31 protein-coding genes and 1 rRNA gene are annotated in these 40733 nt (G+C 61.6%); 12 read left to right on the top strand and 20 right to left on the bottom strand.

Going from position 1 to position 40733, the window contains the following annotated elements; translation table 11 throughout:
* Window positions 1-127: 127 nt before the first annotated feature.
* The 6 genes from HCF10_RS30035 to HCF10_RS30060 all read right to left on the bottom strand — a co-directional run bounded on the left by HCF10_RS30035 (window position 128) and on the right by HCF10_RS30060 (window position 11464).
* Window positions 128-373: a DUF2789 domain-containing protein gene (locus HCF10_RS30035; RefSeq protein WP_167657004.1), complete on the bottom strand. Its 246-nt coding sequence runs from the start codon at window positions 371-373 to the stop codon at window positions 128-130.
* A 9-nt stretch (window positions 374-382) separates the two neighbouring features.
* Window positions 383-994: an adenylyl-sulfate kinase gene (gene cysC, locus HCF10_RS30040; protein WP_131700494.1), complete on the bottom strand. Its 612-nt coding sequence runs from the start codon at window positions 992-994 to the stop codon at window positions 383-385.
* On the bottom strand, window positions 978-2492 hold the full coding sequence (locus HCF10_RS30045) for a TolC family protein (protein ID WP_167657005.1): 1515 nt from the start codon (window positions 2490-2492) through the stop codon (window positions 978-980). The genes cysC and HCF10_RS30045 overlap by 17 nt, the downstream gene beginning before the upstream one ends.
* A 40-nt stretch (window positions 2493-2532) precedes the next feature.
* Complete coding sequence (locus HCF10_RS30050; protein WP_167657006.1) at window positions 2533-8856, bottom strand: Ig-like domain-containing protein; 6324 nt, start codon at window positions 8854-8856, stop codon at window positions 2533-2535.
* 53 nt (window positions 8857-8909) lie between these two features.
* The gene (locus HCF10_RS30055) at window positions 8910-9743 is read right to left on the bottom strand and encodes a sulfotransferase family protein (RefSeq protein WP_131700491.1); all 834 of its coding nucleotides are present in this window, start codon (window positions 9741-9743) and stop codon (window positions 8910-8912) included.
* Between the two features lie 116 nt (window positions 9744-9859).
* Window positions 9860-11464 carry a glycosyltransferase family 39 protein gene (locus tag HCF10_RS30060; protein ID WP_167657007.1) on the bottom strand — a complete coding sequence of 535 codons (1605 nt, stop codon included), beginning with the start codon at window positions 11462-11464 and terminating at the stop codon, window positions 9860-9862.
* A gap of 200 nt (window positions 11465-11664) precedes the next feature.
* On the opposite strand from HCF10_RS30060, the gene HCF10_RS30065 reads away from it, so the two are divergent.
* Window positions 11665-12252 carry a phage tail protein gene (locus HCF10_RS30065; protein ID WP_167657008.1) on the top strand — a complete coding sequence of 196 codons (588 nt, stop codon included), beginning with the start codon at window positions 11665-11667 and terminating at the stop codon, window positions 12250-12252.
* Window positions 12253-12307: 55 nt separating this feature from the next.
* Window positions 12308-12616: a hypothetical protein gene (locus HCF10_RS30070; protein WP_131700488.1), complete on the top strand. Its 309-nt coding sequence runs from the start codon at window positions 12308-12310 to the stop codon at window positions 12614-12616.
* On the opposite strand, the gene HCF10_RS30075 is transcribed toward HCF10_RS30070, so the two are convergent.
* The 4 genes from HCF10_RS30075 to HCF10_RS30090 are packed head-to-tail and all read right to left on the bottom strand — an operon-like array spanning window position 12592 to window position 17254.
* Complete coding sequence (locus HCF10_RS30075; RefSeq protein WP_131700487.1) at window positions 12592-13107, bottom strand: GNAT family N-acetyltransferase; 516 nt, start codon at window positions 13105-13107, stop codon at window positions 12592-12594. The two genes, HCF10_RS30070 and HCF10_RS30075, sit on opposite strands and share 25 nt — an antisense overlap.
* Window positions 13108-13122: 15 nt before the next feature.
* Window positions 13123-15222 (bottom strand): HlyD family efflux transporter periplasmic adaptor subunit, encoded by a 2100-nt coding sequence (locus tag HCF10_RS30080; protein WP_167657009.1) that lies wholly within the window; start codon window positions 15220-15222, stop codon window positions 13123-13125.
* Entirely contained in the window at window positions 15219-16538 is a 1320-nt protein-coding gene (locus tag HCF10_RS30085) for an efflux RND transporter periplasmic adaptor subunit (protein ID WP_145335689.1), read from the bottom strand. Before HCF10_RS30085 ends, HCF10_RS30080 begins: the two co-directional genes overlap by 4 nt.
* Window positions 16535-17254, bottom strand: a complete 720-nt coding sequence (locus HCF10_RS30090; protein ID WP_371920971.1) for an efflux RND transporter periplasmic adaptor subunit — start codon at window positions 17252-17254, stop codon at window positions 16535-16537. Before HCF10_RS30090 ends, HCF10_RS30085 begins: the two co-directional genes overlap by 4 nt.
* Before the next feature lie 220 nt (window positions 17255-17474).
* Between HCF10_RS30090 and HCF10_RS30095 the strand changes: the two genes are divergently transcribed.
* From HCF10_RS30095 to HCF10_RS30115, 5 genes are all read left to right on the top strand, one after another.
* Window positions 17475-19637, top strand: coding sequence for an outer membrane assembly lipoprotein YfiO (locus tag HCF10_RS30095; protein ID WP_167657010.1), 2163 nt, complete (start codon window positions 17475-17477; stop codon window positions 19635-19637).
* Window positions 19634-20338 (top strand): DUF3142 domain-containing protein, encoded by a 705-nt coding sequence (locus HCF10_RS30100; protein WP_131700482.1) that lies wholly within the window; start codon window positions 19634-19636, stop codon window positions 20336-20338. The genes HCF10_RS30095 and HCF10_RS30100 overlap by 4 nt, the downstream gene beginning before the upstream one ends.
* 70 nt (window positions 20339-20408) lie before the next feature.
* Window positions 20409-21098, top strand: a complete 690-nt coding sequence (locus tag HCF10_RS30105; protein WP_131700481.1) for a hypothetical protein — start codon at window positions 20409-20411, stop codon at window positions 21096-21098.
* A gap of 14 nt (window positions 21099-21112) precedes the next feature.
* On the top strand, window positions 21113-21799 hold the full coding sequence (locus HCF10_RS30110; protein ID WP_131700508.1) for a hypothetical protein: 687 nt from the start codon (window positions 21113-21115) through the stop codon (window positions 21797-21799).
* Window positions 21796-22467, top strand: a complete 672-nt coding sequence (locus HCF10_RS30115) for a protein phosphatase 2C domain-containing protein (protein WP_131700480.1) — start codon at window positions 21796-21798, stop codon at window positions 22465-22467. The genes HCF10_RS30110 and HCF10_RS30115 overlap by 4 nt, the downstream gene beginning before the upstream one ends.
* A gap of 50 nt (window positions 22468-22517) precedes the next feature.
* Here HCF10_RS30115 and HCF10_RS30120 read toward each other — a convergent pair whose 3' ends face one another.
* The 8 genes from HCF10_RS30120 to HCF10_RS30155 all read right to left on the bottom strand — a co-directional run bounded on the left by HCF10_RS30120 (window position 22518) and on the right by HCF10_RS30155 (window position 31432).
* A complete protein-coding gene (locus HCF10_RS30120) occupies window positions 22518-23963 on the bottom strand; it encodes an efflux transporter outer membrane subunit (protein ID WP_167657011.1) in 1446 nt (481 codons plus the stop codon).
* A complete protein-coding gene (locus HCF10_RS30125) occupies window positions 23960-25018 on the bottom strand; it encodes an HlyD family secretion protein (RefSeq protein WP_167657012.1) in 1059 nt (352 codons plus the stop codon). Before HCF10_RS30125 ends, HCF10_RS30120 begins: the two co-directional genes overlap by 4 nt.
* 15 nt (window positions 25019-25033) lie before the next feature.
* Window positions 25034-26569, bottom strand: coding sequence for an MFS transporter (locus HCF10_RS30130; protein ID WP_167657013.1), 1536 nt, complete (start codon window positions 26567-26569; stop codon window positions 25034-25036).
* A gap of 235 nt (window positions 26570-26804) precedes the next feature.
* Window positions 26805-27725 carry a LysR family transcriptional regulator gene (locus HCF10_RS30135; protein WP_145335684.1) on the bottom strand — a complete coding sequence of 307 codons (921 nt, stop codon included), beginning with the start codon at window positions 27723-27725 and terminating at the stop codon, window positions 26805-26807.
* 59 nt (window positions 27726-27784) lie between these two features.
* Window positions 27785-28633 (bottom strand): ABC transporter permease, encoded by an 849-nt coding sequence (locus HCF10_RS30140; RefSeq protein ID WP_131700475.1) that lies wholly within the window; start codon window positions 28631-28633, stop codon window positions 27785-27787.
* 12 nt (window positions 28634-28645) lie between these two features.
* A complete protein-coding gene (locus HCF10_RS30145; protein ID WP_167657014.1) occupies window positions 28646-29497 on the bottom strand; it encodes an ABC transporter ATP-binding protein in 852 nt (283 codons plus the stop codon).
* Between the two features lies 1 nt (window position 29498).
* On the bottom strand, window positions 29499-30524 hold the full coding sequence (locus HCF10_RS30150) for an ABC transporter substrate-binding protein (RefSeq protein WP_167657015.1): 1026 nt from the start codon (window positions 30522-30524) through the stop codon (window positions 29499-29501).
* A 14-nt stretch (window positions 30525-30538) separates the two neighbouring features.
* Window positions 30539-31432 (bottom strand): TauD/TfdA dioxygenase family protein, encoded by an 894-nt coding sequence (locus tag HCF10_RS30155; RefSeq protein WP_167657016.1) that lies wholly within the window; start codon window positions 31430-31432, stop codon window positions 30539-30541.
* A gap of 266 nt (window positions 31433-31698) precedes the next feature.
* On the opposite strand from HCF10_RS30155, the gene HCF10_RS30160 reads away from it, so the two are divergent.
* The 5 genes from HCF10_RS30160 (at window position 31699) to HCF10_RS30180 (ending at window position 38295) form a co-directional block, all read left to right on the top strand.
* Entirely contained in the window at window positions 31699-32406 is a 708-nt protein-coding gene (locus HCF10_RS30160; RefSeq protein ID WP_131700471.1) for a GntR family transcriptional regulator, read from the top strand.
* 337 nt (window positions 32407-32743) lie between these two features.
* A complete protein-coding gene (locus HCF10_RS30165) occupies window positions 32744-33502 on the top strand; it encodes a DUF3050 domain-containing protein (RefSeq protein WP_167657017.1) in 759 nt (252 codons plus the stop codon).
* Window positions 33499-34437 carry a diiron oxygenase gene (locus HCF10_RS30170; RefSeq protein ID WP_145335674.1) on the top strand — a complete coding sequence of 313 codons (939 nt, stop codon included), beginning with the start codon at window positions 33499-33501 and terminating at the stop codon, window positions 34435-34437. The genes HCF10_RS30165 and HCF10_RS30170 overlap by 4 nt, the downstream gene beginning before the upstream one ends.
* A complete protein-coding gene (locus tag HCF10_RS30175; RefSeq protein WP_167657018.1) occupies window positions 34434-37811 on the top strand; it encodes an amino acid adenylation domain-containing protein in 3378 nt (1125 codons plus the stop codon). Before HCF10_RS30170 ends, HCF10_RS30175 begins: the two co-directional genes overlap by 4 nt.
* Window positions 37812-37830: 19 nt before the next feature.
* Complete coding sequence (locus HCF10_RS30180) at window positions 37831-38295, top strand: SRPBCC family protein (RefSeq protein ID WP_145335671.1); 465 nt, start codon at window positions 37831-37833, stop codon at window positions 38293-38295.
* A gap of 38 nt (window positions 38296-38333) precedes the next feature.
* Here HCF10_RS30180 and HCF10_RS30185 read toward each other — a convergent pair whose 3' ends face one another.
* Together HCF10_RS30185 and rrf are read right to left on the bottom strand one after the other, a co-directional pair.
* The gene (locus HCF10_RS30185) at window positions 38334-40214 is read right to left on the bottom strand and encodes a methyl-accepting chemotaxis protein (RefSeq protein WP_027608051.1); all 1881 of its coding nucleotides are present in this window, start codon (window positions 40212-40214) and stop codon (window positions 38334-38336) included.
* Window positions 40215-40615: 401 nt separating this feature from the next.
* Window positions 40616-40731, bottom strand: a 5S ribosomal RNA gene (gene rrf, locus HCF10_RS30190).
* Window positions 40732-40733 lie beyond the last annotated feature (2 nt).

The raw sequence follows: 40733 nt of genomic DNA on the forward strand, positions 1-40733 counted from the left end.
GGGGACTCTTGGTTCCAGGGCATGATCAGTTACCTCCTGATCATGCGTATTAGCCTGTAAACCATGTCCCCGGTTAGAAATGTAAACGATGTCCCCGGTTTGTACCGGGGCAAGCCCCCTCCCACATTTACACCCCTCGCCCACCCCGCAATATCAGATTCAACTCATCCACCACTTCCGCCCAATCCGCATCGTCCAGAATTTCCTCACGCAAAAACGCTTTCTGGCTCTCCGTCCAGAAAAACGCATCTGCCAATTTCAGATCCGGCTTGAGTGGCGAGTGGGCGGTCACAAACTGATCAATACTGACCGGGTCATCCGGCAGCCCAAGCTGTTTGAACAGTGACGGCAAACTGTGCACGGGCGATTGCATGGCGGGCTCCTAAGAAGATGAATGCCCAGAGTCTAGTTCAGGCGCCAACCAGGCCAACAACCGCTCGACGCCCTGCTGTGCCGACAGCACGCCGGTATCCAGTTCCAGCGACGCGTGGGGCGGTGGCTCGTACGGCGAACCAATGCCGGTAAACCCCGGTAGTTCGCCCCGGCGTGCGCGGGCGTAATGACCTTTGGGGTCGCGACGCTCACAAACCGCCAGCGAAGCATTGCACCACACTTCCCGATAATCGGCGCCCAGGCGCTCGGCGAAGACCTCGCGCAATTGCACCAGGGGCGCAATCAGCGCCAGGATCACGATCTGCCCGTTGTCCACCAGCAACGCCGCGAGTTCGCTGGCGCGGCGGATGTTTTCCAGGCGGTCGCTCTCGGCAAAGCCCAGGTCTTTGTTGAGTCCCACGCGCAAGGCATCGCCGTCGAGCACGATGCTCTGGCGCCCTTGCTCGAAGAACGCGGCCTGCAGGCCCTGGGCCAGGGTCGACTTGCCCGAGGCGGGCAAGCCGGTGAGCAGGATCGCCACTGCGCGATGGCCATTGCGCGCCTCGCGTTGACGGCGCGTGATGCTCGCCGTCGGCGCCACCAGGTTATTGGGCGACGGCACGCGGCACCGGTGCGGTGATGTTGCCGGCGGCCCAGGCCGATTCACGGCTGGCCAGGGCGGTGGCGATGCTTTGCACGCGGTCGGAGTCCAGTTGCTCCGGCAGCGGGTCGAGCCCGGCGCTGGCGAAGATCTGGCCGTAGGCGTTGCGCAGGTCGGCGTAGGCCAGGTCACGGCGCAGGTCGGCTTGCAGGGTGTTGAGCTCGCCCTGGATCAGGTCGAGTTCGCCCAGGCCCGCCGCCTGGTGGCGGTTGCGCAGCTGGGTGAGGATCTGCCCGTCGATATTGGCCAGTTGTTCGTTGGTCTTGAACTGGCGCACGGCATCCTGGAAGTTGGCGTTGGCCACGTAGACCTGGGCCAGTACCGCGATGGACATGGCCTGGCGCCTTGCAGTGGCGACTTCTTCACCGGCCTTGGCGACGTCGATGGCGGCCGGGGCGGAGATCACGTTGAACAGGTTCCAGGTGATCTTGGCGCCGTAGTCGGCCCAGCGGTTGTCCACCAGGAACGAGTTGCTGTCGTAGTGGCCACCGGCGGAAAACTCCAGGCCGGGCAGCAGGCGCAGCATGGCTTTGCGGGTTTCGGCAGCACTGATGCGGGTCTGGTAGTCCTGCTCACGCAATTCCGGGCGATTGGCCAGGGCTTCCTGTTCCAGGCTCGCCAGGTTGACCTTGAGTTGGGGCACCACGTAATCGTCCGGCGTGGCCAGTTTCAGGTCAGTGCCCATGGGCAGGTTGATCAAGGTTGCCAGTTCGGTCTTGGCCAGGGACAAGGCGCGGCGCTGTTCCTGCAACTGGCGTGTGGCCTCGATCAATGAGCGCTGGTAGCCAAGGGCCTGGACCGGGTCGCCGATGCGCTGCTCGCTCATGCTCTGGCTGTCGGTCTGGGCCTGGTCGACCCGCGCCATCAGGCTGTCGATCTGGGTCAGCAGACGCTCGGCCGCCACCGCTCGCCAATAGGCCGAGCGCACGTCCTGGACGATGGTGTTGATGACCTTGCGGCGACGCTCCTGGATGATCAGGCGCTGGTCGCCCTGCTGTTTGGCACTGATGTAGCTGACGCCGAAGTCGAGGACGTTCCACACCATGGTCAAGTCTGCCACACGACGGTCGCGGTCCTGAGAGGTCGAGGGTTCCAGGGACTGGGTACCGGTGAGCACGCTCTGGCTGCTGGAGGCGTTAGTATTGTTGCGCCCGGCGTAGCCGGCGGACAGCGCCATGCGCGGCAGCATGTCAAAGCTGGACAGGTCCGACTGGCGCTTGGCCAAGGCTTCTTCCATCACCTTCAAACGGCCTTCGAGGTTGTATTTCACTGCGCGGGCCATGGCCTGGTGCAAGGTAAGCGGGCCGCTGAGGGGTTCCTGTCCCGTGTACATGCCTTGCAGATCATTGCGGGCGCGTTGCTCGCTGACACTGCGTTCAATCGGCTTACTGGTGACCGCGCAACCGCTGATCGCCAGCACCAGCAAGCTGGCGCCGAACACCTTATGACGTGTATTCATCCTTGTACTGCCCCTGTTCCTGCCTCGAAATTAGTTGTATTCAAGCCTGCATTTCGCTGATGCCGATCTGTTGCAGTGCGTGGGCCAGGTCGATTACCTGGCGATGTTGTTTGTCGTCGAGCTGTTGCAATTGCTGGCCAAGGGTCGGTGCACCAAAGACGCCGCGCAGGCCTTGGGCCGCCTCGCCGCCGCCCTTGATCGACTTGCTGTCGAACGCCTTGAAGCCGCTATCGTTGCCACCGGTGTCGCGGTTGAACAGGCCCGACAACGTGCTTGAGCCAAACACCCCGCCGTCGCCAGCGCCGAAGCCGAGGAAACCACTGCCGCTGCCGTCGCCACTGCCATCGGTACTGAACACCTGGGCGATATAGCTGGGTGACGAGGCGCCGTCGTTGATGAAAATACGGCCGATCGGCGGCAGGCCTGCGCCCATTTCACGTTGTTCAAACAGCGGCGGGAAGCCGATGGGTGAACCCAGGTCGCCACTTGGGCGGCCGAAAATGATGGGCTGCAACGGCGGGTTCGGCGCGTCCTGGGGCGCAACCGGGTCGGTGACGCGAAACAGCGGGTCGCCGGTCAGTGCAAGGGTGTTGACCCCGAAGTTATCGGAGTTGGCAAAACCGCTGCCGGCGTTGCCAGCCAGGTCAGCCACCAGGCTGGTGTCGAGGGTGATGAAATTACTCGGGTCGTTGATATTCGCCGTCGGCGTCAGGGTCGCGGTCCAGGTCTTGCCGCCATCGCTGGTGGCCAGATTGGACAAGGTGCCGTTGGCGACGCTGAGGTCATCCAGGTCGAAACCGGTGACTTTCTCGCTGAAGGTGAAGGTCACGGTGGTGGTCTGGCCAACTGTCAGGCTGGGGTCAGCTAGGCTGATGGTCGCAGTAGGCCGCTCCCCATCAATCGCAAAGTTGTTGGAAATTACGATTCCGCTGCCGACGTTACCCGCTGCATCATTCACCAGACTGGTATCCATTACGATCAGGTTGGTGGCATCGCTGATGGCCGCCGTCGGCGTCAAGGTGGCGGTCCAGGTTTTACCGCCATCGCTGCTGGCCAGGTTGGACAACACAGCATTGGCCACGCTCAGGTCCGACAGATCAAAACCGCTGACCGCTTCACTGAAGCCGATGGTCACCGTGGTGGTCTGCCCGATGCCCAGGTTGTTGTCAGCCACGGAGATCGTCGCGGTTGGGCGCTGGGTGTCTATCGTGAAATTGTTGGAGTCGGTGGTGGCGACACCTGCGTTGCCGGAGACATTGCTCACGCCGGCATTGTCCAACGTGATCACGTTGCTGGCATCGGAAATACTCGCGCTCGGCGTGAACATGGCCGTCCAGGTGATGCCGCCGTCGGAGGACGACACGTTGCTCAGCGTGCCATTGCTGACGGCCAGGTCGCTGTTGTCGAAACCGCTCACCGCTTCGCTGAAGGTGATGGTTACCAGCGAGGCTTCACCGATGTTCAGCGATGTATCGGCGACCACGATGGTTGCCGTCGGCACCTGCGTATCGATGCTGTAGTTGGCGCCATCGGTGGTACCGGTTCCGGTATTGCCCGCCGCGTCACTCACGCCGGTGTTGTCCAGGGTAATCAGGTTGGTGGTGTCCCGCACACCGAGGGTCGGGGTGAAGACTGCGGTCCAGGTCACGCCGCCGTCGCTGCTGCTGACAGTGCTCAGGGTACCGTTGGCAACGCTGAGGTCATCGTTGCTGAAACCGCTCACGGCCTCGCTGAAGGTAATGGTCACCAACGAGGTTTCGCCGACACTCAGGTTGGAATCGGCCAGCACGATCGTTGCGGTTGGGCGCTGGGTATCCAGCGCGTAATTGTTGGAATCGGTGTTGCCAACGTTGGCGTTGCCGGCCAAGTCAACGACGCTTCCACTGTTAAGCGTGATGACGTTGCTGGTGTCGGTGACGCCATTGGTCGGCGTAAAGGCCGCCGTCCAGGTGATGCCGCCGTCACTGCTGCTCAGCCCCGAAACCACACCGTTGGCGACGGTCAGGTCAGCACTGGTGAACGCCGTCACGGCCTCGCTGAAGGTAATGGTCACCAGTGAGGTCTCGCCGACGGCAATGACGGTGTCGGCCACGACGATGGTCGCGGTCGGCCGCACCGTGTCGACGGCGTAGTTGTTCGAATCGGTGGTGCCCACGCCTGCGTTGCCTGCGCCGTTGACCAAGCCGGTATTGTCCAGGGTGATCACGTTGCTGGTGTCGGAAATACTGGAGCTCGGTGTGAACGTGGCGGTCCAGGTGACGCCGCCGTCGGTGCTGCTCATGGTGCCGAGTGTGCCGTTGCTGACGGTCAGGTCCGCATTGTCGAACCCGCTGACCGCCGAGTTGAAGGTCACCGTGACCAACGATGTCTCGCCAATACTCAGCGTGGTATCGGCGATGACGATGGTCGCCGTCGGCACGTTGGTGTCGACCTGGTAGTTATTGGAGCTGGTGGTGCCGGTACCTGTGTTGCCCGCAGCATCATTGATGCCGGTATTGTTCAGGGTAATCACATTGGACGTGTCGCTGACACCGAGGGCCGGTGTGAAGGTGGCAGTCCAGGTGACACCACCATCACTGCTGCTGACCGCGCTCAACGTGCCGTTGGCCACGCTCAGGTCCGAATTGTCGAAACCGTTGACCGCCTCGGAGAACGTAATGGTCACCAGCGAGGTTTCGCCGACGCTCAACGCGTTGTCAGCCACCACGATGGTCGCGGTGGGGCGTTGGGTGTCGACGGCATAATTGTTGGAGTCGGTGGTGCCGCTGCCGACGTTGCCCGCCCCATCCACGACGCCGGTGTTACTGAGGGTGATCAGGTTAGTGGCATCGCTGGTGCCGGCGCTTGGGGTGAAGGTCGCGGTGTAGGTGATGTTGTCGCTGGTGCTCAAGCCGCTGAGGCTGCCGTTGGCGACGGTCAGGTCGGCCAGGGTGAAACCGGTCACCGCCTCGTTGAAGGTGATAGTGACCAAGGACGTTTCGCCGATGCTCAGCGCGTTGTCGGCCACCACAATGGTCGCGGTCGGGCGCAGGGTATCAATGGCGTAGTTGTTGGAGTCGGTGGTGCCGCTGCCAGCGTTGCCCGCCGCGTCACTCACGCCAGTGTTGTCCAGGGTGATGAGGTTGCTGGCATCGCTGGTATTGGCGCTCGGCGTGAGCGTGCCGGTCCAGGTGATACCGCCGTCGCCGCTGCTCAGGCCGGTAAGCGTGCCGTTGGCGACCGTCAGGTCGGCGCTGGTAAAACCTGTCACCGCTTCGCTGAAGGTGATGGTCACCAGCGAGGTTTCGCCGACGCTCAAAGCGTTGTCGGCCACCACAATGGTAGCGCTGGGGCGCTGGGTGTCGACGGCGTAGTTGTTGGAGCTGGTGGTACCACTGCCAGCATTACCGGCCGCGTCCGCCACGCCGGTATTGGCCAGGGTGATCAGGTTGGTGGCATCGCTGGTGCTGGCACTCGGCGTGAGGGTCGCGGTCCAGGTGATCCCACCGTCGCTGCTGCTAAGCCCGCTCAGGGAGCCACTGACAACGGCCAGGTCCGCCAGGGTGAAGCCGGTCACGGCCTCGTTGAAGGTGATAGTGACCAAGGACGTTTCGCCGATCTTCAGCGCGGTGTCGGCCACTACGATGGTCGCGGTCGGGCGCTGGGTATCGATGGCGTAGTTGTTGGAGTCGGTGGTGCCGCTGCCAGCGTTGCCCGCCGCGTCACTCACGCCAGTGTTATCCAGGGTGATCAGGTTGCTGGTGTCGCTGATACTGGCGCTCGGCGTAAGCGTCGCGGTCCAGGTAATGCCGCCATCGCTGCTGCTCAGCCCACTCAACACGCCATTGGCAACGCTCAGGTCGGCGAGGGTGAAACCACTCACGGCCTCGGTGAAGGTGATGGTCACCCCGGAGGTTTCACCGATGCGCAGCGCGGTGTCGCTCACCACGACAGTGGCGGTGGGGCGTTGTGTGTCGATGGCGTAGTTGTTGGAGTTGGTGGTCCCCACGCCAGCGTTGCCATTGAGGTCCGACACACCCGTGTTATTGAGGACAACGAGATTCGTCGCATCGGTGATCACCGCGTCCGGCGTCAGCGTGGCCGTCCAGGTGATACCACCGTCACTGCTGCTCAGGCCCGTGAGAGAGCCATTGGCCACGGTCAGGTCGGCGGTGGTGAAACCGCTCACCGCTTCGCTGAAGGTAATGGTCACCAGGCTGGTTTCACCGATCCTGAGGGCCGTGTCGGCGATCACGATGGATGCGGTCGGCGCCACGGTATCGTTGACCACATAATTGTTCGAGTCGGTGGTGCCCACGCCGGCGTTACCGGCCAGGTCGGCCACGCCAGTGTTGTTCAGCGTGATGATATTGGTGGTGTCGGCGATATTGCTGGCCGCGGTCAACGTTCCCGTCCAAGTAATTCCGCCGTCGCCAGTGGTCAAGGTGCCGACGCTGCCGTTCTGCACCGTCAGGTCTGCCGCAGTGAGGCCGGTCACGGCTTCGGAGAAGGTGATGGTCACCAACGACGTACCGCCGGAGTTCAGGCTGGTATTGGCGACCACGACGGTCGCTGTGGGTGGCGTCTCGTCCGGCGCATAGTTGGTGTCGAGGGTGCCGCCATCACTGTAGATGTTGGCCACCGACGCAGGCGAAACACCCGCAGTGCCCGCACTTGTGCCACCCACGCCACTGCCGCCGACGTTGCTGACGCTGCCGGCCAGGGCAGCGAAGTTGGCTGCGGTCATCAGGATCGAACCTTTGTTCCAGATGGCACCGACACCCACGCCGCCCGCTCCGCCCGCTTGCGAGTAGCCACCACCCGCGCCGCCACCGCCACCGCCGCCGCCCGCGCCGACGTTGTTGGAGATGACCGTGTTGCCGATGATCCGCAGGGTCGCGCCAGTGTCGTTGTAGATCCCCCCCACCGCGCCGCCGCCAGCGCCGCCGATGTCGTTGTACCCGTCACCGCCGCCGCCGCCGCCAATGGACAATCCGCCACTGACCGCGCTACCGCCAGCCGAACCGGTGCTGTAGCCCGGATACGCCGCGCCGCCCGCACCACCGGTGGTGGAACCGCCACGCCCGCCGATGTTGAAGAAGCCACCGCCTGCACCGCCTTGCCCCGCCGAGCCGTTGGAGCCCGTGGAGTTGAGCGTATCGCCCCCCCTGCCACCGGTACCTCCGGTGATCGCGCCACCACCACCACCGCCGCCACCGGCGTACTGCGGCGTTACACCCCCACCGCCGCCACCGCCCGAAGCGGCGTTGGCGGTCACCGTGACGTTTTTCAGGGTCAAGGTGCCGGCGTTGTAAATACCGCCGCCCTGGGACACCAGCGCACCATCACCGCCGTTACCGCCATCGCCCGCCTTCATCCCCCGGGTAATCACCAGGCCATCAAGCGTGGCCGTGGTGCCGGACGTCACGTTCATGATCTGGGTGCGGTACTGGCCGTCGAGGGTCACGTCAGCAACGTTGTCGTTATTGAGGTCACCGTCGATGGTGATGTTTTTATCGACCACCAGCACCGACGTCAGCCCGATGGTCATGCCGGCATTGAAGGTGACGATGTCGCCGTTCTGTGCAGACGCCAAGGCGGCGCGCAGGGAGCCCACGCCGCTATTGAAATTGTTGGTGGCGGTCCAAGTCGCCAGGCCCCATTGATACTCGCTCATGGCGCTGGCCGACAACACGTTGGCACTTTCGATATTGCCTGTGGCGATTTCCAGGTCCCAGTCGCCACCCAGGCCGGTGCGGTCGTTTGACCCCGCCACATCGCGGCCGGTCAACTGCGCTAATGAATCGACCAGGCTCAAGCCACGCTCGCCTTCGGCGGTGTAGCAGCCATAGATCAGGATGTCGCCACCGACGTTCATGTCCTGGCCGATCTGCGCCAGTACCTCGCTGCGGGTCTGGACGTTATCCGCCGACAGGTAACTGTTGCCAAGCCACAAATCGCCGGCGTTACCGTGGGCGATGATCTGCACCGAGCTGACGCCCTGGTGGCTGTCCAGGTAATCGGCGATCTGCTGCAAACCGTCCTTGGTCGCATCCAGTTGTATCACCTGGGTACCGGGCGCCACGCCCTCGAGCAGGCTGGCGGAATCCTTGACTCGGGAGTCGACGAACAGCACGCTTTTGCCCGGCACCGCCGCGTGGGTCGCATCGACCTGGCCCTGGGGCGCGTGAGTGTCCGCCGGCTGATCCGCCGTGGGGGTCTTGACCGCCTCGGCCGTGGGCTGGGCATCCGGCTGCGCGGCATCGGCCACGGTTGCCGCCACCGCACCGTCGAACAGCATTCGCGGCTCCAGGAACATGATCATTGGCGATGCCAGGGCGTGTGCACCCTCGGTTACCCGCGATTTGCCTTTGCTCCACCACATGACGATCACCTGAACTCGAACGCTTTGAACACGCAAAAAAAGAAAAGCCGCAATCAGTTGATCGCGGCGTCGGTTTTCATACGAATGACATTGGCCGCACTGGCAGACCCATCGCGCCAGAACGACAATGCGGCATACTTTTCAAACAGGTCCGGCGGTAACAGGGTTCGCCGGGCTTGTGGGGCGACCTTGGGCTTGACCTTGTGCAGGCCGGTAAGCCCCAGCGCCTGGTCAAAGGCCGGCGCGTCGTAGGTCAGGTGGTTGAAATCATGTTCGAACCACGCTTCACCGATGAACTCATACACCAGCCGCATCACGCGCTCCGGGGCCTGGCTCAACAAGTCGTAATCGACGATCAGCAACGACTCGGCGTTCTCGCCGTAATACGCCTCTTTGAGCGCCGTCCAGGCAAAGCCCACCAAGCGATTGCGCTGGGCCAGGGTTTCGCAACGGCTGTAGACGGTGTTGCGCTCGTCATCGTCGTTGAACAGTTTGGTGTTCTCGAACGGATTGGCGCGGAACAGGCGTTCAAGGCTGTCCAAGACCCACGCCACGTTGCGCACACAGGCGATTACCTTGGCCTGGGGGAATAGGTCATGCAGTGCGGGCATCCGCGCACACCACTGGCGGTTGGTGTCGAACACCACCGGGGTGGAGGTTTTATCCGCGTAATAAGCGTCGAACAAACCGCGCAACAAACGGCGGCGAGTGATGGCATCGATCACCGAGCCGAACTCGCTGCCAGCGCTGCATTGCGCCAGAACCCCGTTGAACAAAGGGCTCACCGGGCTGCTCATGCCGGCGTGGAAACGCGGGTTCTGCAGCAGGATCGCAGAAAGCAGGGTCGAGCCGGAACGCGGCAAACCCGAGATAAAGTGATACTGCATCCGTTCACCACTTTGTAGGACAACATCCATTTGTCGTCGAAGAGTAGCTGAGGATTGCACGCACCACTAGGACGCAGTTGCCACTATTTTGACATTCCTTTCATAACGAATAGGTATTAGCGGCAACCTTCCGGGCGCAAGGGCGCTGGCCCTCGGCATAGCACGTAGAGACGCGCCCTCGCCCCGCCGCCGTCTTGTTGGCTGATCGGTCGCCAATCCGCCGGCAGCGGCGCAAATTCGTCCGGTTGTTCGTTGCTGCTGATCAGCCAGACACGCCGGGTATCGGCCGGCAAATCCGACAAGCGGTCGAGGTAGATGCGCCCACCGTCCTGGTCCACCAGGGTGCCAAAGCCGTAGGCATTCGGCCGGGTTGGCGTGCCATCGGCCTTGGGCGGGGTGTAGAGCTGCAACTGGGCGTCGGTCTGGTCGTAATACACGTAGCTGAGGTACCACAGCATGTCGCTGAGGACGATGCGGTCGTCTTCCTGGTAGTTGCGATTGACGAACTCCACTGGCCCGTTGAACTGGTCATGTTCATCCACCGTAAAGTTATTCTTCAACCCCAGCAGTTCCACACCGACCAACAGCACGAACAACGCCGCACCCGGCAAAGACAGGCGCGAGGGCAAGCGGTCGATGGCTATCGCCACCAGAATCGGCAACCCCAGGGCGTATACGGTGAGGTAACGCTCGATAAACACCGGGGAGATAAACGACACGCCGTAGACCAGTAACAGCGGCAACAGGAAGAACAGCGCCAACAGGCTGGCCGGACGATAACGCTCGCGATCACGCCAGGCCGTAACACCGACCACGCCCAGCAGCAGCAACGGGAACAGCCAGAACAGCGGCGCCCAAATGCCCAGGCCCTCATCCTGGAGCAGGAACTGCCAGATCATCGACGGCACGGAGAGCAGGCTGACCGGTTCTTCCCAGCCTACATCGCCGCCCACCTTGAGTTCATCGACATGCTGCACCAGGCCCAGCAGGTTCGGCAGCCAAGGCAGGTACAACAGCACGATGGTCACGTTGGCCAGCCACCACTGCCGACGCAGAATCAAGCGCTCGCCAGGCCGCTGGGACGTGCACAGCACGCCCAGCCACGCCCAATGCACCAGCACGCACAACGCGGTGAAGTAGTGGGTGTAGAAACCGGCGGCCATCAGCAACACATAGGCCACCAGGCAGCGACTGCGTTCGGGCTGACGCACCCAATACACCAGCGCCAGCGTGGCGGCCAGCAGCCACACGCCAAGCAGCGAATACATCCGCACTTCCTGGCTGTAGCGCACCGCCGTGGGCATCAGCGCCAGCAGTACGCCGGCCAATACGGCGGCACGCTGGGTCGACAGCTGGCGTGTCAGCCAGACGCCAAGCCCCACAACCACCACGCCGGGCAGCGCACTCATGCTGCGTATGGACCAGATCCCGTCGCCAAACAGTTCGATCCAGCCACGCAGCATGAAAAAATACAGGGGTGGATGCACATCGTGCGCGGCGTGAAACCACAGGTCGCCCACGGCGTATTCGCTCAGCAGCAGGCTGGAGCCTTCGTCGCCCCAGATCGCCGCTGCCGTCAGGCCATAAAAACGCAGGGCCATGGCCAGCGCCAGAATCGGAAACCACCATAGCCGGCTCAGCCATCCGGCACCTGCCCAAGCGCCGTTGTAAGCGGCAACGGCCGCAACCTTTTCGTCTTGCTCTACCACAGACCGTCGCACCTCAATTCCCTTGCCATTGCTTGTTTCCAAGGCAAAACCCGTGCATGCACAAACAGTCGCCACTCTAGGTCAAAAGCCTCCGATTCGCTCGCTGTTTCGAAAGCAGCAGGCAGCGAACAAAAGCGGCGTCTACGCTCTGCGGTGACGCCCGGTCGATTGGCGTCACACCCCCGTAAAGCCCACACAAGGATGAACGATTCATGGAAGTATTCATCGGCACCATCCAACCCTTCGCGTTTAATTTCGCCCCACGAGACTGGGCCTTGTGCGCCGGTCAGACCCTTTCACTCAGCCAGTTCCAAACGCTGTTCGCCCTGATAGGCGTCACCTACGGCGGCGATGGCGTGCAAACGTTCAAGCTGCCTGACCTGCAAGGTCGGCTACCTATCGGCCAAGGCAACGGTACAGCGCTGTCGCCGCGGGTCATGGGCGAATTCGCCGGCACCGAAAGCATCACGGCCACCCTGGCCAACCTGCCCGCCCACACCCACGATGCAACGACCCTCGCCATCAGCACCTCGGTGCAACTGACCAGCGTCACCAGCAACCCAGTGAACGTGCCCACCGCCACCAACGCGTTTATCGGTGCTTCCGGCACAGGACCGGGCAGTGCCTCGATCTACTCCGACCAACAGGGTGTCAACCCGTTACCGCTCAAGGGCGTCGCCTCCACGGTGACGGGAACCATCGCGCCCACGGGCCAAGGCCTGCCCATGGGGTCGATGAATCCGTTCCTGGCGATCAACTTCAGCATTGCCCTGAACGGGATCTTTCCATCACGCAGCTGACACCTGTACGTGGCCGAGGCTTGCAGGCCTCGGCCCTTCTGACGCGGAGCTCCCTATGTTGAACCTGGTCACCCCTGAGCATTTTCGGCCTTTGCTGAATCGTACGAGCGTGCTGTACCTGCCCGATGGTTCGGCGCTGCCGATCCAGATCCAGCGCTTGGACGATGCGCCGCAAGCGAGCATGCCGGGCAGCCCTCGCGGGGCGTTCAGTGTGTTGCTCAACAGCCTGGAACCTACCGACTTCGTCGATGGCCTGTGCCGTTTGCCACTGACGGACACCTGCCTGGAACACGTGTTTGTGTCCCGCGAGCCCGCCATGGGCCGTGACGCGCAGCGCGGTTATTTCTGCATCGTGTTCAACTGAGACGGGTACCACACCAAGCGCTGAGCGGCAGGCGTCTCTTCCTCCACCCGGAACCCCAGCGCCAGGTAATGCTGGCGCGCGTGGGGGTTACTCGCCCAGACCACCGTAGCCACCGGGCAACACACCTGTTGTGCGGCTTGCTGCACGCCCTGCAGCACTGCCCGGCCAAAGCCCCGGCCTCGGGCGGCGGGGATAAACGCCAGGTACAACACGCGGATCTCATTGGGCCCGAAGTCGGCACTCAAGGCGCCGATGGGGGTATCGAGTTTCTCGATCACGTAATGCAGCGCACCCGGAAAGTGCTCGCCCATACCGCGCTCCTGAACCTGAAACTGCTGGGCGATCACCTCTTCCACCAAGGCCTGCTCACCATCGATCCACTGCAAGTCCACGCGTGCCGAGCGGTAAAGCCTGTGCAAAAACGGCTCGTCGGTACTGCGTGACGGGCGCACCGAGAGGCCCTGCGCCAAAGCGCCTTCCTTGTTTAACATCGCGTTCAACTCCTGTCAGAACCCGCTTTCCCTAACGCCCAGTGCTGCGGCCCGTCGCCAGGCCACACCCAGCACCGACTCGCTGCGCCCTTGCAACACCACCACACCGCGCAGCGGCTGATGGGGTGTCGGGATCGGTTGCACACTCTTCAAGCGAGCGCCGTATTGGGCCTGTACCGGCTCCGGGCGTTGGTTTTCGTCACGGCGCACGGCGATCGGCCCATGGTGGTCGGAGGTCAGCGCCTCTTGATCCAGGTAGGCCACGCCATTGGCGTCGATGTCGGTCAATTCCACAGTGATGGCGGCGTGCATCGGATCATCGGCGATAAAACGCCCGGTCGCCCCCGGCGCCACGCGCCACAACTCGGCTTCGGCCACATAGCCGCGCAGGCGTGCGCCATCTTCCACCACCCGCGCCAGTGCATCCTTGGGGGACAGCCAGCGGCCCACGCTCAACTGCGGCAGCACATCGCGCACGATGCCCGCATGGGGCGCCCGCAACAGCAGGCGCTCACGCTGGGCGGCCAGGCCACGGTACTCGGCCAGCGCCTGGGACAGTCGCTGGTCGTTGATGCCTGCGTCCGCCGCCGTTTCGATGCGCCCTGCCTGGCGGCGCATCTGCAACTGCAGGATCTCCACTTCGCGGCGCACGATACTTTGCCGCGCATCGAGGTCGGGGGATTCCAGCTCAATCAGCACCTGGCCCTGGGTCACCGCTCGCCCATCGACGACCTTCAGCCCCTTGACCCGCGCCGCCACCGGCGCATGCAGCGCACTGGCGCGTCCCGCCTCGAGCATCGTCGGCAGTTCCACGGCGCTGCGCCATGGCACCACCAGCGCCAGCAGGATCAACAGTAACCCCAGGCCGGTCAGCAGCACCCGCGGTGCATAGGCCTGGCTGCGCCGGCTCCACCATTCGCGCCATTCCTTGAAGATCGGCAGGAAGATGAACCACACCAACTCCACCAGCATCAGGAAGATCCCGAGTAATTTGAAAAACAGGTGGTACACCGCCAAGGCGATCCCCAGGAACAACGCCGCTCGCCACAACCACGCCAGGTAGCCCCACCACAGCAGGCGTCGCTGCATCGTCGGCGACCAGGGCTCCGGCGCCGGCTCGCTGTAGCCGAACAGCCACTCACGTAGGCGCCAGCGGCACAGGGCGAAGGCGCGGCCTTGCAGGTTATCGACACCCCATAAGTCGCTGATCAAAAAGTAACCATCAAAGCGCATGAACGGGTTGAGGTTGATCGCCAAGGTGGTCAGCCATGTGGCACTGGCCAACATGAACGCCGCCGTACGGGCGGGACCGTCCGGCAACAGCGACCAGGCCAGCAGGGCAACACAGGCCAGCAACAACTCGGCCATCACCCCGCCCGCGCCGATCATCAGGCGAGAGCGGCGATCATTGACGCGCCAGGCGTCGCTCACATCGGTGTAGAACATCGGCAGCATCACCATGAACGCCACGCCCATGCTCTGTACCCGGCAGCCGGCGCGCTTGGCCATGAACGCATGGCCGAACTCATGGCACAGCTTGGCGAAAAACAACGCGGTGCCAAAGGCCAGGGCGCCCCCCAGGCTGAACAGGTGCGGGAAGGTCGCCAGGAACCGCTGCCAATCCCGCGCGACCAGAAACACGCCGAGCCCCAGGATGATCGGCAAACCATAGCGCAACAGACCCGGCCCGAAGCGCGCCAACCACGGCCATGCCCGGTTGAGAAAAGCGTCCGGACGCCACAGCGGGATGCGGAAAAACAGGTATTGGTGCAGCAGGACTTTCCCCAGGCTTTTTTTCTGCGCGGCGGCTTTAGACAGGTAGCTGGCCCGTTGTTCGGGGTCGAGGGCGGCGATCAGGTCGTGGGCGCGCAGAAAACTCAGCAACTCATCCACCTCGCTGCCACCCAAGGGCAGGCCCGGCTCACAGTTGGCGGCTTGCAGGACTTTTTCCGGGTCGCCCAATGCCCAGTGGCGCAACAGGCGGATGGCGGTCGCGCCGAGCTTGAAATAGCGCCCGCGTACCGGGTCGGCCAGGGTCCAGCGCGGCGAACCATCCAGGGCGGCGCCGGCGCTGGACAGTTGCAGGTCCTCGCGCAGCTTGGGCAGGCTCGTCACAGGCCCACACTCTGGCGCAGGCCCGCCAGCGGTCGGCGCAACAGGTACAGGGCCAGCGGCGCACGTTCGCCAAAGATCTTCGCGGTACCGCGCAGGCCAATACGCGGCGGCGCTTCATCGAACTGCGCGTCCAGACGATAGGCCAGTTGCCCGCCCGGAGTGGGCTGGGCCTCGTAGGCGGCGCGTTGCAGGGTGGCGAGATGGCGCTGCAACGGGTCGCTGTCGAGGAACAGCGCGACCTCGGCGTTCGGCTCCAGCGCAATCGCATCGCCCACCGCCAGCTCAATGCGCAACTCAGCCTGGGCGGGGTCGGCGATCTGCAACAGGCGCTCGCCGGTCTGCACCGGTTTGCCGGTCCAGCGTTCGGCGTCGGCGAATACCGCGATACCGTCGCGTTCGGCGCGCACTTCGCTGCGCTTGAGCAACTCGCGGGCATAGTCACGTTCGGCACGTTTTTGCTCGACCCGCGCGGCCAGCAGGTCGATGCGCGAACTGGATTCGGGATCGGCAAAGGCACGTTGGGCATTGGCTTTGAGTTCCGCTTCGGCCACGCCCAGGGCGCGCGCCGCCACATCGGCCTGAGCCGTGAGGGTGGTGCTTTCAAAGCGCAGCAGTAGGTCGCCGGTCTTGACGACCTGGTTGGGTTTGACCAGGAATTCGGCAATCACCCCGTCCAATGGCGCTGCCACCACCTGCCCGGCCAGCGGCACCACTTCGGCCGGCGCCAATACCGATTGGCGCACCGGGATCAGCAGCGCGAGCAACAGCGCAACCCCGACCAGCACCTGGCGCTTGCGGATCAGGCGCAGCCGCCACGGCTGGCGCGGTTGCAGGGCGAGCCAGGCATGGCTGCAGGTATCGCCCCACTGCGCCAGCAACACCTGCTCGGCAGGGTTCCACGGGGTGTCCCGCGCCAGCCACAAACCACCGAACACACGGCCTTGCGGGTCAATCAAGGGCAGCCAGAACACATGGCCGGCGGACAGGCTTTGCCAGTCGGCCTGCACCTGGGCGCTCAATTGCTCGGCCGGTACCACCCGTGCGGCCTGGCTCAGCGCCTGCTTGTGTAATTGCGCCACAGCCTGCTCGACAAAAGCCACAAACGGCGCGTTCGGGTCGACACTGCTCACCGCCGTCACCGCCCGCACTTTGCCGGCGATCAGCAGCGCCGCATGGCGATAGCCGAACAACGGCTGGCCGTCGTTGACCAGGCTGTAGGCCAACTGCTCGGTGGTTCGGGCGGCACGAGTCTGGTGCTCAAGCGCCAAAAACTGGGCGAATACCCGCTCGGTATTGCCCGGCATCGGGGCGTTCATTGCAGTTGCGCGAAGTGGGCAGTACCGCTCATGCCCGCCATCAATCCGGTGGCATTGGTCACACTGGCAACCAGCAAGAGCGTCTGGCTACCTTCATCGATGCGTGCGCCGAGACGTTTGACGGTGGCGTTGAATGCCTGGCCGGTTTCATCCGGGGTAAAGCTGAAGGTCTGGCCGGGCTTGAGCTTACCCATCCAGCGAGACGGCACCAGCAGGTGGATTTCCAGGCTGCGGTTATCGACGATTTCCAGCAGCGGCGCGCCGGCCGAAACGCTTTCATAACGCTGGACTTTGCGCTGCACCACTTGGCCGTCATACGGTGCCAATACGCTGCAGCGCTTGACCTGCACCTGGTAGACCTGAGACTGGGCCTGGGTTTCGGTGAGCTTGGCTTCGGCGCGGGCCACCTCGAAACGCCCGACGGAATTCAGTGCAGCCAATTGCTTGTTATGGGCCAGCTCTTCACCGGCACCGCGGCTGGCCGCCGATGCGGCGTTGAGCTGGGCCTGGTAGGCCGAACAATCGAAGCGCGCCAGGGTGTCACCCTTCTTGAATGACTCGCCTTCGCTGAACGGTAAGTCGACGATGCGTCCGGACAATTCGCTGGCCAGCATCGCCTGGTCGCGGGCGCGCAATACGCCACGGGCCTCGCCAGCGGTCCCAGCATCGACTGACGGCGGGGAATGGTCCAGCAACGGCTCCTCTGCCATAGCCATCTGCGCCACACCCAACAGACAGGAAAAACCCAACGCCCAGCTACGCAACTGCTCCATACATCACTACTCCCTGTGGTAGCCGGCAGTCTAGGTCAGTGCAGTTAAATTGCCACTCACCATAATCGGAGAATTCCGTTTTTTGTGTAGGCCTTCACCCCAGATCTTTTATCGTTCGAGCTATGATTGCCGCCCTCCAAGGCCCCAGGATCAAGGACACGTCATGCGCATCGGTTTTCTCTCTCCCGTGGCACTGGCCCTGCTGGCCGGTATTTCCCAGCAGGCCCAGGCCAGCTCCGACGATTCGTGCTACCCCGACTGGCGTGTCTCGCGTGACAGCTTGGACCCTTGCAACAACGTGCCGTTCCTGAGCCCAGGCAATGACAGCCGGGTCAACCTGCGCCTGTTGCTGGCCGACAAAAAGGCCGCGCCGTTGGCGCCCAAGGCGTTGAACGAAGATGACCTGGCCCAGGGGTTCGGCCCGGTGCCGTTCCCGGTGTATCGCCTGGCCGCTGCCTCCAGCGCCCAGACTGAGCCCGACTCGGACGATTCGCCTACCGCCGAACTCGACACCCTGCTGACGCCCCTGGGCATCAAGCGCGAGGCGTACAAAACCGCCGGCGAAGCGTTCCTCAATGGCGAAGGCAGCCGCTGCCGCAGCAACGACGATGACAGCGCCACGGCGTTTATCCGCCAAGTGGTCAAGGCCGATATGCCGGCGGCCGAGCGCACGCTGCTGGCGAAGGCGCGGCTGCAACTGCTCACCACCTGCACCTGGGATGGCCCGGTGATCGCCGAGGCGCAGCAGATCCAGTCAGCTGACGGCCAACTGTTTCGCACCTACCTGCAAGCCGCCGCCGATTTCTACAGCGGCCGCTTCGCCGAGGCCGCGCAAGGCTTTGCTGGCGTCGGCAGTGCCCAGTCGTCGTGGCTGAAGGAAACCGCGCTGTACATGACCGCCCGCACAGCGCTCAACCAGGCCCAGGCCGACACCTATGACGAAGACGGCATGCCGCACCTGGACCGTGTGGATAAGCCCGCACTGGCCACGGCCGAGCAGGGCTTCAACGCCTACCTGAAGACTTACCCACAGGGCGAGTACGCGGCCTCGGCCCACGGTCTGCTGCGCCGGGTGTACTGGCTGGCCGACGACAACACCCAGCTCGCCGACGCGTTCGCCTGGGCACTGACGGCCACCGACGAGCAGCGCAATGTGTCTGAGGATCAGCTGGTAGAAGAAGCTGACCTCAAGCTGTTGATGGTCAACAGCGATGCCGTCAAGACCCCGATGATCCAGCTCGTCAGCGACCTGATGGTGATGCGCGGCGGCAACCAGCCGGCCATCAGCCGCGCAGACCTTGAGAAGCAAAAGGCCGTGTTCGCCAGCGAGCCAGAGCTCTATGAGTACTTGCTGGCCGTGTGCGCGCTGTACATCGAGCATCAACCGGACGCCGCCTTGAAGCAGTTGCCGCAGAGCGTGCCGTCGAACCTGAACTATTTTGCCTTCAGCCAACAGACCCTGCGCGCCCTGGCACTGGAAGCCAAGCAGGACTGGAAAGGCGCCGAGGCCCTGTGGCTGCAGCTGTTGCCACTGGCAAAACTGCCGCTGCAACGCGACCAGTTGGAGTTGGCCCTGGCCATGAACTACGAGCGCAGCGGCCAGTTGGCCAAGGTGTTCGCCAGCGATTCGCCGATCAGCGCCAAACAAGTGCGCTACATCCTGCTGCGCAACGTCGCCGGGCCTGAACTGCTGCGCCAGCAGATCGCCCAGGCCAGCGATCCGTTGGAGCGCCAGACGGCGCAATTCGTGCTGCTCTACAAAGACCTGCTGCACGGCCAGTTCGCCACGTTCGCCGAGGACCTCAAGCAACTGCCGGCCCAGGCCCCCGAGGACAAGCTGGGCACCAGCCTGGGTTATGTCTACAGCGCCAGCCAGACGCTTAAGCTGTTCCAGTGGAACGGCGACAAGGCCGAATCCGGCTACGCCTGCCCGAGCATCGCGCAAACCGCCGCGACCTTGCAGACCGACGCGAAGAACCCCCAGGCCCTGAACTGCTTCGGCGAATTCATCCTGCGCAACGGCCTGGACGGCATGCCCCTGGAACAAGCCCGTGCCGCCGGCAGCCTGGGCAGCAGCGCATCGGACTTCAAGGGTGAAACCTTCTCGCGGCTCGACGGTTACAAGCAGGTCATCGCCAACACCAAGGCGCCAAAAAACGACAAGGCCTACGCCTTGTTCCGCGCCATCAACTGCTACGCGCCGGCCGGCTACAACAGCTGCGGCGGCCAGGACGTCGAGCCCGCCGTGCGCAAAGCCTGGTTCCGCCAACTGAAAAGTGGTTTCGCCGACACCCAGTGGGGCAAATCGCTGCAGTACTACTGGTGAAACACCTGTGGCTGGGCGTGCTGTTGCTGGCAAGCCCGGCATTCGGTGCCGTCGATGCCCGCGACTATGACGCCTTCTGGCTGTGGAGCGGCGTCACTCCGCAGCCGGTACTCAAGCAGGCCAAGACCCTGTACATCCTCCAGGGCCAGATCAACGCCACCCGCCGCGCGCCCCAGCGCGGTGTGCAACTGATCGCCCAAGGCATCAGCGTGCCGCGCCTCACCCGAGGCGAGGTCTGGGTGGTCTACCGCGCCCACACCCTGCACTGGCCCGAACAGGTCTACACCCAACTGCTCGGCCAGGTACAACGCTGGCGCGACGCAGGCAACCCGGTGGTCGGCATCCAGATCGACTTCGACGCCCGCACCCAATACCTGCACGAGTACGCCGACTTCCTGCGCGACCTGCGCCAGCGCCTGCCGGCCGATCTGAAACTGAGCATCACCGGCCTGATGGACTGGAGCAGCAACGCCGATCCCACCGCCATCGCCCAGCTCAAGGGCGTGGTGGATGAAGTGGTGGTACAGACGTATCAGGGCCGCCAGAGCATTCCGGATTACGCGGCGTATCTGCCACGGATGAACCGGATGGGGCTGCCGTTCAAAATCGGTTTGATTCAGGGCGGGGAGTGGGAGGAGCCGGGGTATTTGCAGGAGAGTGAGTGGTTTCGGGGGTATGTGGTGTTTTTGCAAAACCGTTGACATGAGTGTCAACCCTGTGCAAGAAAGTGTCCTCTGTCCGCGGACAGAGGACACTCGCTTTTGGAGCCCCATGAAAAGTCAAGACATCGTCATCCTGTTCAAACTGATCAGTCTGGAACTACAGGCCAAAGGGGAGCGCGTAAAAAAACGAGTGTTCTCTGTGGAAAAAGAGAGCGCGAGCCTCGGGTTTCAAAATCTTCCGGATTACATTCAAAACTTCGAAACTGTTCAACTTTCGTCAATTGATGACTGGCGGGGCTGGGATGGAGTAGACGAAGACTTTGAAGGACACAGCTCACAAACCTATTCTGTGAGAGCGCTGTCCTCAGCGTTGGGCCTAAGCAAAACAGAGGTTTCCTCATCCCTGAATCGTTGCAGGGAAATTGGCTTGATCTATACGAGCCACACCGACGGAATTCCTTTGGTAAGAAGCAAGGCACTGCTTGATTTGGTCACGTACGGCATCCGCTATATTTTCCCGGTTAAACCAGGCCCTATCGTTCGCGGTATTCCGACAGCCTTCGCCGCACCAGTCTTGGCGGGAAAAGTGATGAGCGGCGGCGACCTCATTCCCGTCTGGCCGGACGCATACGGAAAAAGCAAAGGTCAGGAAATCACACCGTTGTATAAAACGGTTCCTGGCGCGGTGAAGAAAGATGAGCTTCTTTATCATTTCCTGGCCCTCGTTGACGCCATCCGCATCGGGGGCCCTCGCGAAGCCAAAGTGGCCGATGCCATGCTGCGGGAGTGGATCCTGTGACGTCCAACAGAACAATGATGCTGCAAATGCTTGAGGAGGTTGCTGAGGCGTTGGGCGAAGAGTTGCGCACGCAAGTCGCCTTCGTCGGCGGTTGCACCACCGTTTTGCTTATCACCGATGAATACACCCTGGAATCGATTCGCGGCACGGATGATGTTGATTTGGTCATTCACCTGGCCGGCACCACTGACTGGTATCGCCTGGAAGAAACGCTGAAACACCGAGGCTTCAAAAATACCGGCCAAGACTCGGTAACCTGTCGTTTACGACTGGGCAATCTGAAAGTCGATTTTATGCCCACCGAGCAGAAGGTATTGGGCTTTGCCAATACTTGGTTCATCGGCGGATTGGAAAATGCCGTCGACTACACACTACCCAACGGAACGCTCATCAAGGTATTTGCCGCACCGTGGTTTCTCGCCGCAAAACTGCAGGCTTATCAGGGTCGCGGTCGTGGCGATGTGCTGATGTCCAACGACATAGAAGACATCATCGCGCTATTGGACGGCAGGGAAGAACTCATTGAAGAGGTGAAGTGTGCACCCATCGACCTGCGGCAGTTCGTGAGCGAACAATTCACCGCATTACTGTCGCTATCCGCATTTCACGACGTAATCCAAAGCACCGCTCAAGATCACGATCGTGAGGCGTTGATTTACGGACGCCTGAAGGCATTGATTAAGCTGGGAGTGGCCGCTTGATCCTGCACGCGAGCCTCAGTCGCAAAGGAACTCATAGAACAGAAAATCGCGATGCAAGCGGTTCCACACAGAACTCAGGTGCGTACCTCTACGTGATTGCCGACGGCACCTCAAAACCAGGCAGCGGGCAATTAGCGAGAGCCTTGAGCCACCATCTGCTTGAGTGCTTTTCCGGCGCGCAACCTTCTGTCGTGTCTTGTCCCGATCACGCCCTGAAACGGGTACTTACTTCACTGGACGAAGTGCACTCGAATATATGCCCAGACTTTCCATTTGCCTCCACCAGCTATCTCGTAATGCTGGTGGTTGGCCAAACGGCCATCTCCATTCACGCCGGTGACTGCTGTCTGGGTTACCTGGAGACAGATCAAAGCATGAACTGGCTGAGCCCACCTCATTGCGGCCCCAACTGGAAAGGTGATCTGAGCCATTCATTCATCGCCAGCAGCCCCGCGCGCAAAACGCTGCTCAACTGCATGAGCCACCGACGGGCCCATGAGCCTCATATTCAATCCATGCAGATCACCCAAGGTACAACATGGATCTTGGCTACCGATGGGTTCTGGGCCGAGCTTTCAGCCGCAGACCAGTTCAAGGCTATCGCAGGGCAAACCCTCGAAAATTGCTCAACGGAAGATGATGTTACCTTCATGCTATTGCAGTCTTAGAAGTAGCACTGGGTTTCTCTCGCTGCTTCACAGCGACTTCTGCTCCAATTTCAGCGCCGAACCTCTGCCAGCGGATACACCGACTCCCACCCTCCCCCCAACGCCTTGTACAGCCCCACCATCGCCAACGACACGCCGGTAGAACTCTCCACCCACTGCTCCTGCGTGGCCAGCAGCGCGCTTTGCACGGTGAGTACGTTGACGAAATCCACCACGCCTTCGACGTACTGGTGCTGCGCGGTGGTCAGGGCGATCTGGTTCTGGCGCACGGCTTCGGCGAGGCTGTCGCGACGCAGTTGGCTGGCGTTGTAGCGGGTCAATTGGTCGTCGATTTCATGCCAGGCGCGCAGCACAGTTTGCTGGTAGGCCAGGGCCGCTTCCTGTTGCTGGGCTTCGCGCAGGTTCAGCATGCCTTGCAGGCGGCCGCCATTGAACAGCGGCAGGCTCACTTGCGGGCCGAAGGCAAACGCGCGAGAGCCCCAGGAGCCGAAATCCGACAGTTGCATGGCCTGGGAGCCGAGGCTGCCGGACAAGGTGATGCGCGGGTAAAAGTCGCCCTTGGCCACGCCGATGCTGGCGGTGGCGGCGTGCAGGCGCGCTTCGGCCTGGCGGATGTCGGGGCGGCGCTCGGCGAGTTCCGACGGCAGGCCGATGGCGACCTGGCGTTGGGTCTGCGGCACGGCAGCATCCTTGGACAATTGCGCGTGCAGGGCTTGAGGTGGCTCGCCCATCAGCAGGCTGAGGGCGTTGATCAACTGGTCCTGGCGTTGCTGCAGATCCGGCAGGCGCGCTTCGATGGCGGCGACCTGGGCGGCGGCTTCGGCGACGTCCAGGTCTGTGGCCACGCCGTCGGCCAGGCGCAGTTGCGAGAGCTTGAGGCTGTGGCGGGCGACATCGAGGTTTTGCTCGGTCACCGCGCGGGTATTTTGCACGCCACGCAGCTGGATATAGTCCTGGGCGGTCTCGGCCAGTACCGACAACAGCACGGCGCGGCGGTCGTTTTCCGCCACTTGCAGGGTGGCGTCGGCGGCTTCGGTTTCGCGTTTGACCCGCCCCCAGAAGTCCAGCTCCCAGGACGCCGAGAAGCCCGCGTCCCACTGGTTGAACGCGGAACGGCCGTTTTCGCCGGAGGGGTCGTTCAAGCCTTTGCCGCTGTTGCGTTTGCGCTGGTAGGCACCCGTGGCGTCGACAGTGGGATAGCGCTCGGCGGTGGTCACCTGGTGCACGGCGCGGCTTTGTTGCAGGCGGCTGCTGGCCAGTTTCAGGTCGAGGTTATCGCTGAGCGCGCGGCGTGTGAGCGCCGACAGTTGCTCATCGTGGAACACGTCCCACCAGCGCTCTTGCAGCGGCTCGCTGACAGCGCGGCTGGCGGCTTGTCGACCCTGAGGTTCGCTCCATTGCGTGGCTTGCGAGGTGTGCGGGCGCTGAAAATCCGGGCCCACGGTGCAGGCGCTCAGGCTGATAACGCTCAGGGTGAGCCAGGCGAGGTGTTTCATTGCTGGGCCACTTCACGCTGCCGCGCGACCGGCTGGGTGTCGACGCTGGCCTCGACCGACATGCCGACCCGCAGGCGCTCGGTCAGCGGCTGGTTGGGTTCGAGGACAATCTTCACCGGAATACGCTGCACCACCTTGGTGAAGTTGCCGGTTGCGTTATCCGGCTTGACCGACGCGAAGGTCACACCCGTGGCGGGGGCAAGGCTCTCCAGATGGCCGTTGAGCAGCTCCCCGTCGAGGCTGTCGACCCGCACCTGCACGGCCTGGCCAGCGTGCATATGGGACAGCTGGGTTTCCTGGAAATTGGCGACCACGTAGGCCTCGGCCAACGGCACCACCGCGAGGATCTTGCTGCCCGGCGTCACATAGGCCCCCACCCGCACCGCGCGCTCACCGACCATGCCATCCACCGGCGCGACGATGCGCGTATAGGACAGCTGATAGCTGGCCATTTCCAACGCGGCCTGGGCACGCTTGAGCCCACCTTCGGCGGCATCGCGCTGGGCCGTGAGGATTTCCACCTGCTTGCGCTCGGCCGCCAGCACCGCCGTTGCGTTGGCCAGGCGCGCGGTGGCCTGGTCGATGCGGGTCTTGGCTTGCTGGGCGTTCTGCACGGTACCCGCGCCCACCCCGGCGAGGTGGTTGTAGCGGTTCAGTTCGTGTTCGGCGAAGGCCACTTCGGCGCGGTCTGCCGCCACGGTGGCCTGGGCCTGGGCGATCACCGAGGTTTGGCGCTCCAGGGTCGCGGTGGCGTTTTTCAGCTGGGCCTGGGCGACCAGGGTGTCGGCGTCGGCGGCCTGGGCGGCGGCGCGAAAATCGCGGTCGTCGATCAGCGCCAACAGTTGGCCGGCCTTGACGCGCTGGTTGTCTTCCACCAGCACTTCCTTGATAAAGCCCGCCACACGTGGCGCCACCAGGGTGAAATCGGCGGCGACGAAGGCGTCGTTGGTAGCCTGGCGCTTGTTGCCCAACAGGCCGGGCGCAACCAGGTACACCAGCACCCCGACGGCAAACACGGCGATAACGGAGACGGCGATTTTGTCTTTGCGTTTCATGGGAAGTCCTTGTGGCTAGGTTGGTGCGCGAGGCGGAAAAATCCGCGTGGGCATCCAGAAAATCAGCAGGATCAACGCCACCGCGACAGCGGCCATGACGTAATAGAGATCCGAAGAAGTCAGCACCACGGCCTGCTCGTGCAGGCGGTGGGCCAGGCCCGGCGCATCGCCGTCGGCCAGCGGCGAGTTACCCAGGCGGTCCACCAGCATGGTCGAGTGAAAGTGCAGGCGCTGGGTGGTCAGCGCATCCAGCACACCGGTGGCAATCACGGCGGCCAGGCCTTTGACGGTGTTGAACCAGGCCGAGGCGAACGGCCCATCCGCCGGTTGGATGCTGCCGGTGGAAAGCATCAGCAGCGGCAACACCGCCATGGGCTGCCCGAAGATTTGCAGCAGGTACAGGCCGTAGAAATCGTCGCGAATCCACGCCGAGGTCAGGTGCGCACTGCCCACGCAGCACAGCACCAACATCCCCAGCCCGATCCCCAGTACCCAGCGGCAATCGACCCAACGCAGGTTGCACAACGCAGCCACCAGAGGCAGCGCGATCAATTGCGGCAGCGCCATCAGCAGCATCACCGGCGCGGTTTGCAGGGGGCGATAACCCTGGACCTGAGCGAGGAAACTCGAGGGGATGATGATCACCGAGGTCAGCACCATCAGCACGCCTGCCAGCACGATCAGGGCAAAAGCCAGGTTACGCAGGCCGAGCATCTGCAACTTGAAAAACGGCATCGGGTGCGACCATTCATTGAACATGAACAGCACCAGCAGCACGCTGCCGCCGCACAGCAGGAAGGTGATCAGGCCCGACTCGAACCAGTCCAGGCGATTGCCCTGCAGAATGCCGATCACCAGCATGCAGATCGCCGGAAACCCCAGCAGCAGGCCGCGCCAGTTGAACTGCTTGAAGCGCTCCAGGCGCAGCGGGTCTTGCGGCAAGCCGTAAGCCACGGCGGCCATCGCCAGCAGACACGGCCCGACGATCTGCCAGAACGCCCACTGCCAGCCGACATATTCAGTCCACAGCGCCGCCAACGGCGTGCCGAGGCTCGGCCCGAACGTGGCGGTAAGCGCGTAGCCGGCCAGGCCATACAGCTTGACGTTGGCCGGCAGGAAGCGCAGCGCCACGGTCATCAGCATCGGCGGCAATGCGCCGCCCGCCAGGCCTTGGACGGTACGCAGCAACAGCAGGCTTTCGTAGTTGGGCGCAAACGGGCAAAGGATGCCAAGCACGGTGAACAGGCCGATGGCGCACAGGGTGAAGCGCCGCAGGGAAAACGTCACCGAACACCAGGGCGCAAAGGCCATGGCCGACACGGAGGTGGCCGTGTACGCAGCGACCAGCCAGGTGCCTTCGTCAAAACCGATGTACAGCGCACCGCGAATATCCGCGAGGGCCACCTTGGTGACCATCTCGTTGAGACCGGACACTAGTACCGCCAGCAACACGCCGACCAGGCCGATGATGATGCGCGAGCCAAATACAGGCGGGGTGATAGCGGTGGGTTTGGCTGCAGCCGCAAGCGTGGGGGCAGCGAGGGAAGTCATGAACAGGTAACTCGGAATTAGAAATACCCGAGCAGTTTAATCAGGCACATGCATGACAAAAAGTTACATGTTGGCAGGGTATAAGTGCGCCAGACACAATCCTGGATTCACTATAGAACCCTTGTGGGAGGGGGCTTGCTCCCGATTGCGGTGGATTAAATAGAAAATCTGGGTCTGGCACACAGCAATCGGGAGCAAGCCTCCTCCCACATTTTGACCGTGCATGGCTTGTAAATCAGGTCGGCTGTGCTTCCAGCCAGGTGGCGTGGCAGCTCTCACGCATCGTCTCGCGCAACCATCTATGAGCCGGGTCTTTGTCGAAGCGCGGGTGCCAGGATTGGGCCAATACCAACGTCGGCAGCGAGATCGGCAACGCAAACGCGCGCAGTGGCAGCTTCAGGCGATTGGCGCTGTAGAGCGCCTCTTTGGGCACCGGCAGAATCAGGTCGGAGTCGGGCAACATGAACATCGCACCGTGAAAGCCCGGGGCAATCATCGCCACGCGTCGCTCCAGGCCCTGAGCATTCAGTGCAGTGTCAATCGGGCCACGGGCGATGCCACGCCGCGAGATGCTGATATGGGAATAGCTGGCGAAGCGCGCTGCGGTGATCTCTTCGTCAAACAACGGATGGTCCTCGCGCGCGAGGCCCACGAAGGTGGTGGAAAACAGGTTCTGCACCTTCACTTCCGGGGTGACCGGCATAGTGTTGCTCACCCGTAGATCCAGCCGCCCCTCGCGCAGCGCTTCGTCGTCGGTGTCGCCTTCGGGTACGAAACACAGCTCGCACAACGGCGCCATGCGCTCCATGGTGTCGAACAGGCGTCCACCATACACGCCGATGAAAAAGTCATTGGCGCGCACGCTGAAGCGACGGCGCAGGGTGCTCAGGTCAACCTGATCCGCCGAGCGAAACAACAACGCCGCCTGCTCCACCACGTTGCGCACCTGGCTCTGCAACTGCAAGGCCTTGGGCGTGGGTACCAGCCCGCGACCGGCGCGTACCAGGATCGGATCGCCCACCGCTTCTCGAATACGTGTGAGGGTACGGCTCATGGCCGCCGGGCTGAGGTTCATCCGCCGCGCGGCGCCCACCACGCTGCCCTCGTCGAGCAGGGCGTCGAGGGCGACCAGCAGGTTCATGTCGGGTAGTTGCATGCCAAGCACTCATGATCAGTCGGGAGTGAGCTGGCCGCAATCGTAGCAGGATGGGTGTATCAGCGCTGCATGCCCCAACGCTTCACGGTGAGCCGCTCGAAGGTGTCGAACACCAGGTTCTCCACCAGCAGGCCGATCAGGATCACCACCGCCAACCCGGCGAATACCTTGTCGGTGTACAGCTCATTGCGGTTCTGGAAGATGTACCAGCCCAGACCGCCCTTGCCGCTGGTCGCACCGAATACCAGCTCGGCGGCGATCAGGGTGCGCCAGGCGAAGGCCCAGCCGATTTTCAGGCCGGCGAGGATCGACGGCAGTGCCGCCGGGATCAGGATGAACACCACGAAACGCATGCCGTTGAGGCCATAGTTGCGGCCGGCCATGCGCAGGGTTTCGGACACGCCGAGAAACCCCGAATACGTGTTGAGCGCCAGCGCCCACAACACCGAATGCACCAGCACGAAGATCAGGCTGTTCTGGCCCAGGCCAAACCACAGCAGCGCCAACGGCAATAAAGCGATGGCCGGCAGTGGGTTGAACATTGAGGTCAGGGTGCTCAGCAGGTCACGGCCCAGTTGCGTCGACACCGCGAGGGTGGTCAGGGCAAACGCCAGCACGATGCCGATCAGGTAGCCCTTGATCAGCACCACCAGCGAGATGCTCACCTTGCTCAGCAGTTCGCCACTGAGCAGGCCGTCGTAGAGCGCGTGAAAGGTCTGCAGGAAACTCGGCAGCAGCAGGTCGTTGTTCTGGTAGCGCGCGACGGCTTCCCAAAGGATCGCGAGCACGATCAGGATCAGCCCCTTGCGCAGCCAGCCTTGTTGCCACAGGCGTTGGCGCAGGGGCAGTTCGCGTTCAACGGGGACGCTGAGCAGCGGCTCAAGGGTAATTTCGTATTCCTGGCGCATTGGGTTGTCCCCTTAGTAAGCGATGCGGATATCGGCGAAACCCAACTCACGTTCGGCCTCGGGCGCTTCATCGAACAGCAGGCGATGAATCCGTCGCGCCGACGCCTGGAACTCCACGCCACCGAGGCTGTGCAGGTCGTATTGATGACTGTGGATTTCCGCGCGCACGCGCCCCGGGTGCGGCGACAACAACAGGATGCGATTGCCCACCACCAGCGCTTCTTCGATGGAGTGGGTGACGAACAGCAGGGTGAAGCGCACCTCTTCCCAGAGCAGCAGCAATTCTTCCTGCATCTTGCGCCGGGTCAGGGCGTCGAGGGCGGCGAAGGGCTCATCCATCAGCAGGATTTTCGGCTGCATGGCCAGGGCGCGGGCGATGGCCACGCGGGCTTTCATACCGCCGGAAAGCGTGTGCGGGTAAGCGTCGGCAAAGGCGGTGAGGCCGACTTTATCGAGGTAGTGCAGTGCCCGCTCTTCGGCTTCGCGACGCGGTAAGGTTTTCGACGCCAGCAGCGGAAACATCACGTTCTGCTTGACGGTTTTCCACGGCGGCAACTGGTCGAACTCCTGGAACACCACGATGCGATCGGGGCCCGGCTGTTCGACCTTTTGCCCCAGCAGGCGGATCTCGCCTTCGCAGGGTGTGATAAACCCGGCAATGGACTTGAGCAGTGTGGATTTTCCGCAACCCGATGGGCCGAGCAACACGTAGCGATCCGCCGGGTCGATCTCGAAGCTGACTTGATGAGTGGCCCGCACCACGCGCTCCGGTGTGCGGTATTCCAGGCTGACGTTATCCACCGCCAGCAATGGCAAGCGGGTGTGCAGGTTGCTGGCCGTGTGGCCTTGCAAGGGCGCGTTCATCTCAACTTCCTTGCAGGGGCTTGGCGTCCTGGAAGAAGTAGTCCTTCCACGATTCAGGCTTGTTTTTGATGGCGCCGACGCGGTAGAGGAACTCCGCCAGCGGGTAGGTGTTTTTCGGCGTGACGCTGAATTCGAACTGCGGGTTGTCGATGATTTTCAGCAACTCGGCGCGGTCGATCCTGGCCTTGGTGACACGGATGTAAGTGTCGGCCGCAGCGCCTTTATCGTTCTGGGCGAACTGCGCGGCTTCGGTCAACGCCTCGAGAAACGCCTTGTAGGTTTTCGGGTTGTCGTTGCGGAATTTTTCGGTGGCGAACAGCACCGTCGGCGAGTTTGGCCCCAGCAGGTCGTAGGTGTTCAGCACCACATGCACGTTAGGGTTGGCCAGGGCCTGGTCCTGGAATGGCGGGTTGGAAAAGTGCCCGGTCAGTTCGGTGCCACCAGCGATCAGGGCAGCGGTGGCATCCGGGTGCGGGACAGCGACGGTGTACTTGTCGAGGCGATTGAATTCCTTGTCGCCCCATTGCTTGGCGGCGGCATATTGCAGGAAGCGCGACTGTACCGACACGCCCACCGCCGGCACGGCGATACGGTCCTTGTCGGTGAAGTCGGCAATGGTCTTGACCTTGGGATTGTTACTCACCAGGTAGTAGGGGAAGTTGCCCAGGGAGGCCACGGCCTTGACGTTCTGCTTGCCGTGGGTGCGGTCCCAGATGGTCAGCAGCGGGCCGACGCCGGCACCGGCGATGTCGATAGAACCGGAGAGCAGTGCGTCGTTGACCGCGGCGCCGCCGGACAGCTGGGTCCAATCGACCTTGATGTCGAGGCCTTCCTGCTTGCCATATTTTTCGATCAGGTTCTGGTCGCGCACCACGTTAAGCAGCAGGTAGACGATGCCGAACTGTTCGGCGATGCGGATCTCGCCTTCGGCTTGCGCGGACGTCGGCGCGACCAGGCTGCCGGCCAACAGGCTGACACTCAGGCCGACAGTCGCGGCCAGCCGTGCAAATGGAATGTTCCTGGACATGGTCATGCTCCGAATCAGAAAGGCGCGTCGCCCTGGATGGTGGTGCGAAAGAGCTTGCGGCGCAGATGGCTCGGGCAACCGGCGGCCAGGTGGATCAGCGAGCGGTTGTCCCAGAACACCAGGTCGTGGGGCTGCCATTGGTGGCGGTAGATGTTCTGCGGCAGCACGCTGTGGGCGTAGAGCTGGGCCAGCAGGTCGCGGCTTTCGTCTTCCGGCAGGCCGACGATGCGGGTGGTGAAGCCTTCACTGACGAACAGCGCCTTGCGGCCGTTTTCCGGGTGGGTGCGCACGATGGGGTGAACCACTTCCGCGACTTGGGCAAGCTGCTCGGGCGTCAACGTCGGCCGCCAGTTGCCTTCGAATTTGGTTTCGCTGTAGCGCGCGGTATAAGAGTGCGCGGCACTGCGGCCTTCAACGGCTTTACGCAGGTGCTCGGGCAGTTGATCCCAGGCTTTGTGCATGTCGGCGAACAGGGTATCGCCGCCTTCGGACGGCAGCTCCTGGGCGTGGAGCATCGAGCCCAGGCTCGGCAGCTCTTTATAGGACAGGTCCGAGTGCCAGAATTTGCCTGCGTCACCCAGGCCGATGGATTGGCCGTTTTCGATGATATTGGAGACGATCAGGATTTCCGGGTGGTTGGCCAGCAGGAATTGTTTGAGCACGTGGATTTGCAGTACGCCAAAGCGGCGACTGAAGGCGATCTGTTGTTCGGGGGTGATGCGCTGGTCGCGGAACACTACGACGTGATGGTTCAGGTGCGCGCGGTGAATGCGGGCGAAATCCTGATCGTTGACCGGGCGGGACAAGTCCAGGCCGATGATCTCGGCACCCACGCTGCCAGGCAGTGGTCGAATCTCGAATGCTTGGGCGCAGAGGGCCGCTGTTGGAACAGTAGAGGTGGCGGACATGAGGTCACTCCCGATCAGTCAGGAGAGTGACTTTATAGATATAAGAACGGCAATTTAAATACCGTTAAAGAATATCGATATAGGGGAATGTCGCAACATGGCACTGGCGCGTCAGACCCCGCAAAGCCTGCATGTGGGCCGCCGGAATCACGCGTTGAAACGCTTACAAGCCGAAACTGTGCTGGTTTGACAAGCTTATGGGCAGCCTCTAGTGTGCATTGGATCCAATTAGCCACCACTATTTTAATAAGGACGATAGCGTAACCGTGACGCAGAAGCCGAATCCTTTGAACAGCATCAAGGTCAGCGGTCCTATTCCCGCCCATCTTGCTCGCTCCGTGATTGAAGAAACCTTGCGCAATGCCATCCTTGATGGCCGCTTGCCCTGCGGTACCGCCATGCGTCAGCAGGAGCTGGCCAGCCTGTTCGGGGTCAGCCGCATGCCGGTGCGTGAAGCCTTGCGCCAGTTGGAAGCCCAGTCGCTGCTGCACGTGGTCACCCACAAGGGCGCCGTGGTTGCACCGTTGATCGAAGACAATTCGGCTGAAACCTATGAGCTGCGAATGTTGCTGGAGTCTGAAGCCCTGCGCTTGTCGATTCCCTTGCTGACCGAAGCCGATATCGCCGAGGCAGACACGTTCATCTGTGCCCTGGAACAGGAAAAAGACTACACCGAGATTGGCCGTCTCAATCGCCTGTTTCACATGACCCTGTATAGCAAGGCTCCCAACCAGAGGTTGCTCAAGCTGGTGGAGCACGGGCTGAATGAGGAGGAGCGCTTCCTGCGCTTCAACCTTGAGGCGATGGGGCTGGGCGAGACATCTCAGGAAGACCACCGCGAACTGCTGAACCTTGTGGCACAAAAGAAAGTCCAGGAAAGTATCCTGACACTGCGTAATCACTTGATGCGCGGGATGGAAGTGATCACAACCTATCTCAATAACCTGGATGCCAGCGGAGCGAAGACTCTTTAATAAGGTGTCAGGTCTCTTATCTTGCCCGCCGAGCGCCGCGGGGTTCCCTACCTGACCGGTGGCGCCCCGCGCAGAAGAAACTTCCCACTCTTATAAAGTAAGTTGCCGACAGCTTATATTATTTAGAAAAACATCTAATGCATTCATATACTCGCCAATTTGTTTAGCCCGCTTATTATCTTTCCTTACTAGACCAGACACTCAAATCGACCGTGCAGCCCCACTTGCGTGAGCGCTCGTGCGCGCAAAGCCTGGTTTACATCTTTTTATCTTCTTGCCGCATACAAAAGTCCAATGCTGTTTTAGCGGCAGACGCAATAACTTATAGGCATCAACCATGTACCAACCTTTGCTGGAACAAAGAAAACGGCTGTTGTGCAGCCATCCGTTATTTCCGGAAATAACTTCGCTGGAAAAGTTACAACTATTCATGGAACACCATGTGTTCGCTGTTTGGGACTTCATGACACTCACCAAACGCCTGCAACAGGACCTGACTTGCACTCGCCTACCCTGGCTGCCACCGGCCGACCCGCAAGCTGCACGCCTGATCAATGAGATTGTGCTGGGCGAAGAATCAGACTCTCACCCCAGGCAAGGCCATTGCAGCCACTTCGAGTGGTACCTGGAAGCCATGGTCGAAGTCGGCGCCAGCACCTCGGCGATACACCGTTTCATTGCACTGCAGCACCAAGCCGTGGAAGCAAGCACTGCACTGCGCATGGCCGATGTTCCTGCTGGCGCAGCGCGCTTCGTCAGTGACACGCTGCGCATGGCGCTGGAAGCCCCTACACATTGCGTAGCAGCCGCATTCCTTCATGGGCGTGAGCGCGTCATCCCAAGTATGTTCGAACACCTCCTGCAGCCCGACACGCTCATCCATCGCCAGGCATCCGCCTTGTGTGGTTACTTCGAGCGCCACATTGAGGTGGACACTGAGCATCATGGGCGAGCAGCAGAGCAGTTGCTCGAACGCCTGGTGGGTGCCGACCCGACTTATCCGCAGCAGGCCCACGACGCAGCCCTTGCCGCCGTAGAAAGCCGTATCACGTTCTGGGACGAGGTGCAGGCCGCACTGCAAGAGGTGCACCCATGAATACGGCTGGCTACACCACCATCGCCGACGACTGGGAACGCCGCGCAACCATCCGAACCCGCCCTCGCCGCTTGCTGGAAGACGATGACAAGCTGATCTACCCACTGTGCCGTCAGCCCTTGGTACTCAGCGAGACCTTCATGGAACATTGCCCGCAGTGGCGCGACTTCGTGCTGGTGCAGAGCTTCTACAAATTCATCCACGACGTGGTTATTTTCGAAACCGAAATCGTCGACAAGACCGCGCGCAGCATTGCCAAGAATCGCTTCTCGCTGCCCTTCCCCCTCGCCTGTCGCGTTGATGCGATGACGGTTGTGGTGGACGAGGACTACCACGCCTTGGTGGCCCTGGATTTCATGCAACAGACTGTCGCAATGACGGGCGTACAACCGCTCGACCTGCCCGGGCATATCGAACTGAGTCGTGCGCTGCCGGCGGCGCAGGCGCAGGCTCCGGCACACCTGAGCGATGCAGTAGAGCTGATTGGCGTAGCCATCGCCGAAAACACCGTGACCCACGATGTAGCAGCGTTTTCCAAGGACCGCAGTGTCAAGGCCTCCATACGAGGTTTGATGGACGACCACCTGTTTGACGAAGGTCGCCACGCGCAGTTCTGGACGCGGCTGGTGCGCATCTACTGGCAAGCCGCGAGCCCGGACGACCGTGACAGCATCGCCCAGGTACTGCCAACATTCCTGGCGCACTATCTGACCAACGACCTGCAGAAAAACTTCGACCTGCACCTGATCGAACACCTCGACATCAGCGAGCGCCTGCGCGGTGTGCTGCGCGATGAAATATCAGCGCTGGCGTTCCCCATCACCCGCCAGCACCCGTTGATGAGCAATATCATGGGCTTCCTGCAACACAGCGGCTTGCTGCAAACGCCGAGTGTGGGGCAGGTGCTGAACGACTACCTGTCGGTGTCGCCATGAGGTGCCTGACCATCGGCTGGTGCGGCACAAGCAAGGCACTTGGCGAAATCAGGCTAATACTGGAACAGTACGGCCATGTGTCGGGGGATGAGGCCACCGACCTGTGGATTGAAGACGGTAGCCTGCCGTTGCCGGATGACCTGGGCGAAACCACCTGTATATGCCTGCGCCTGGGGGTGGGCCCGTTAACCAGCAGCGGGTTACCCACGCTGCAATTGCGCGCCTATGACCATGACCGACGTTTGTTTGCCGCGCTGGGCATTGCCGAGGAGCCCAGTGGTAACGGCCAGCGTCTGCGTCAGCAGGCAACAACTGCGCTGGTGGATTGGGTCGCGCTACTCGTCAGTGGCTTCTCACGTGACCCCGAGTATCTCTCTAGGAGCGCGGTTGCCACTGACTGGCCCGAGCACGATTTGCACGGGCTAGAGCCGTTGGCATTCATGCATCGATTCAATCGCACGGCAGACCCCGATCTGATCCGGGAAGCCCAGGTGCCGGTGATCGAGCGGGTGCAGGCCAGCCTTAATCTGTTCGCCGACCGGCCGGCGCTGAACATGGCGGGGCACACCGTGACCTACCGCCAACTACACCTGCGGGCCATGGCGATTCAGCAGCGATTGCGCCCGCTGCTGGAGGCGCTTGAGGCGCCACCGGTGATCGGTGTATGCCTGGAAAAGTCCATGGAGTTGTATGCCAGCATTCTTGCCGTGCTGGGCAGTGGTGCGGTGTACCTGCCACTGGGACCTGATCAGCCCGCCCAACGCCACCGGGCCATGCTCGAAAACGCCGGGGCGAGTGTATTGCTGGATGCAGGCCAGCATCCATTACGGGAGCGTTTCATTTCTCTGGATGTCAGCGCAGTCGAGCCGCTCAACGCCAACTCAGCATCCTCGTTGATGCACAATCGCCCCTGCGCGCATATGCCGTGCATGGTGCTCTATACATCGGGTAGTACGGGCCAGCCCAAGGGTGTGCTGCTCAGCCAAGGCAACCTGGCACATTTCACGGCCTGGTTCGGGTCGTGCATAACGCTAGATGAACGGAGCCACGTCCTGCAATTTTCGCCCTTGGGTTTCGACTCGTCACTGATCGAAATCTTCCCCGCCCTGATTGCCGGCGCCGAGTTGATCGTACCCAGCGAGGAACAGCGACACGACCCTGGACAACTGGTGGAATTGCTCCGCCGACAGCGTGTCACTCATGCCTTCCTGCCGCCTGCGCTGCTCAATATCCTGCCGCTGGATCCCCCCCTGGGCGTGACGCATCTGCTCACCGGTGGCGATGCCTGCGAACCCCATGTAATCGAGCGTCTGGCAGGACAGTGTCAGTTGCACAACCTCTATGGCCCCACCGAAACCACAGTACTGATTACGCACCGGACGTTCGACCCCGATGACAATAATCGTAATGTCGGCCACCCCATCGCCAATAGCCAGGTGCTGATCCTCGATGACGATCTGCAACCGGTGGACGAGCGGGTGATGGGTGAGCTGTACATCGTCGGGCCCGGAGTGAGCCTGGGATATGTGAATGCGCCGCGGCAGGCTGACACCCCGTTCGTCGAACTGCTGGTGCCAGGCGGCCAAACGCTGCGGGCCTACCGCAGCGGCGACTTGGCGCAGTGGACCGCCGAAGGCATTGTGCTGGGTGGGCGTCGCGACGATCAGGTAAAGATCCGCGGCTTTCGGGTCGACCCTCGGGAGATTGAACAATGCCTGCGCAGCAGCAGGCTGTATCGTGAGCTGGCCGTGGTGATCGACCATGAAAGCAGGATCTGCGCCTTTGTCGCCCAGCCCGAACCCAACGCTACGCTGGTGGCCTTGCAGCAGCATGCGCGCCAGTGGCTACCGAACTACATGCAACCTGGTTTCTGGGTGGAACTGCCAGCCATGCCGCACAGCAACAACGGCAAAGTCGACCGCAAGGGGCTGCTGTCGCGCCCCTTCCACCCCATTTTGCAGGCCACTCCCCGCGCTGCGCACACGCCACTTCAAGCGCGATTGAGCGACCTTTGGGGTGAGCTGCTGAGCTTGCCCACCAGCCAGTTGCCCATCGATGAAAGCTTCTTCGCACTGGGCGGCCATTCGATTTTGCTGTCGACACTGTTGTTGCGTGTTCGCGAGCAATTTGGCCGTAGTTTCGCGTTGAGCCATTTCATTGAAGTACCGACTATCCGTACGCTCGCAACACTGATGGGGGATGGTGAACTGCCCGACGCATCCTCTGCCCAAGCGGTCATGGACGCTCAACGGGAGTGGATGATCAATCCGTTGCAAGGGGACCGCGCAGGCAATCCGCACAAGGTGATCGTGACCGGGGCCAACAGTTTCGTCGGCGTCCATATTGTCGAGGCGTTGTTGAACGCCGGTGCCACCGAGGTCGCGTGCCTGGTGCGTGACTTGCCGGGGAATCCTGCGATGGCTCGTTTTACCCAGGCGTTGCATGACTACCAACTGGAACATCTGGACCTGAGCCGGGTACGAGTATTTGCCGCCGATATCAGCCGGCCGCGATTGGGTTTGGCCTGTGACGCGTATGACGCACTCGCCGCAGACTTTGGCGCGCTGGTGCATAACGCAGCAAGGGTCAACCACGTAATGGACTACGCCTCACTGGCCAGAGACAACGTCGACCCCATATTCGAATGCCTGCGCCTGTGCGAAACCCGCTGCAAAAAAGTCTTCAACTTTGTCTCGACGTTGTCGGCCGCCAGCAGCATCGGCACGATGGGGCATGTGCTCGAAGCTCCGGCGGCAGACACCCTGCCCCTGTACATCCGAAATGGCTACAACCTCTCCAAGTGGGTAGCCGAGCGGGTCCTGGGACGTGCAGTTGAGCAAGGAGCTTGGGTGAACATCCATCGCCCTGGAAATATCAGCTTCAACAGCCATAACGGAGTCTGCCAGCCACAGAAGAATCGCCTGATGTTGATGCTCAAGGGGTCGCTGCAGTTGGGCATGCTGCCGAGGCTGGGTCTGAATTTCGACCTGATGCCCGTGGACTTTCTTGCTCGCTTCATTGCGTTCCACTGCAATCGCTTTCAAGCCGATAGAAGCGTATTCAACCTGCATAACCCACAACCACTGAGCTGGGAGCACTACCTGGATGCATTCAACCGGGCGGGCCACAGGTTCGAGCGGGTCAGTACTGCGTATTGGCAGCAGACGCTGCGAACGGTGAGCCAGGACAATGCGATGTTTGGTGTACTCGGGTTTTACCTTGATCGACTGGATGAAGACATCGGTGACACCTCGATGATCCTCCATGACAACGCGCGACGCGGCGTTCAGCAGATGGGTGAGCAATACCCCGAAAAAGACCCGGCACTGCTGAGTAAAGGCTGCAACTACCTCAAGACCATCGGCTTTCTTTGAACCGATTCAGGACAACTTCATGAAACCGCTGCAACCCGATACGTTAATTCATAACCCGAACGGCCAGCCGATAATGTCCTCTGTGGTGATCGACTGCCATGCTTCCCGCCTGTGGAACCTAGTGGGGCAGTTTGCAGGCTTCGATGCGTTCATCCCTTCCTTGACGCATATCGAAATGACCGGCAACGGAGTGGGCGCTTTACGCACGAAATTTTTCCGCGATGGCAACCGCGTCGTAGAACAGCTCAATAGCCGGGAAGAGCACGCGATGCACATGACCTGGACCATGATCTACAACACCCTGGGCGTGGCCAGGTTGTGGGCGTCGATCAAAGTAGAAGCGCTTGGAGCGCACTGCTCCAGAGCAACCTGGACCATCATTGCCGACCCCCTGGACACGGCACAGGTAGGATTTGAACAGTTTGTGCAGGGCTTCGCCGACAGCGCGCTGGACAATGTTCGCCGCTTGCTGGGTAAGCGGTAGGAGCGAAACGGCTCGCTCCTACTCGTACACTCAGCGGGTCAGATCTTGAAGCTGTCGACCAGCTGCTTCAACCGATTGGCCTGTTGCGACAACGCATCGCAGTCTTTCAGGGTTTCGTTGAGGTTGGTCACGCCCTGCTGGTTCAGCAGGTTGATCTGGTTGATGTCGACGTTGAGGGTTTCCACCACGGCAGTTTGTTCCTCGGTGGCCGCAGCGACGGATTGGTTCATGCCGTCGATCTCGACAATTCGCTGCGTTACGCTGACCAGGCGCTCACCGGCCTGGTTGGCAACCTGGACACTTTCCTCGCTGGAGGTCTGGCTGGCATTCATGGTGGTCACTGCCTCACGCGAACCCACTTGCAGCGAAGTGATCATTTTATGAATCTCCTCAGCCGACTCCTGGGTACGGTGAGCCAGGTTACGCACCTCGTCGGCGACCACGGCAAACCCGCGTCCGGCTTCCCCGGCACGTGCTGCTTCGATCGCAGCGTTCAGTGCCAGCAAGTTGGTTTGCTGGGAGATACCTTTGATCACATCAAGGATGTGGCCGATATTGTCGGTGCTGGCGTTCAGGGTTTCGATCTGAGTGCAGGACAGGCTGATCTTCTGCGACAGCTCCGACATTGCCAGGATGGTTTGCTCGACCACTTTACGCCCATCATCGGCCTGCTCGCTGGCACCGCTGGCGTGCTGTGAAGCATCGGCGGCGTTACGCGCGATTTCCTGGGTGGCAGCCCCCAGTTCGTTGATTGCGGCGGCCACGCTGTTGGTGCGTGCGCTTTGCTCATCAGAGCCGATGATCGAGGCGTTGGATGATGCCATCACACGCTGAGACAGGTCATGCACCTGACGTGTTGCAGAAGACACTTCGGAAATCGAGGCGTGGATACGCTCCACGAACCGGTTGAACGCGCTGCCCACTTCACCGAACTCGTCTTTACTGGTGACCGTCAAGCGGCGAGTCAGGTCGCCCTCACCCTGGGCAATGTCCTGCATGGCAATGCCCATGGTAGTCAAGGGCCGCAGTAACACTTGAATCAGCAGGCTCAACAGCACGGCAATCGCGACTACGGCGATCAGCATGGCGATCAATGCAGACGTACGGAATTTACCCAGCGGTGCGTAGGCTTTGTCTTTATCAATCGACAGGCCGATATACCAATCTGCACCGGGCAAGCCACTGATAGGCGTGAACGACAGAATGCGATCCTGGCCCTTGAGAACTACGTCCTGATTAACTTTCTCAATACGGACGTTAGTGCCTGGGTAGATGTCCTTGAGGTTTTTCATCACCTGGTCTTCGTCAGGACTTACGATGACTTGGCCGTCTCCGCTGACCAGAAACGCATGGCCGATGCCGCCGAAGTCCACCGAATTGATGATTTTCACCAGAGTTTGCAGGCTCAGGTCTCCGCCGACCACACCGAGCAACTCACCGTTCTTTTTCACCGGCATAGCGATAGTTACGATCTGCCCACCTACGGCGGCCATATAGGGCGGCGTGAGCATGGGTTTATCGGCAGCCACGGCTTGCTTGTACCAGGGACGCTGACGAGGGTCGTAGCCGTCAGGCATTTTTGCGTCCGGGCGCTGGGTGAACACACCGTTGGTTTGACCAACGTAGGTGAACTGGAAGTTCGAAGTGAACGCCGGTTGATCGACCAGCCCCGGGAGATCAGCAGCGCTACCCTGATGGGCAACGTTTTGCGTCAGACTTTCGAGCACCAGTATTCGACCACTGAGCCAGTTCTGCACACTACTGGCGGTGAGCTCGCCGGATTGCTGGATAGACGACTCCAGATTCTGTTTGATTGTGCTGCGCTGCAGATAATCGTTGTAAAGGGTGAATAACGCGAAGGCCAGAACCACAACGCCTGACGCGGCCAACAGAATTTTATGACTGAACTTGAGATTCATTTCATCGACTTCTTTTTGCCAAAGGGGGTGAGCGTGCCGAGAGGAACATTCCATGTAACGGTATAGGCGGCGTCTTGGGCCGCTCTATTTCGGTGCACTCATGGCTCATCAGGCTGTCGGCCAAGCAGGAGGAAAACTTAGGGAATTGTGGGACGAATCGTCTTTTTACGTAGGAAGCCGACCAAAGGTTGTCGTACAAGGCGTAGGTGTAAGGACTTCATCCCTTCAAACGGTGCGACAAATTTTCATTAATACCTGTGTCGCGCTTTTAAAAAATAGACTGGCGCTATGAACCTGATGTTTGGAGCTGGGTAGGCGTATCTGCTCGCTTACAACGTTTATAAACCCTCTAAACGACAAAACCCCTGTCTGCATGAGCAGACAGGGGTTCTGGAATTTAATCTTGACGATGACCTACTCTCACATGGGGAAACCCCACACTACCATCGGCGATGCATCGTTTCACTACTGAGTTCGGGATGGGATCAGGTGGTTCCAATGCTCTATGGTCGTCAAGAA

Source organism: Pseudomonas sp. B14(2022), assembly GCF_012030485.1.
GTDB lineage: Bacteria > Pseudomonadota > Gammaproteobacteria > Pseudomonadales > Pseudomonadaceae > Aquipseudomonas.

Excerpts from the sequence above, each read along its gene's own strand:
- HCF10_RS30070 (WP_131700488.1), top strand. The coding sequence starts at position 12,308 with ATGTTGAACCTGGTCACCCCTGAGCATTTTCGGCCTTTGCTGAATCGT.
- HCF10_RS30050 (WP_167657006.1), bottom strand. The coding sequence starts at position 8,856 with ATGTGGTGGAGCAAAGGCAAATCGCGGGTAACCGAGGGTGCACACGCC.
- HCF10_RS30140 (WP_131700475.1), bottom strand. The coding sequence starts at position 28,633 with ATGCGCCAGGAATACGAAATTACCCTTGAGCCGCTGCTCAGCGTCCCC.
- HCF10_RS30085 (WP_145335689.1), bottom strand. The coding sequence starts at position 16,538 with ATGAACGCCCCGATGCCGGGCAATACCGAGCGGGTATTCGCCCAGTTT.
- HCF10_RS30185 (WP_027608051.1), bottom strand. The coding sequence starts at position 40,214 with ATGAATCTCAAGTTCAGTCATAAAATTCTGTTGGCCGCGTCAGGCGTT.
- HCF10_RS30145 (WP_167657014.1), bottom strand. The coding sequence starts at position 29,497 with ATGAACGCGCCCTTGCAAGGCCACACGGCCAGCAACCTGCACACCCGC.
- HCF10_RS30155 (WP_167657016.1), bottom strand. The coding sequence starts at position 31,432 with ATGTCCGCCACCTCTACTGTTCCAACAGCGGCCCTCTGCGCCCAAGCA.
- HCF10_RS30180 (WP_145335671.1), top strand. The coding sequence starts at position 37,831 with ATGAAACCGCTGCAACCCGATACGTTAATTCATAACCCGAACGGCCAG.
- HCF10_RS30055 (WP_131700491.1), bottom strand. The coding sequence starts at position 9,743 with ATGCAGTATCACTTTATCTCGGGTTTGCCGCGTTCCGGCTCGACCCTG.
- HCF10_RS30120 (WP_167657011.1), bottom strand. The coding sequence starts at position 23,963 with ATGAAACACCTCGCCTGGCTCACCCTGAGCGTTATCAGCCTGAGCGCC.
- HCF10_RS30090 (WP_371920971.1), bottom strand. The coding sequence starts at position 17,254 with ATGGCTATGGCAGAGGAGCCGTTGCTGGACCATTCCCCGCCGTCAGTC.
- HCF10_RS30175 (WP_167657018.1), top strand. The coding sequence starts at position 34,434 with ATGAGGTGCCTGACCATCGGCTGGTGCGGCACAAGCAAGGCACTTGGC.
- HCF10_RS30170 (WP_145335674.1), top strand. The coding sequence starts at position 33,499 with ATGAATACGGCTGGCTACACCACCATCGCCGACGACTGGGAACGCCGC.
- HCF10_RS30150 (WP_167657015.1), bottom strand. The coding sequence starts at position 30,524 with ATGTCCAGGAACATTCCATTTGCACGGCTGGCCGCGACTGTCGGCCTG.
- HCF10_RS30165 (WP_167657017.1), top strand. The coding sequence starts at position 32,744 with ATGTACCAACCTTTGCTGGAACAAAGAAAACGGCTGTTGTGCAGCCAT.
- HCF10_RS30075 (WP_131700487.1), bottom strand. The coding sequence starts at position 13,107 with ATGTTAAACAAGGAAGGCGCTTTGGCGCAGGGCCTCTCGGTGCGCCCG.
- HCF10_RS30135 (WP_145335684.1), bottom strand. The coding sequence starts at position 27,725 with ATGCAACTACCCGACATGAACCTGCTGGTCGCCCTCGACGCCCTGCTC.
- HCF10_RS30130 (WP_167657013.1), bottom strand. The coding sequence starts at position 26,569 with ATGACTTCCCTCGCTGCCCCCACGCTTGCGGCTGCAGCCAAACCCACC.
- HCF10_RS30125 (WP_167657012.1), bottom strand. The coding sequence starts at position 25,018 with ATGAAACGCAAAGACAAAATCGCCGTCTCCGTTATCGCCGTGTTTGCC.
- HCF10_RS30095 (WP_167657010.1), top strand. The coding sequence starts at position 17,475 with ATGCGCATCGGTTTTCTCTCTCCCGTGGCACTGGCCCTGCTGGCCGGT.
- HCF10_RS30035 (WP_167657004.1), bottom strand. The coding sequence starts at position 373 with ATGCAATCGCCCGTGCACAGTTTGCCGTCACTGTTCAAACAGCTTGGG.
- HCF10_RS30110 (WP_131700508.1), top strand. The coding sequence starts at position 21,113 with ATGATGCTGCAAATGCTTGAGGAGGTTGCTGAGGCGTTGGGCGAAGAG.
- HCF10_RS30065 (WP_167657008.1), top strand. The coding sequence starts at position 11,665 with ATGGAAGTATTCATCGGCACCATCCAACCCTTCGCGTTTAATTTCGCC.
- HCF10_RS30045 (WP_167657005.1), bottom strand. The coding sequence starts at position 2,492 with ATGAATACACGTCATAAGGTGTTCGGCGCCAGCTTGCTGGTGCTGGCG.
- HCF10_RS30105 (WP_131700481.1), top strand. The coding sequence starts at position 20,409 with ATGAAAAGTCAAGACATCGTCATCCTGTTCAAACTGATCAGTCTGGAA.